The organism is Rhizobium sp. 32-5/1, from assembly GCF_029537235.1.
Classification (GTDB): domain Bacteria; phylum Pseudomonadota; class Alphaproteobacteria; order Rhizobiales; family Rhizobiaceae; genus Pararhizobium.
Window position 1 is genome coordinate 2,120,266 of the sequence record NZ_CP120638.1, and the last position, 57,671, is coordinate 2,177,936.

Here is a 57,671-nt window from a genome sequence, read left to right on the forward strand (position 1 = left end):
TCGGCGCCTTTGCGGCGCCCGGCGCCTATGTGCCGGGTATCGACGTGACGCTCTCCGTCGGCACTATCAGAGGCGTCGAGAGCCGCGGCATGATGTGCTCGGAAAAAGAACTGGACATGTCGGACAATCATGACGGCATTATCGATCTGCCCGACGACGCGCAGGTGGGCCAGAGCTTTGCCGCCTATGCCGGGCTGGACGACCCGATCATCGAGATCAACCTGACGCCGAACCGTCCGGACTGCACCTCGATCTACGGCATCGCCCGCGATCTGGCGGCCTCCGGCCTCGGCACGCTGAAGGCGCCGAAAGCACCGGCCTTCACGGTATCCGGTGAGACGCCCGTCAAGGTGAAGCTCGATCTCGGCGAAGACGCCCATCTCTGCCCCGGCTTTGCGCTTCGCCTCGTGCGCGGCGTGAACAATGGCCCGAGCCCGCGCTGGATGCAGCAGCGGCTGATCGCGATCGGCCTCAGGCCCATCAATGCGCTGGTCGATATCACCAATTACATGACCTTCGACCAGGGCCGGCCGCTGCACGTCTTCGATGCCGCCAAGGTCAAGGGCGATCTTGTGGTGCGCCGTGCCGTCGAAGGTGAGAAGGTGCTGGCGCTCGATACGCGCGAATACACGCTGTCACCGGCCAATGTCGTGATTTCCGATGACAACGGCATCGAATCGATCGGCGGCATCATGGGCGGCGAACATTCCGGCTGTGACGAGAACACCGTTGACGTGCTGATCGAATCGGCGCTCTGGGACCCAATGAACATCGCAAAATCCGGCCGGGCGCTCGGCATCATCACCGATGCCCGTTACCGCTTCGAGCGCGGCGTCGATCCGGAATACATGGTTCCCGGCCTCGAGCGCGCCACCGAACTGGTGCTGGATCTCTGCGGCGGCACGGCGGCAAAAGCCGATGTCACCGGTTATGCCGGCTATACGCCGAAGCAGGTCGAATTCCCGGTCTCCGAAGTCCAGCGCCTGACGGGCCTGACGGTCGGCGCTGAGGAAAGCATCGCCACCCTCAAGAACCTCGGCTTCGGCGTATCGGGATCGGGCGAAACGGTCAGCGTCTCCGTGCCGTCCTGGCGCCCGGATGTCGATGGCAAGGCCGATCTGGTCGAGGAAGTGCTGCGCATGCACGGCGTCGACAAGATCGCGCCGGCGCCGCTTGAAAGCCATGGTGCGGTCAGCGGCAAGATCCTGACGACGCTGCAGATCCGCACGCGCGTTGCCAAGCGGGCGCTCGCCTCGCGCGGCATGCTCGAGGCCGTCACCTGGTCGTTCATCTCCAAGGCGCAGGCCGAGCTTTTCGGCGGTGGCAAGCCTGCCCTTTCGCTGGCCAACCCGATCGCCGCCGACATGTCCGACATGCGGCCTTCGCTTCTGCCAGGCCTGCTCACGGCCGCCCAGCGCAATGCCGACAAGGGTTTTGGCGACGTGGCGATCTTCGAGGTCTCCGGCACCTATGAAAATGACACACCATCAGGCCAGCGCCGTGTCGCCGGCGGCATCCGCCGCGGCAATGCCTCGATGGCCGGTGCCGGCCGTTCCTGGTCGAATAGCCTCAAGGGCGGCGGCAAACCGGTTGATGTCTTCGACGCCAAGGCAGACGCCATTGCTGTGCTCGAAGCCTGCGGCGTGCCGATGGGCAATGTCCAGTTCGAGGCCGGCGGCCCGTCCTGGTATCATCCCGGCCGTTCCGGCACGATCAAGCTCGGCCCGAAGATCGTGCTTGGCCATTTCGGCGAATTCCATCCGAAGGTCTTGGAAGCGCTCGACGTCTCCGGTGCGCTCGCCGGCTTCGAAGTCTACCTCGACGCCATGCCCGAGCCGAAGAAGAAGGCCACCCGCACCAAGCCGGCGCTTGAACTCTCACCCTTCCAGGCCGTGAAGCGCGACTTCGCCTTCGTTGTCGACAAATCCGTCGAAGCCGGCGCGATCCTGAAAGCAGCCTCCACCGCCGACCGCAAGCTGGTCACCGGCGTCAACGTCTTCGACATCTTCGAAGGCGCATCGCTCGGCGAAGGCCGCAAATCGGTCGCGATCGAGGTCACGATCCAGCCCGTCGAGCGCACGCTGACCGACGAGGATTTCGAAGCTTTGACCGGCAAGATCATCGCCAATGTTGCGAAGACGACGGGCGGGGTTTTGCGGGGGTAAGTGGGGAATTTGGGGAGGGGCGATGTTTCGTCCCTCTCGATGTTCTGTTTGCTACTCACCGCCGTGTTATCGCGATGACAGCGGGGCACGCGTATGGCTGCACCAGAGCCGACATTGGCTTGGCTCAAGTGACTGAGCGATTTGGGGCCGTCTGCAGTCTGACTTTTCCCGAACGCAGGCGTACCGCCGCGCTTCGGCGAAGTCAGTCCCTAAGCGGACATCGTATGCAATACAAGTGGACGTTTGCCGCGAGATCCGTCAGCTATATTCGGCCCATAAGTTTTGCAACATCGCCTAGTGTCAGCGGACTGTCGGCTTTTGATTTACGAAAGTGGTTGCACAGAATTCCGTATCGGATACCGATCTCAGACACAATCTGATCTATGTCGGAGGCTTCTTCTTCTCTTTTCGCTCGACCAACAATAGTGGCTACCGCAGAACGATAATATTCTGCCAAGTTCAGGATGATTGACTCCAAGTAGGTGGGCATCCGACCTGCATGTACCAGTTGGTTCCTGGCGCGATACACCCGGTGAATTTGCCAACGAACACGGTCTGCGTGATCATCGATCGTGGCGTTCACAGCTTTGACGTTCTTGTAGTCACGTTGGAGTTTGAAAACCCTATGAAGGGCCAAAGGGTTCTCGGCGAGTAGCGTGCAAAGTTGCGCTTGATGTTGCTGGTTATCAGGGAGAAACACTAATTCCGCAAACGCCTCGTGGCCGTGGCTCTCGGTTTCCATCGACCGAGTCAACGTGTTTAATCGGCTACGATAACGTGGCAGCAGCTCATTGTAGACCGCAATAACTTGCCTTCTCGTGTGCCGCATTACGATGCAAGGCACTACTAATCTGGCATAATGCACAATACGCGCATCGTCCCGGGGCTCACTCAGCAACACCTCGATCGCCGACCAGAGGGAAATGAGCCGATTTTCTGGATTAAACGATGTGCGAGCAAGCGCCGCAGTCCGAATTGAACTGAGAAGTCTCTCAGTAGACGCTCCGTCGAAGTTTCGTGCAATGTCAGCTGCATAATTGCTGATCGTTCGGGCACGCGTGACCCGTTGAGGTCTCTTATTACCGGGTGACGTCGGCCGCTGCTTGTTCTCCAAGAAGTCCGCCTTCGTGATGGCACAACCGGATTTCGCGCGGTGAAGGGTGACATGCATCGTATCGCCCCACTCGCAGTGCATTCCGTATGGGTCGAGAAACGATATGGCCCTCTGAGCGCTTAGAAATTGATATGCAGAATTCATAGCACTGTGCGGGTCCAATGCTACCGCCGACCAACCAAACACTGTTGGCAACAATGCAGTGTTTGAGTTCTTCGTTAAAGACGCAGCGTAGGAATCAGCGTTGAGGCGCGTATGAACATCGAACTCAAGCCCACGAAGGTAATTCCCAAGGTCGCGTGTTACTCCCGCTTGCACGATGTATCGACGTTGCTTAGCTTCGAAGCAGTTCAAAAATTTCTCTAGTGTCTTTCTGCCCATGCGCACTACGGGGAAGAAAAAAACTATAATCTACCACTTCGCGGACATGATTCCGGTCATATCCCAAGTTGATCAGGTGACAACAATAAAACCCAACAAGCTTGCGGAAATCCATGCGCTTATCCGGCTTGTCGAACAATTCGAGCAGTAGGTGTTCGATCGTTTTCTTGTAATGTCCGCCTACCAGTTTTTGGATCAGCCGTAGGTGGGATGTGAAGTCTTCGAGAGAAAAGCTGGTCCCTAGCAGAGTAAGCAGGGACTCAATCTCGCCACCTGCGAGATTCCGGGCGGCGGGGTCTTTCTTTAATGACCACTTTAATTCCTCGACGATCGGCTCGAGTACCTGACGAGGTATGCGCTCCTGTCTAACGTCATGTAGCAATTCGAGAGCTTCGAATATTCGCGAATTCGTGTCGAGCGAATACACTCGGAAGCTCTCAAAAGTCGTAGGCGTTAACATTTCGCTCATCAGCTGAGCAAAAAGCAAAATCCCCCGGCTTCCGTCAGTATTCGGCCACTCATGCTTTGGTAGACGCACGACTTTCCCCTTCATTCAGTAATGCAAGCTATTCGTGCATGAGTGCGCCTTCAAGACCTTACGCATCGCCTCCCATCCATTCTCCAGAATTCATCGATTATTTTGCGGTTGATGTGCTTTTCCCGATCATTGGAGCGTCTGCAAGTGGCGCAAAGGGGCCACTGGGCTCTGCCTGGCATGTTTCCGCCACTGGCAGTGGTCGTCACGATGGCAACGGTAGGAATGAAGGCTCAAAGCAGCCGCAACATTCAACAGCGAACAAAAGTCTATTTGCAGAAGGCGGCATTGCGCCATTCACTCCCTCACCGCAAAAAATCATCCCCGTCCATCCCCGCCCCAAAACCCCGTCGCATAATGCTCCCTGTTTCCACCGCCGGAGTGTTTCGCGAGACGGTCGCGGGCAGGTGGGAGCCGGCGCCTCGTGCGCGGAGCCGTAACGTGCGGCTTGTGCCGGGGTGGTGTCTGCTGGGGGTGGGTTTCCTCCTCATATGTCTCCCCGGGCTTCCAAAAGCCCGGTTTGGGTCCGCCATGCAAGCAGGTTCTCCTGTGCAGCGAGGCAGCACAGGCATCTCAAGGGGCCGGAAGCCCTGAAAAACGCCGAAGGCCACGCAGATGCGGAGCCATATACTAAACCTTACCGAGGCCCCGCATCTGCGTGTGCTCTCCAACTGAAAGATTGAACCGTGCCGGCTTTCCGGTGCGGACGCTTCAGCGTGTTCTTTGAAAGAAAGCGAATGGGACGGGTGGGATTTTGTTTCACACGGCCCATCTCCATCCTCCGTCATGCCTGTCCTCGGGCTTGACCCGAGGGATGTCACAGGCATCCAGCCACCGCGCGTCGGCGCGGTGCGAGACAATTCAACACGCTGAAACGGGCCCTTGCGCCGCAGACGCGGCGCGCTGGATCCCGGAACATGTCAGGGATGACGGAGGAGGAGAGCCGCCAAAGGGCGGAGTGTGGTTTGCGACTACTTTACCGATTGGTCATGGCCTGCATCGCCTCGGTGTAGCGTGCTCCTGCCGCTGCTTCCGGGGTGATGATCGCACCGAGCGTCGCAAGCTCCTCCGGCGACAGGACGATGTCGGCAGCAGCCGCATTCTCCTCGATGTTGCGGATCTTGCGGGCGCCGGGGATCGGCACGATGAAATCGCCCTGGGCCAGCACCCAGGCCAGCGCCAGTTGCGCGGCCGTCACGCCTTTCTGGCTGGCGATCTCGCCGAGCTTGGCGACCAGTGCCGCATTGGCATCAAAATTCTCGCCCTGGAAGCGCGGCAGGCCGCGGCGCATGTCGTCGGCACCGAGATCATCCAGCGTGAGCTTGCCGGTCAGCATGCCGCGCCCGAGCGGGCTGAAGGGCACGAAGCCGATGCCGAGTTCACGGCAGGTGTCGAGCACGTTCTCCTCGGGCTCGCGTGTCCAGAGGGAATATTCGCTCTGGACGGCTGCGATCGGGTGCACCGCATGCGCCCTTCGGATCGTTGCAGCACTGGCTTCCGACAGACCGAGCGCGCGGACCTTGCCCTCCCGCACCAGATCGGCCATCGCGCCGACGGTCTCCTCGATCGGCACGTCGGGATCGACACGATGCTGGTAGTAGAGGTCGATGACGTCGATGCCGAGCCGTTTCAGCGACGCTTCGGCAACGGCCTTCACATTCTTCGGGCTGCTGTCGACACCGGTCAGTTGCTTGACAAGGCTGTCGGTGGTCGAGACGCGGAAGCCGAATTTGGTGGCGATCGTCACCTTGTCGCGATAGGGGCCAAGCGCCTTGCCGACGAGGATTTCGTTGGTGAAGGGACCATAGACCTCAGCGGTATCGAAAAAGCTGATGCCGATCTCGACGGCCCTGTGCAGCGCCTTGATCGAATCCGCTTCCTCCGCGCCGCCATAGGCGTGGCTCATGCCCATGCAGCCGAGGCCGATGGCGGATACGCTGAGCTCTGATCCGAGGTTTCGTTTTTTCATGGGTTAGTCCTTTCAGGAAATCGTGCAGGCCGGTAGTGCTTGCCTTTTCAGGCGCCGTGTCCGGCAGGTTGAAATCTAGCGCCCGCTTCATCGTTTGATAATGGATGCAAATCTCAACAGGTTGATCTATCATATAGAACAATGGACCGTTCTCATCTCGCCCAGCTTGCCGTCTTTTCCGCCGTTGCCGCCCATAGGAGTTTTCGTGGGGCGGCGAAGGAATTAGGCATCGCGCCGTCTGCGGTCAGCCACGCGGTCTCGCGGCTGGAGGAGCGCATCGGCGTGCGTCTGCTGTCACGCACGACCCGCAGCGTCGCGCCGACCGAAGAAGGCCGGTTGCTGCTCGAACGGCTGGGGCCGGCCCTGACGGAGATTGATGCGGCGCTGGAGGCCGTGACGGAAACCCGCAGCCGGCCAGCGGGGAATTTGCGCATAACGGCGCCGCGTTTCGTGACCGATATGCTGCTTGCGCCGCGCTTGGGCGAATTTCTGGGCCGCTATCCCGACATCACGCTGGAACTCTCGCACGAGGATGGTTTTACCGACATCGTTGCCGCCGGCTTCGACGCCGGCATAAGGCTTGAGGAAAGCCTGGAGGCGGACATGATCGCGGTGCGGATCGGACCGCTGCTGCGCGGCGCCGTCGTCGCGGCGCCCTCATATTTCGACGCAAGGGAAAAGCCGGCCCACCCGCGTGATCTCCTGCATCATCGCTGCATCCAGCGACGCTTTTCGAATGGCACCTTCTATGTCTGGGATTTTGAGAAAGCCGGTGAAAAAGTCTTCGTCCCGGTTCCCGGTCCGCTGATCCTCGATGCCGATCGCCCGACCATTGTAGCGGCCCTGGCGGGCGCCGGCATTGCCTATGTGTTCGAGATCAGGGTTGCGCAAGAGCTCGAAGACGGCCGCCTCGTGCGCGTTCTGGAGGACTGGTGCGAACCCTATCCCGGGCCATATCTCTATTACCCCAGCCGCCGCCAGATGCGCCCGGCGCTCAGGGCCTTCATCGATTTCTTCCGCCATTCGGATTGACTTCAGGCAGGGATCGGGTGGCGGGTCGCTCTTTCACCGCTACATTGTTTCTTTTCGGGGAGGGTTGCCGATGAGAAAGCCGCAGTCGATGCGCGGGCTGGAGGATCTGGGCCGGGTGCGGCTCTCGCAGAATTTCTTCCTGCGTGATTTCCTCCAATCGGAGATCGCCAGCATTCATGGCATGAGCAATGTGCCTGACGATCCGGCGCTTGCCATCGAAGCCGGAACGCGGCTGTGCGAAGAACTGCTCGAACCGCTGGAAGCGACCTTCGGGCGGCTGCACATCCGCTCCAGCTACCGGTCGCGGCAGGTGAATGCCTTCGGCAATATCAACAAGCTCAATTGCTCGACCAATGCAGCGAGCGCTGCCGATCATATCTGGGACATGCGCGATGCCGACGGCTGCATGGGTGCCACGGCCTCTATCGTCGTGCCCTGGGTCTGGGACCGGCGTCACACAGTCGGTGGCTGGCAGTCGCTCGCCTGGTGGATCCACGACCATCTGCCCTACGCGTCGCTGTGTTTCTTTCCCAAGCTCTTCGCCTTCAACATCCAGTGGCACGAACGGCCGAAGCGCGAGATCCGCAGCTATATCGAACCGAGGGGCCTGCTGACCAAGCCCGGCATGGCTAACCATGCCGGAAGCCATGCGGAATTCTATCCAGTTTATCCGGATCTGGCCGATTGTCAGAAACTCATCCGGTAGCGGACATGCCCATCGGGCTTGGTATAGTGATCGTAAAGCCGGCGCGCGGTGCTGTTGCCCTCGTCCGTATGCCAGTAGAGACGTGCCCAGCCTTTTGCCTTGGCCAGCGAAACCAGATCATCCAGGAGCGCTCGGCCGATGCCTTTCCCGCGGGCTGCCGCATCAAGGAACAGGTCTTCCAGATAGCAGACGGGATCCTTGACCCAGGTCGCATCATGGACGAGGCAATTGGCAAAACCGATGACGGTCTCACCCTCGGTTGCAACCCGCATGAACAGCGGCGCCGCAGGGTTCATCACCTTCGCCCAGGTCGCGGCCGTTACCTCCTCGCCGACATCGACTCCGTAGAATTCGACATAGGCGGCCCAAAGGCGGCGCCAATCGGCCTCATCGCTCGGCCGGGCATCGCGGATCTCAACAGTCATGCACAATCTCTCTATTTCAGGCAGGTAAAACATCTCGTGCCCTATTGCGCGAGACTTGGCAGCTATTCTAGTCACTGGCTTCATTGAGCAGGATCATCTGCTCGTCCGTAAGCGTCAGGTTCGCGGACTTCACCAGGCTCTGCAATTGGCCAAGGTTGGTTGCGCTGGCAATCGGCGCCGTCACCCCTTGCGGGCCATGACCCAGGCCAGTGCCACCTCTGCCGGCTTGGCCGTTAGATCGGCGGCAACGTCGTCAAGCGCACCGAGAATACGCATGCCGCGCCCATCCAGATATTTGCCGATATCCTCACCGCGCACCGACGCACCTAGATCCTTGTGCGAGCGATACTTGCCTGTCAGAAAGCCCGAAGCGAGGCTGTAATAGGTGATGACATCGATATCCTCGGCTATGCAGAGGTTGCGCAGGGGACCGTCGAAACCGCTGCGATCATAGAGATTGTATTCCGGCTGCAGCACATCGTAGCGCGGCAGGCCGGCAATGCGAGCAGCATCAAGTGCTGCCCGCAACTGGGCGGCATCAAGGTTGGAGCAGCCAATGGAGCGCACTTTCCCCTGGGAGCGCAGCCTGTCATAGGCGCCAAGCGTTTCCTCGTAAGGGGTCTCGGGATCGGGCCAATGGGAGAGATAGAGATCGATGGTGTCGATCTGCAGCCGGCGCAGCGAATCCTCGACGGCCTGCATGATCCATTTTTCCGACAGTCCCTTCTTGCCCGACCCCATGTCGGAACCGACCTTGGTGACGATCACGACATCGTCGCGGGACCGGCCGGAACGTTTGAGCCATTTTCCTACGATCGTTTCGGATTCACCGCCGCTGTTGCCGGGGGCCCAAGATGAATAAACGTCGGCCGTGTCGATCATGTTGAAGCCGGCATCGAAAAACGCGTCGAGCAGATCGAACGAGATTTTTTCATCGGCGGTCCAACCAAAGACGTTGCCGCCGAATACCAGCGGTGCGATCGAAAGGCCGGTGCGGCCCAGTTTGCGCTTTTCCATCGGATGTCTCTCCTTGATGAAAGATAGGAATGGCCCTGCTCGGACCCTGACATAAGCCAGCAGGACAGGCTTTCATACCGCTACAGCAATATTCTTTTCCGGCAAGCCCAGTTTCGGGTACGTACCTCGATTTTTCGGTTTTACCTTGCCTCTGTTGTAGGCGGTATCGTAAGGCTTTCAATCTGCTCAATAATTTTTAGTTCAAACCGATTCCGGTTTCGGGAATTATGCAGTAGGGTGCGCGCAGTTTCTGTGAGGAGAACAATCATGTTGCGTTTCGGTATTCTATCGACGGCCAAGATCGGCCGCGAACTCGTCGTGCCTGCAATCCAGGATGCGGAGAACTGCGTCGTTACGGCCATCGCCAGCCGTGACATTACAAAAGCCCGCGCCATGGCCGACCGTTTCTCAGTTCCGCACGCCTTCGGTTCCTATGAGGAAATGCTGGCCTCAGACCTGATCGACGCCGTCTACATCCCGCTGCCAACGTCCCAGCATGTGGAATGGACGATCAAGGCGGCGGATGCCGGCAAGCATGTGCTCTGCGAAAAGCCGATCGCACTTAAAGCGTCGGAAATCGACGCCTTGATCGAAGCCCGCGACCGCAACAAGGTGCTGGTCTCGGAAGCCTACATGGTCACCTACAGCCCCGTCTGGCGCAAGGTGCGGTCACTTCTGGCCGAAGGTGCGATCGGCCGGTTGCGGCATGTGCAGGGCGCCTTCACCTATTTCAACCGCGATCCCGCAAATATGCGCAATGTTCCGGAACTCGGCGGCGGCGGACTGCCGGATATCGGCGTCTACCCCACCATCTCGACGCGTTTCGTGACCGGCAAGGAACCTGTCCGCGTCCAGGCGAACACCGATCGCGATCCCGAATTCGGCACCGACATCTATTCGAGCGTGCGGGCGGATTTCGGCGATTTCGAACTTAGCTTCTATATCTCGACACAGCTTGCCGCCCGCCAGGTCATGGTGTTCCATGGCGACAAGGGCTTCATCGAGGTGAAGTCCCCCTTCAATGCCGATCGCTACGGCGCGGAAGAATTGGAACTAACCAACCAGAACCACGCACAATCGCAGATTTTCCGCTTTCAGGATTCCCGCCAGTACCGGCTCGAAGTCGAGGCTTTTTCTAAGGCAGCACTTGGCGAGGCGGAAGAAATCGTGGCGCTGGAGAGTTCCGCCGCAAACCAGAAACTCATCGACGCCATCTATCGCGCCAGCGAGAAGGACGGTTGGGAAGCGGTCTGACCGAACCTCGTCCTTCTTTGCCAAACTTGTGAGCGAAGACGATTTGAGAACGGGGCAGGCCGCGGAAGTCCTTCTTCCTCCCCTTCCTCCCCAGGATACGCCCGTGCGCGTACCTTGGGGATGAAGAAAGGCCTGTTGAGGGGCGGTGCCAGAGGCTTTCAATCGGCAGATGAAAGCGGCAAAGTGCGGATATGAGCTCCTTCTTCGAAACAGATTCGCCCAGCAATCTTACCGAATATTCGGTTTCCGAACTGTCCGGCTCAATCAAGCGGACAGTCGAGCAGGCCTTCGACCAGGTGCGCGTGCGCGGCGAAATCTCGGGTTATCGCGGTCCGCATTCCTCGGGTCATGCCTATTTTGCGCTGAAGGACGACAAGGCGCGCATCGACGCCGTGATCTGGAAAGGCACGATGGGGCGGCTGAAATTCCGGCCCGAAGAAGGCATGGAGGTGATCGCCACCGGCAAGGTCACCACCTTCCCCGGTTCCTCCAAATACCAGATGGTCATCGAAACACTGGAGCCCGCTGGTGCCGGCGCGCTGATGGCGCTGATCGAGGAGCGCAAGCGCAAGCTGGCGGCAGAGGGCCTGTTCGATGCTGCACGCAAGCAATTGCTGCCCTACATGCCGAAAGTCATCGGCGTCATCACCTCGCCCACCGGGGCCGTCATCCGCGATATCCTGCACCGGATCGCCGACCGCTTTCCCGTGCATGTCATCATCTGGCCGGTGCGCGTGCAGGGCGAAGGCTCGGGTGCCGAAGTGACGGCGGCCATTGAGGGTTTCAACGCGCTCGAGCCCGGTGGCCTGATCGCGCGGCCGGACGTCCTGATCGTAGCACGCGGCGGTGGCAGCCTCGAAGACCTCTGGAGTTTTAACGACGAGGCGGTTGTTCGCGCCGCAGCGGCGTCCGATATTCCGCTGATCTCCGCCGTCGGCCACGAGACCGACTGGACGCTGATCGACCATGCGAGCGACCAGCGGGCACCGACGCCGACCGGCGCCGCCGAGATGGCCGTGCCCGTGAAGGCCGATCTCCAAGCCTCCATCTCCGCGCTTGCGGCGCGGCTGAAAGCGGCGATGACCCGGCGAATGGACGGGCGGCGCCAGGACCTGCGGGCACTGGCGCGGGCGCTTCCTCGCTTGACCAGTTGCTCGCTCTGCCGCGCCGCCGCTTCGATGAGGCATCGATCGGCCTTGGGCGTGGCCTGACCATGAACACCGCCAACAAGCGCCGACAGTTCGAGCGCACGGCGCTCCATCTGCGGCCGGACATGCTGTCGAGCCGGTTGAACGACCGGCGGCAGCGATTGCAAGACCGGATGATCCGGGCGGAACGCATTATCGAGCGCCTGCTGCAGCGGAACAGGAGCCGCATCTCAACCGCGGATGCGTCGCTGCGCGCTTTGCCCGCGCGTCTTTCCGGTCAGATTCACCGCGCGCAGGATCGGCTCTCCGGTCTTGCCGCGCGCGCCGACAAAGCGATCATGTCCGATACCAGTCGCCGGCGCAGCGCCGTCATGGCGCACGACCGGATCCTCCAGTCGCTCTCCTACCGCAATGTCCTCAAACGCGGTTATGCACTGGTTCGCGATGACGCCGGCATGCCTGTGAGGGAAGCAGCCGCTCTGAGCCAGGGCATGGCGATCTCGCTCGAATTCTCCGATGGCTCCGTCAGCGCTGTAACCGGCGACAGCGGTTCCGCGCCACCGCAGACGGCACAGCTACGGAAGCGGGTGGAAAAACCGGCACCGGCCACGCCGCCGAAACAGGGCAGCCTGTTCTGATGCGTATTCTGTTGGTTCTTGCCCATCCGCTGTCCGACAGTTTCGCAGCCAGCGTCGCGCGCACCGCCAAGGAAACACTGGAAGAGAACGGCCACAGCGTCGATCTCCTCGACCTTTACCGGGAGAATTTCGATCCGCGTCTAACCGAAACAGAACGGCGCGGTTATTTCGACGTGCCCTACGATGTCTCAGGCGTTTCCGACATCGTCGCGCGTGTTCGTGCCGCCGACGGGCTGCTCCTCGTCTTTCCGCAATGGTGGTTCAATTTCCCCGCCATCCTGAAAGGCTTCTTCGATCGCATCCTCGCGCCCGGCGTCGCCTTCGACCATGACCGTGCCGGCGGCCGTATCATACCGAAGCTGACCAATATCAAGCTGTTCTGGGCGCTGACCACGACGGGGTCGCCCTGGTGGGTGGTTCATCTCTACATGGGCAATCCGGTCCGTCGCCTTCTGAAACGCGGAATTGCCGCCTTCTGCGCGAAAAACGTCGACTTTCGAATGTTGACGCTGCACGATATGGATCGCGTCAGTGATAAGCAACGCAGCGCACATCTGGAGCGAGTAAGGCAAGCGCTTCGGCGGATCTGAATTTTTAGAAAAATCGAAACGCTTACGTAACGATCGAAGGCTAGTCTTGTAGCATCACTGCGTCAGGAGTGCTCCGTGCCGGTCGAACTGTCTCCCTCCCAGGCCCTTGGCCTCTGGCATGCCGTATCGCTGGAACAGGTGCGGGTGGACAAGCGCGACCTGACGCTGCGGCAGATCTCGATCCTTTTGCAGATCTATCTCGTTCCGCCGCCACATACGGTGCGCGGACTGGCCGGCATCCTCGGCGTGACGAAACCTGTCATTACCCGCGCGCTCGATACGATGGGCGACCTGGGGCTGGTGACCAGGGTTCGCGATGAGCGTGACAAGCGCAATGTCATTATCCGGCGCACGGTCGATGGTGCGCTCTATCTTGAAAAACTTGGCGATCTGATCATTGATCAGGGACGCAAGCTGCCTATCTGAGGAAACATGTCTGACCTTCCCGACCGCCGGCTGAATGCCTATCGTTCCGACCTCGCCGAGGAACGCCTTCGCGGCGTGGTGGAGGCCACAAACTTCGTCACCGGCACCACGTCCGTCATCTGCGTTCCCGTGGTGCAGATGCGCGCCCGCCCGGAGCTCGAATGCGGCACGGATACCGAATTGCTGCTCGGCGAGACGGTGCGCGTGCTCGACACCGATGGTGGCTGGGCCTGGGTCAAGGCCGATTTTGACGGCTATGTCGGCTATGTGCCGGATTATGCTGTGACGCCGATTGTCCGCAGCCTCACCCATATCATCACCGCACCCCGCACCTTCGTCTATTCCGGACCAGACCTGCGCTTTCCGACAGTACAGGCGCTGTCCATGGGCAATCGCATCACCGTGGTGGACCAGCGCGATACGCGCGGCACACGCTATTTCCTGCTCGAAAGCGGCGAGGCGGTGATCGCCAATCATTGTGCCGAGGCTTCATGGCCGCTTGCCGCCGACTATGTGAGCATCGCTGCCCGTTTTCTCGAAACCCCCTATCTCTGGGGCGGCCGGTCCGGCTTCGGCATCGATTGCTCCGGCCTCGTGCAACTGTCGATGATGATGACCGGCAGGGCGGCACCGCGCGATACCGACATGCAGGCAAAGAGCCTCGGTACCGCCATCGGCCGGGACGAGCTGCGCCGCGGCGATCTCGTCTTCTGGAAAGGCCATGTGGCGATCATGGAAGATGAAAAGACCCTGCTGCATGCCAACGGCCATACGATGTCCGTCTCGCATGAGGGGCTGGACGAGGCCATCGATAGAATCGGCTGGCTCTACGACCAGCCGACCGGCTACCGCCGGCCTTGAACCGGATCAATCAATAGCCGGCTTTGCGATCGACAAGATGCTGTAGCGGCAAGCCGCTTTCGAACCGCTCTATCTGCTGCTCGACATGGGCAAACAGGGCCCTGACATCGGACGAGGCGGCGACATGCGGCGTGACATAGACGTTGTCCATGTTCCAGAACGGACTGTCGACCGGAAGCGGCTCTTCTTCAAAGACATCCAGCGAGGCGCCGCCGAGCGTTCCATCCTGGAGTGCTGTAAGAATATCTGCCCCGATCTGGCTGCCGCCGCGACCGCCATTGATGAAGACAGGCGCACCGAGCGGCCCCCTGCGGCTCAGCTTCGAAAACAGCGACGCGTTAAAGATGCCCCTGGTGTCGGCCGTTAGAGGCAGGAGACCAACGAGGAAGTCCGTCTTCGACAGGAAAACGTCCAGTTGCGGGCCGTCGAAGGTTTCAATCCCCTCAATGCTTTTCACAGAGCGCGACCAGCCGATGGTGCGGAAGCCTATTACCTGCAGCTTGCGGATGGCATCCTGCCCGAGCACGCCGAGCCCCATAACCCCGACCGTGACATCCGCTGCTTCCGGCTGGCTGAGATCTTCCCAGACATGCGCTCTCGCCTGCGCCTCGTAGGTCCTGTGCTGACGCAGATGCAAAAGGCATTGCAGGACGACCCATTCGCTCATCCGCGTCGTCAGGCTGCGATCGACGAAGCGGACCAGCGGCACGTCGGGAAGATGGGACAGGGTCAGCACATGATCGACACCGGCGCCGCCGGAAAAGACGACTTTCAGATCCGGCGCGCGGGTGAAGAGATCGGCTGCGGATTTCCACACGACAGCATAATCGATGCCCGAGAGATCGCGGCCTTTGTGGACCGGGTCTGCCAAATTGATGACCTCGCGACCGGGAAATGCGCCTTTCAGGCCATCCTCGACCTCGCGGGGAATGAATTTCAGGTCAATGATGACGGGGCTTTTTCAGGCATGGTCTTGGACTTTACTGGTTTACGGCGGGCACGTTGACGGCCTTCATGTCGAAGGCTGCGGCCATCAGGGCTTTTGTGTATTCTTCCTGGGGAGCCGTGAAGATGCGCTCCGACGGCCCCTGCTCCACCACTTTGCCCTGACGCATGACGATCATGTCATTGGCGAGCGCGCGCACGACCTTCAGGTCATGGCTGATGAAGAGGTAGGCAAGCGCATGTTTGGCCTGCAGGTCGCGAAGCAGATCGACCACCTGCGCCTGCACACTCATGTCGAGCGCCGAGGTCGGCTCGTCGAGCATGACGAATTGCGGTTTCAGCACCATGGCACGCGCGATCGCGATACGCTGACGCTGGCCACCGGAAAATTCATGCGGATAGCGCCAACGGGTCGCCGGGTCGAGACCGACTTCCTCGATTGCCGCGGCAACGCGGGCGTCGCGTTCCTTCTCCGACAGTGAAGGCTCGTGCACTTTCAGCCCTTCGGCAACGATATCAGCCACCACCATGCGCGGGCTGAGAGAACCATAGGGATCCTGGAACACGACCTGCATACGGCTGCGCAAGGGACGCATCTGCTTGAATGAATAGCTATCGATATCGCTACCGAGGAAGCTGATCTTGCCTTTGGAGGAAATCAGCCGGGTCAGCGCGAGGCCGAGCGTCGTCTTGCCCGAACCTGATTCACCGACCACGCCCAGCGTCTGGCCGGCGCGCAGCGTGAGGTCGATGCCATCCACCGCCTTGACGTGATCCACCACCTTGCGCAGGAAGCCGGCCTTGATCGGAAACCAGACTTTCATATCGCTGGCCTGCATGACCACCGGCTTCGACGTATCGGAGATTGGTGGCGACCCCTTCGGCTCGGAGGCCAGGAGATGGCGGGTATAGGCGTGCTGCGGATTGGCGAAGATGTCCGCCGTCGGCCCCGTCTCGACGATCTTGCCCTTGGTCATGACGCAGACGCGATCGGCGATCTTGCGCACGATGCCGAGATCATGGGTGATGAACAGCATGGACATGCCATGCTCATCCTTGAGCTTCTTCAGGAGTTCAAGGATCTGCGCCTGAACGGTGACATCAAGCGCCGTCGTCGGCTCGTCGGCGATCAGCAGTTCCGGCCGGTTGGCAAGCGCCATGGCAATCATCACGCGCTGCCTCTGGCCGCCGGACAGTTCGTGCGGATAGGCGGCAAGCCGCTTTTCCGGCTCGCGGATACCGACCTGGTGCAGCAGTTCGAGAACGCGGGGACGCGCTGCTTGCCCTTTGATGCCCTGGTGCAGCTCGACGATCTCGGCGATCTGTCGCTCGATCGAATGCAGCGGATTGAGCGAGGTCATCGGCTCCTGGAAGATCATCGTGATGTCGTTGCCGCGCACCTGGCGCAGTTCCGCATCCGATGCCGTCATCATATCCTTGCCATTGAACAGGATTTCCCCGCTCGGATGACTTGCCGCCGGATAGGGCAGAAGCTTCAGGATCGAATTGGCCGAAACCGATTTCCCCGATCCGGATTCGCCAACCAGCGCCACGACCTCGCCGCGCTTGATATCGAAGGAAATACGATCGACAGCCAGCGATGTATTGCCGCCCTGATGGAAGGCGACAGAGAGATCGCGGACGGAGAGAATGGGGTCTGTCATTGTCTGGATCACCGGAACGTCTTTCTCGGATCGAACGCATCGCGGGCGGCTTCGCCGACGAAGATCAGCAGCGACAGCATGACCGACATGACGACGAATGCTGTTAATCCAAGCCACGGCGCCTGCAGGTTCGACTTGCCCTGGCTGATCAGTTCGCCGAGCGAGGGCGAGCCAGGGGCATGCCGAAGCCGAGAAAGTCGAGCGAGGTCAGGGTGGTGATCGAGCCGGAGAGGATGAAGGGCAGGAAAGTCAGCGTCGCGACCATCGCGTTGGGCAGCAGATGCCGCCACATGATTGTTGCGTTTCCGACGCCAAGCGCGCGGGCGGCGCGGACATATTCGAAGTTTCTCGCCCGCAAAAACTCCGCCCGAACGATGCCGACGAAGCCCACCCAGGAGAACAGCAGCATGATGCCGAGCAGCACGAAGAAGCCGGGCGGCAGGATGGCAGCGATGATCAGCAGGATGTAGAGCACCGGCATCGACGACCAGATTTCGATGAAGCGCTGCAGCAGAAGGTCGGTCCAGCCGCCGAAATAGCCCTGCATAGCGCCGGCGGAGACGCCGACGACGGCGGACGCGATGGTGAGCGCCAACCCGAACAGGATCGAGATGCGGAAACCATAGATCATGCGCGCCATGACGTCGCGGGCCTGGTCGTCTGTACCGAGCCAGTTGAGATTGCCGAGCGTGCAGCCGGGATCGTCCTTTCCAAGCGGATAAGCCGAGCAACGCTGCGTCTCGTCCATCAGCCAGAAAGGCGCGGTTGGGGCGGAATGCGGAATGTTGGAATTGGCTGTCTGATAGGAATAGCGGATCGCCGGCCAGATCATCCAGCCATTGGCATGGATCTCGTCGCGGATGAAATCCGAACGATAATCCGTCTCTGCCAGAAATCCGCCGAACTTTTCCTCGGGATAATCGAACACCACCGGCACGAGGATTTCGCCCTTGTAGGAGGCGATAAGCGGCCGGTCATTGGCGATGAACTCGGCACAGAGGCTGAGCCCGAACAGAACCATGAAGATCCAGAACGACCAATAGCCGCGGCGGTTGGCCTTGAAATTCTGCCAGCGGCGCTTGTTGACCGGCGACAGCAGTCCTTTTTCGGCGCGGCGATCGGCGTGGTCGTAGCAAACTCAGCCATCAGACCTCCCTCCGCTCGAAATCGATGCGCGGGTCGACCCAGGTGTAGATCAGGTCCGACAGCAGGCCGACGAGCAGACCCATCAGCGAGAAGATGTAGAGTGTCGCAAAGACGATGGGGTAATCGCGCTTGACGACGGCATCATAACCAAGACGCCCGAGGCCATCGAGCGAGAAGATATATTCAATCAGCAGCGAACCGGTGAAGAAGGCCGAGATGAAGGCGCTCGGAAAGCTGGCGATGATGATGAGCATGGCATTGCGGAAGACATGGCCATAGAGCACCTGCCGCTCGTTCAGACCCTTGGCGCGCGCGGTCGTGACATATTGCTTCTTGATCTCGTCGATGAAGGAATTTTTCGTGAGCAGCGTCGTCGTGGCGAAAGCTGACAGCAGGAGCGTGAGCAGCGGCAGCGTCATGTGCCAGAAATAATCAAGAATCTTCTGCCACCAGCTAAGCTGGGCGAAATTGTCCGAGACGATTCCGCGCAGCGGGAACCAATCAAGGAACGATCCCCCGGCAAACAGGACGATCAAAAGAATACCGAACAGAAAGCCCGGCACTGCATAGCCGACGATGATGATGCCGGAGGTCCAGACGTCGAAACTCGACCCGTCCGAAATCGCCTTCTTGATGCCGAGCGGAATGGAGATCACGTAGGAGAACAGCAGGATCCAGAGGCCGAGCGAGATCGAAACCGGCATCTTGTCCAGGATCAGGTCGATGACCGAGGTGTTGCGGAAGAAGCTCTCGCCGAAATCGAAGCGGATGTAGTCCCACATCATCTGGCCAAAGCGCTCGAGCGGCGGTTTGTCGAAGCCAAACTGCTTCTCCAGTTTGGCGATGAAATCGGGATCAAGCCCTTGCGCACCACGATATTTCGAGGAGGTTTCGTCATTGAATGCGCCACCCGCCAGATCGCCACCACCGCCCGAAAGCCGGTCGCTGCCCTGGTTCTGGCCGGTCAGGTCGGCTATCACCTGCTCGACAGGGCCGCCCGGTGCGAATTGGATGACGGCAAATGAGATCGCCATGATGCCGACAATCGTCGGAATCATAAGCAGCAGTCGGCGAAGGATATAGGCACCCATTAGTGACTACCCGCCAAGATTTTCTGACGATCTCTCTGTAGCGGTGCCGGTGCCTTTGCAAAACCGCTCCGGCATTTTGCTGAAAACGCTTTCGTACGCCCCTTGGATTTCCAGTCGGTCAAGCCCAACCCTTTCCGTTTTGCCGCCGCGCCAACGTCTAGGACCGGCAGATCCCGTCGACACGCAGCGGGGTGATTCGTCACCGTCATATGGAGCCCAGGCCATCGCCGGGCGCAAGCCCCAGCTTATTTCGCTGCATTTTTCGACCACCAGACATCAGGAATCCCGTGCCGTAATAAGGTAATTCTGCGGGATGAGTCAGATGATCCCAATAGGCCACGCGCCGCGCCTTGGAATAGAACAGGGGCACGACATAGTGATGGGCCAACAGCACGCGGTCGAGCGCCCTTGTGGTCGCCACCAGTTCCTCCCGATCAGGCGCGAAGATGATCTTGCCGATGAGCTCGTCGATCGCCGGATCGGCAATGCCCGCATAGTTCTTCGAGCCCTGTTGATCGACCGAAACCGATCCCCAATAGTCCCTCTGCTCGTTGCCCGGCACCAGCGACTGCGCCCAGATGCCGTAGATCATGTCATAGTCGAAACTTCGAACGCGGTTGGTGTATTGCGAGGCATCCACGGTACGCATCCGAGCGTCAATGCCGATCTTCTTGACGCTATTGACGAAAGGAGCGACCGTTCGCTCGAAAGACGGGTTAGACAGGAGAATTTCGAACGTGAAAGGTTCGCCTGTCTTGGCGTTCACCAGCTTGTTGCCCTTGAGCTCATAGCCCGCCTCCTTGAAAAGCACGAGCGCCTTGCGCAGGTTTTCGCGCACCTTCTGTGGATCGCCATTGACAGGGTTCGTGTAGGGCGTGGTGAAGACGGCGGCGGGGATTTTATCTTTCAGCGCTTCCAGTATTTCTTTCTCGCGGCCTTCGGGCAGGCCGGAGGAGGCAAGCTCGGTGTTCCAGAAATAGCTGTCGACACGCTGGTAGGCGTTATAGGCAAGCGTTCGGTTCAGGTCCTCGAAATCGAAGGCGTAGTTCAGCGCCTCACGCACTTTCTGGTCCTTGAATTTTTCGCGCCGCATGTTCGGCACGAAGGCCTGCATGATGCCGGCGGCACGCAGAGGATTTTCGATTTCCGCGCGGATCACCCGGCCATCCTTGGCAGCAGGGAAGTCGTAGGCCGTTGCCCAATGACTGGCGCTATTGTCCTGATAAAAATCGACATCACCGCCGCGGACAGCCTCGAATTCCACGGTCTTGTCGGCGAAGAACGTGTAGGTAATCGCGCCGAAATTGTTCTGGCCGACATTCACGTTGATATCCTTGCCCCAATAGTCATCGCGCAATTCGAAGCGGATCGAACTGCCCGCCTGGAAGGAGGCGATTTTGTATGGCCCCGAGCCCATGACCGGTTCCAGCGTGGTACGACTGATATCGCGCGTCTTGCCCTCAGCATCCTGGCCTTCCCACCAGTGCTTCGGCACGATCGGAAACTGGCCGAGAATGCTCGGCAGTTCGCGATTATTCTTCTCGTCGAAGCGGAAGGTGACGTCGCGCTCGCCGGTCTTTTCCGCCGAGACCACATGGCGGTAATAGTTGGAGAGAAGGGGGTTATGTTCCTTCGACATGTCGAAGGAGAAGATGACATCTTCCGGGACAACCGGCTTTCCGTCTGCCCATTTCGCTTCAGCGCGGAGCCGGAACGTCGCGGAGGAAAAGTCGGCGGGATAGGAAACGCCTTCGGCGAGCAAACCGTAGGAGGCGGTGACCTCGTCTTCCGCGGATTTCAAGAGCGTATCGAAAACGAGCGTGGTAACGCCGGTCGCCGCCTCACCCTTGGAAAGGATTGGGTTGAACGTATCGTAGCTGCCGCTTTCCGAGAGCTTCAGTTCGCCGCCCTTGGGGGCATCCGGATTGACATAATCGAAGCGGGAAAAGCCATCCTTGTATTTTAGCTCGCCAATCGTGGAGATGCCGCTGTACCAGACCGGTTCCTCCTGCGCGGAGACATCTGAAAGAGAGACAGGGAAAAGGGTTAGCGCGATGAGGGCCGATCTCAAGCCAATCTGCAGCATGCAGCCAATCCCCTTTTTCCGTTCCAAGTCTTTGTTGCCCTTCAGAATAGGCAAAATCCGGGCAATTGACAGGACCTGCCTCAAATCAGGCCATATTTTTGCATCACATCCGGTTGAACCGCGCAAGGCTGACACAAAGGCGATATGGGACCGTGCTCGGCGCGGCACCGATTCGACATATTCCGGGACAGGCAGGACATGACATTGGAAAAGACTGGGGCGGAAAAGACTGGGGCAAAGGCAGGAACTCTCCGCAAGATCGGCTTGGCCGCTCTGGCTGCAGCCTTTTTCGGCGGGGCGCTTGCCGACGGCATCGCCCATGCCGCTGAAAGCACGCCCGCCAAACAACTGTTTGGCAAGGTGCGCCTGCCCAGCAATTCCGCGGCCGCGCCCATCGGCTTTTATGCCAAGGGCTGCATGGCCGGCGCGGTGGCGATCCCCACGGACGGCCCGACCTGGCAGGCCATGCGGCTATCGCGCAACCGGCGCTGGGGCAATCCGGCGATGATTTCGCTGCTCGAAAAGTTTTCCCGGGATGCCGTCAGCCTCGGCTGGGGATCAGGCATCCTGATCGGCGACATCTCGCAACCGCGCGGCGGGCCGATGCTGACCGGGCACGCATCGCACCAGATCGGGCTGGACGCGGATATCTGGTTCCAGGCAAAGCCGGCGCAGCCGCTGTCGGCTGAGGCGCGCGAGGACATGCCTTTCGTCTCCATGCTAGACAAGAGCAAATTCCTGACCGTCAACCCCAAGCGCTGGACCAAGACCCATGCGAACCTCGTGATGCAGGCGGCGAGCTATCCGCAGGTCGAACGCGTCTTCGTCAATCCGGCGATCAAGAAGAAGCTTTGCGAGACCTGGACGGGCGACCGCGGGCTGCTCGGCAAGGTGCGCCCCGTCTACGGCCATGACGAACATTTCCACATCCGCATGCACTGCCCGTCAGGGGCTGCAAACTGCAAGGCCCAGGCCGCCGTTACGCCCGGGGATGGCTGCGACAAGTCGCTGGCCTGGTGGTTTTCGAAGGAGCCCTGGGCAAAACCGACGGTCAAGCCGAATGCCAAGCCCGTCAAGCCACGCTTCACCATGCTTTCCGATCTGCCGAAGGCTTGTGCTGCGGTTCTGGCCGCGCCCGCCGCTTCGGAAACATCCGCGACCTTCGGCACCGCCTATGCCGCGCAACCCGCAAGCGATGCGGATGCAGCCATCCAGAACGTCATCAACACGACGGCCGGCGATCTGCCGGACAGTGACATTCCGATCCCGGAAGCGCGGCCGACGCTGCAGTAGCAACGAAGAAACAACCGTCCTGTGGGCGCTGTTCAACCCCGATGCCCTGCTGTACAGAATGATCAAATCGATTTAAATCACCGGTCGGCATCGGCCGGTCTTTGGCGCCGATTTCGAGGGGATGCGGTATGGACAGCCGAAAATGCGTTGCGCTGATTGCGCATGACCAGAAAAAGGACGATCTCGCCGCCTTCGCCAAAGCCAATGAAGCCGTGCTGGCGACATGGAAGATCGTTGCCACCGGAACGACCGGCGGCCGCGTACAGGATGCCTGTCCGAGCCTCGACATCACCCGGCTGAAAAGCGGCCCGCTGGGCGGCGACCAGCAGATCGGCGCGATGATCGCCACCGGCGATGTACACATGCTGATCTTTTTCACCGACCCTTTGACCGCCATGCCGCATGATGTCGACGTCAAGGCCCTCATGCGCCTTGCGACGGTCTACGACATCCCGATGGCACTCAACCGTGCCACCGCGGAACAGTTGATCGACTTCCAGCATCCCTGATACAGCTACCGAGCCGCGCGTCATACGACGACAAGAACGGAACGCATCATGCTCACCGACACAGACAGCCATCTCACCTTTCCCATCCTCATTGGCGATATAGGCGGCACCAACGCCCGCTTCGCGCTGCTCGTGGACGCCTTCGCCGAACCAAAACTGTTTCCGATCATTCCGACGACAGGCTATGCGAGCATAGAGGAGGCGCTGCAGACCAGCATCCTCGACAAGACTTCGATACAGCCACGTTCGGCAATCATCGCGGTTGCCGGGCCGGTCAAGGGCGATGAGATTCCTCTTACCAATGCCGGCTGGGTGATCAAGCCGCAGGACATGCTAAGCGCCCTTTCTCTGGAAGACGTTATCATCATCAATGATTTCGAAGCGCAGGCTCTTGCCGTCGCGTCGCTCGGCGACGAAGGACGCGAGCAGATTGGTCGGGGATCGATCCTCGAATCGGCGTCCTGCGCGGTGTTGGGTCCCGGCACCGGCCTCGGCGTCGCCGGCCTCCTGCATGCCCGCCACACCTGGTTTCCCGTTCCCGGCGAAGGCGGCCATGTCGATGTCGGTCCACGCAGCGAACGTGACTACCATATCTGGCCCTTTCTTGAGCCGATCGAGGGCCGTATCTCGGCCGAACAGCTTCTCTGCGGCCGCGGCATCATGAATATTTATCAGGCGGTCTGTGCAGCAGACGCCCGCGAAGCGCCGCTGGTTGATCCAGCGGCGGTGACAACCCATGCGCTGGCCGGCAGCGATCTTGCAGCCGTGGAAACCGTTTCGCTGTTTTCCACCTATCTCGGCCGGGTTGCCGGGGATATGGCGATGATCTTCATGGCCCGTGGCGGAGTGTTCCTTGCCGGCGGCATTTCGCAAAAGATTCTGCCGGCGCTGAAGAAACCGGAGTTCCGTAAGGCCTTCGAAGACAAGGCGCCGCATTCCGAGCTTCTGCGGACCATGCCGACATTCGTCGTAACGCATCCGACAGCAGCCCTTTCCGGCCTTGCCGCCTACGCACGAACGCCTGTGCGTTTTGGTGTGGCAACAGAGGGACGTCGCTGGAGAAGTTGAAGGACCTGCCGGCACGCGGACTCGCCAAACCCGAATCAAGGGACTATAGAGCGCGCTGGAACGGAGCGCCTTCCTCCATACGCTGCGGCTTAAGGAAATCAGGTTGAAGCAAACCAAGTCAAAGCTGCCGGCTGTCGATCGAGAGACGATCACCGGCGTTCTGAAGCGGGTAATAGCGGAAAACGGACGCACCCACATCAAGGGTTATGCCTTCGCAATCGCCTGCCTTATCGTCGTCGCAGCAACCACGGGCTTTACTGCCTGGATCATGGAAGCAGTGGTCAACGAGGCCTTTGCCAATAAGCGTGCCGATGTCGTCCTTTACATCTGCGGTGCGATCTTCGTTGCTTTCGTGCTGCGGGGTTTGCGACCTATGGCCAGGCGGTGGCGCTTGCCAAGATCGGCAACAATATCGTCGCCAGCTATCAGCGCCGGCTCTATTCGCACCTGATGGCGCTGAGTGTCGGCTATTTCTCCGATTCCCGGTCCGCCCGCATTTCCGCCCAGATCAGCCAGAATGTTTCCGGTATTCGCGATGTCCTCAACATGACCGTCACCTCGATCGCCCGCGATCTGCTGACACTCATTGCGCTGATTGGCGTAATGATCGGCAAGGACTGGCTGCTGACCGTCATCGTTTTTGTCATCGCGCCACCGCTTCTGATCGGCCTGCGCTACATTTCGCGCCGGTTGCGGCATGCGACCCGCGAATCCGTTGAGATCAACAGCCACGTTCTCGGCGCCATGCAGGAAACCATCCAGGGCATCACCATCGTCAAGGCCTTCACGATGGAAGACCAGCTGAAGACCAAGGTAGAGACGATCATCGACCGCGCCGAGAACCGGGCGAACCGCATCGCCCGGCTCAGCGAGCGCACCGCGCCGATGACCGAAACCTTCGCCGGCTTCGCAATCTCGAGCGTGCTCGCCTATGCCGCCTTTCGCTCGATCTACAATGACGTGCAGCCGGGTGCTTTCTTCGCTTTCGTCACTGCATTGCTGATGGCCTACGATCCGGCGCGACGCCTCGCCCGTTTGCAGGTTTCGCTGGAGCGCGCAGTCGTCAATGCGCGCATGATCTATGAGATCCTCGACACGGTTCCGCACCAGCGCGACAAGCCGGGCGCGCGGGAACTTGTTCTTGATGGCGCGCAGATCGAGTTTCACAACGTCCGCTTCGGCTACAGCCAGAGTGACGATATTCTCAAAGGCGTTAGCTTCATCGCCGAAGGTGGCAAGACGACAGCGCTGGTCGGCCCGTCCGGCGCCGGAAAATCGACCGTGATCAGCCTGATCCCGCGGTTTTACGATCCATCCCAGGGTGAGATCCGCATCGACGGTCAAGACATTGCCGGTGTTACCAAACAATCTCTTCGCAATGGTCTCGCTTATGTTTCGCAGCAGCCTTATCTTTTCGAAGGCTCGATCCGCGACAATATCCGCTATGGGCGGCCGGGCGCGACGGACGCCGAAGTCGAAGATGCGGCAAGGCTTGCCTTTGCCCATGATTTCATTCTTGCGCAACCACAGGGCTACGATACACCCGTTGGCGAAAACGGCATCACGCTGTCAGGCGGCCAGCGCCAGCGCCTGTCGATCGCCAGGGCACTCGTGCGCAAGGCGCCAATCTTGCTCCTCGATGAAGCCACCTCGGCACTCGACACCGAATCGGAAGCTGCCGTGCAGAAGGCATTGGATCATGCGATGGATGGGCGCACCGTGGTCGTCATCGCCCATCGCCTATCGACTGTGGTCAACGCCGACAAGATCATCGTCATGAAGGATGGTCTTGTTGTCGAGGAGGGAACCCACGAGTCGCTTGCGCAGCGCAGCGACGGTCTTTACGCTCGGCTCCACAATCTGCAGGGCAATGCCGCGCAGACCGTTGACGACGCCGTATTCGAATAGTTGCAGGACAGGCAGGGACGATGAGCAGTGAAGACATGAAACTCGTGGTGGTCGGCGCTGCCGGACGGATGGGCCAGACGCTGATCCGCACCATTCATGCCATGCCTGGCACGCGCGTCTTTGCCGCCGTCGAACGTCCCGGTTCACCCTTTGTCGGCCGTGACGCCGGGGAAATCGCAGGACTTGGCCCGATCGGCGTTCCGGTGACGGACAAGCCGCTCGAAGCCTTCGTCGATGCCGAGGGGTTCTGGACTTTACCTCGCCGGCGGCGAGCGTGGAGTTTTCCGTGCTGTCTGCGCAGGCCCGCATCGTCCATGTCATCGGCACGACCGGCTGCTCGGCAAGTGACGAGGAAAAATTCAAGGCGGCCGGGCGCCATGCGCGCATCGTCAAATCAGGCAATATGAGCCTCGGGGTCAATCTGCTCGGCGTTCTGACCGAGCAGGCGACGCGGGCGCTTGGTCCTGACAGCTGGGACATCGAAATCCTCGAAATGCACCACAAGCACAAGGTCGACGCGCCATCCGGCACGGCGCTGCTTCTTGGGCATGCAGCCGCCAAGGGCCGCGGCATCGATCTTGCCGAGCAGTCCGTGCGCGTTCGCGACGGCCATACTGGCGCGCGGCAGACCGGCACAATCGGCTTTGCGACATTGCGCGGCGGCTCCGTCATCGGCGAGCATTCCGTCATCCTTGCCGGCGAAGGCGAGCAGGTGACGCTGTCGCACAGCGCCACCGACCGCTCGATCTTCGCGCGCGGCGCGGTGACCGCCGCTCTCTGGGCGCGCGACCGCAAACCCGGCTTCTATTCCATGCTCGACGTGCTCGGGCTGTCCTGAACATCAATTCCCCGGAGGAAATCAACATGAGCGGAACCCTCGTCCTTGTGCGCCACGGCCAGAGCGACTGGAACCTGAAGAACCTGTTTACGGGCTGGAAGGATCCGGACCTCACCGCGCTCGGCATCGAGGAAGCCAATGCCGGCGGCAAGGCGCTTGCCGACTACGGCATCAAGTTCGACGTTGCCTACACGTCGGTGCTGACCCGCGCGCAGCACACGCTGAAGCTCATTCTTGACAATGTTGGACAGCAGGGCCTTGAAACCATCAAGGACCAGGCGCTGAATGAACGCGACTACGGCGATCTCTCCGGCCTCAACAAGGACGACGCCCGCGCCAAGTGGGGCGAGGAGCAGGTTCACATCTGGCGCCGCTCCTACGACGTACCGCCACCGGGCGGCGAAAGCCTGCGCGACACGGGCGCCCGCGTCTGGCCATACTACCTCACCGAAATCCTGCCGCGCGTGCTGCGGGGCGAAAAGGTGCTGGTGGCGGCCCATGGCAATTCGCTGCGCTCGCTGGTCATGGTGCTCGACCGCCTCACCAAGGAGCAGATTTTGGCGCTCAACCTCGCGACCGGTGTGCCAATGGTCTACAAGCTGAACGCAGACTCCACCGTCGCCTCCAAGGAAGTGCTGGGCGATATGTCGGCAGCGCATTGAGCTGACTACATTCCGACTACCAAAGGGCCGCTTCTGTGGCCCTTTTTTATACCTTGCCCGCTTCCCAGCCGAGCATGGCGCGCTTGCGGGTCAGGCCCCAGTGATAGCCGGTCAGGGCACCGCTCTTGCCGAGTGCCCGGTGGCAGGGCACGACGAAGGAAATCGGGTTGCGGCCGATGGCGGCGCCGACGGCGCGCGATGCGGTTGGCTGGCCGATATCGCTGGCGACTTGAGAATAGGTCACAGCCTTGCCCATCGGGATTTTCAGAAGTGCCTGCCAGACGCGGATCTGGAAATCAGACCCGATCAATACGACGCGCAACGGCTCATCCTGCTGCCACTGATCGGAATTGAAGATGCGCGCCGCATAGCCGGCAGTCGCCGCGCTGTCTTCCACATAATGTGCATTCGGCCAGCGACCCGACATATCCTCGAAACTTGCCTTTTCATTGCCCGCATCGTTGAAGGCAAGCCCCGCTAGGCCACGATCCGTGATCATGACGAGCGCCACGCCAAAGGGAGACGGATGAAAACCATAGCGGATTGTCAGGCCGGCGCCGCGCGCCTTCCACTCCCCGGCGACATCGCCTCATGCGTGACGAAAAGGTCATGCAGGCGGCCGGGGCCTGAGAGCCCCAGTTCGTAGCTGGTTTCAAGCAGCGGCAGCCCCTCGCGGCCCAGTAGGCGCTTCGCATGATCGAGCGTCACCGCCTGCAGGAAGGCTTTGGGCGACAGGCCCGCCCAACGCGTGAAGGTTTTCTGAAGCTGGGTCGGTGATTGGCCAAGCTGACGGGCGAGGACCTCCAGCGAAGGCTGGTCGCGATAATCCTCGGTCAGCAGTTCGACAACGCGGCTGACGGTTTCGTAATCGCTGCCCTGCGGCGTGATGTCGATCGGAAGGGATGTGGTGATGGTCATGCCTGTCTCCTTAGTAGGGAGAGATAATCATCCGAACCCCATTGGCACCACCCGATTCTTGATAGAAACCGGCTTATCGCCGCTTGACCGTCGCCAGCGCGCCTGAGAATGCGGTGGCAAAACTTTCGCGATCGTCGCGATTGAGAAAGGAACCGATGTCGGTCGCCTTTCGCCGGTCACTGAGCGACATCGAGACGATGCCGATTTCCTCGTGCCTGGCGATGTGGAAGTGTGCCCAGAAGGGATTGAAGCGATGTTCCGTCATCCGGCCAGCCGGTGTAAATTTTCGCACCGAAACATCCAGGCGCGAAACACTGACCACTTCGCGGGTACGGGCCGCGCGATAGTTAAGCCAGAAGGCGCCGAAAAGAAGCAGAAAGTCGAGCCCGAAGAAGAACACAACCGGCCAGGCGCCGATGATCCAGAACACCACGACGTGGACCAGGCTCATCAATCCGGCAATCATCATGAAAACCTTGAAGCCTTTCATTCCGAGCGACCGATATGGTGTCAGCTCGGCGCAAAAGACCGGCTGTTCATTGGGCGTTGTCTCGGCGTTGCCAGGGTTCATGGCAGCAGATTATAGATGCGGCATGAAAAACGTGAAGCCCAAATCCGCTACTCTGGTCGCCAAACCGAAAAACGCGACAGTCCGCCGCGCCGTCAAGCGCCCGAAGACCATCTATAGCAGCCAAGAAATCTCCGAAATCTTCCGCCGGCTCTCGATCCAGCGGCCGGAGCCGAAGGGCGAGCTGGAACACGTCAATCCTTTCACGCTGGTCGTCGCGGTGGCACTTTCCGCCCAGGCGACCGATGCCGGCGTCAACAAGGCGACGCGTGCGCTGTTTGCCATTGCAGACACGCCGGAAAAAATGCTGGAGCTGGGCGAGGAGAAAGTCCGCGACCACATCAAGACCATCGGGCTTTATCGCAACAAGGCGAAGAACGTGATTGCGCTTTGCGAGAAGCTGATTGCAGAGTTTGGCGGCGAGGTTCCGCGCACCCGCGAAGAGCTGATTACCCTGCCCGGCGTCGGCCGAAAGACCGCCAATGTCGTGCTTTCCATGGCCTTCGGGCACGCGACCATGGCCGTCGACACCCATGTCTTCCGCATCGCCAACCGGCTCTGTCTGGCGCCCGGCAAAACCCCTGATGAAGTCGAGGACCAGCTGATGCGGATCATCCCCGACGAGTATCTCTACCATGCGCATCACTGGCTGATCCTGCATGGACGCTATTGCTGCAAGGCGCGCAAGCCGGAATGCGACCGCTGCGTCATCGCCGACATCTGCAAGTCGGCAGAAAAGACCAACGAAATCCCCGCCCCCTTGGTCGAACTACCGGCGCAGATCATTTAACGGCAATGCCGTCGATCAGGGCCGCAATCGCTTTTTCGTAGTCTGCACGGACGCCGCCTGCCTCAATGGCAAGTGCGGCGCGGTCGAAGGCGGCAGAGACAAGCGTCGTGAATACCTCAAGGAGGTCGGCGTTTACTGCATTTTCGGCAAACACGGCCGCAAGACCCATTTTCAAACTCATCTCCGACCTCTCCCTGTCCACCTGCCCGGCCAACTCCGCGCCAAGCACGGCGGGTGCATTCAGCAGAAGAAGCCGGGTGCGACCGGGCACTGCCATGGCATCGAAATAGGCGCGCGTGCCATCGAGAAGAGCATCGCGCGCGTTTCCTGATTTTTCGCTGGCGGCCTCAATCTGAGCGGCCGTGCGCCTTGCTTCGTCAGCGACGACGGCAGCAAACAACGCCTTTTTGTCCTCGAAATGATGATAGAGCGCGCCGCGCGTAACACCGGCTGCCGCGACGATGTCAGGCGTTCCCGTCTCGGCATAGCCATTTTCCACGAACAACCGCCGACCGGCCTCGATCAAAGCTGCACGCATGTTTTCCGAACGTTCGCTGTTGCTCCGTCGCATTTTACGCCTTTACATACAATCTGTATGTATGTTAGTTAAAGATACATACAGATTGTATGTTAAATTTCCAACGGAGGAAAGCATGAAGATCACCAGTTACTATCCGGTCATCATGACCGATGACGTTGCGGGCACAGCAGCGTTCTACGTCCGCAATTTCGGTTTCGAACCCCTGTTTTCCGCCGATTGGTATGTCCATCTGCAATCGAAGGACCACGAACATGTCACCCTTGCCGTGCTGGATGGCCACCACGATACAGTACGGAAACAGGGCGTGGCCGTGCTTCCGGATTGTTCCTGAATTTCGAAGTCGAGGATCCGGATGCGCTCTACACTGAATTTATGGCCGCCGGTCTGCCGATCCTGAAACCGCTCTGCGACGAGGATTTCGGCCAGCGACACTTCATCACGGCCGATCCGAATGGCGTGTTGATCGACGTGATAAAGCCCATTCCGCCAAACGCCGCCTTTGCAGCCCTATACGAAACCGCCACTCTGCCTTCCTGAGAACAGAGGAATATTCGGGAATTGGAAGGCGCTTTCGCTTTTCCTTCCAAACTTCTGGAAATCCGCTATGACCGGAAACCGACTGAGGCAAATTCCGGGCGGTTCCTGATGACGACATTCGACGTTCTGACGATTGGCAATGCCATCGTGGATATTATCGCGCGTTGCGACGACGCTTTTCTCGTTCACAACGGCATCATCAAGAGCGCGATGAACCTCATTGACGCGGACCGCGCGGAGCTTCTCTATTCGCGCATGGGCCCGGCTCTCGAAGCCTCTGGCGGCAGTGCCGGCAATACGGCCGCCGGTATTGCCAGCCTTGGGGGCAAGGCCGCCTATTTCGGCAAGGTCGCCAATGACCAGTTAGGGAAATCTTCACGCACGACATCCGGGCGCAGGGCGTGCATTTCGCGACGCAGCCGCTCGACACGGCGCCGCCAACGGCCCGCTCGATGATATTCGTCACCGAAGACGGCGAGCGCTCGATGAACACTTATCTCGGCGCCTGTGTCGAACTTGGGCCTGACGATGTCGAGCCTGAGGTGGTCGCCGACGCCAAGGTTACCTATTTCGAGGGTTATCTCTGGGATCCGCCGCTTGCCAAGGATGCTATCCGCGAATGTGCGAAAATTGCCCATGCGAATGGCCGGGAAGTGGCGATGACCCTGTCCGACAGTTTCTGCGTCCACCGCTACCGCGCCGAATTTCTCGAACTGATGCGCTCCGGCACTGTCGATATCGTTTTCGCCAACCGCGCCGAAGCCTTGGCGCTCTACGAGACGGACGATTTCGAGCTTGCGCTGTCGATGATTGCCAAGGATTGCAAGCTGGCCGCCGTGACGATGAGCGAAGAAGGCTCGATTATTCTCAAGGGCGATGAGCGCGTGAAAGTCGAAGCGACCAAGGTCCATCGCGTCGTTGATACGACGGGTGCTGGCGATCTCTACGCAGCCGGTTTCCTGTTTGGCTATACGACAGACCGGTCGCTCTTGGATTGCGGCAAGCTCGGCAGCCTTGCAGCCGGTATCGTCATTGAGCAGGTCGGCCCGCGTCCGATGATTTCGCTTTCGGCAGCGGCTCGCGATGCCGGCTTGCTCTGAGCGTTAAAGTTATTTGAAGGCCTCGCCCGGATAGGCCCCCCAGATTTCGCCTTGCGAAATCCAGCCCTCGACGCCTTGTGCTTCGGCATGGCACCAATCGCCATTGCACTCGCCGACATGGACGACCACGCCAGGCTCCATGCGCGCAATGATGGCGGCACCGGACTGCGGCTCGCGGCGCATGTTGACAAAGATGCTTTCGCCCTTGCCGCGCATCCACGGCGCCGTCACGGCCGTGCGATCACCGGACAGGAGCGCTTGGTTGACCCAACCCTCCGTTCCATCCGCATCGCGGACCCGGCGCCAGTTGTCGTATTCCTGGATGATCTCGACGGGAATGCCCGACTTCAGGTATCGCCAGGCAACCGCATAATCGAGGCTCGGGCCGACGCGCAGGTTGACGCTCTTTGACTTGAGGCTGACGAACCGCGGCAGCGGCAGACCGCTCGCGCCCTTGGCCGCCTGCGCATGGGCGACGGCAGGCGCCAGAACGGAGAGGGCCGTGGCAGCGGCGAGGACAAACCTGAAAACAACGTTACGCATGGCGAATTCCGTTTTCCAAACCAAATCAGGAACTTGCAGCTTCACCCGCGACCAGCCCTGCCGGAATGCGGCAAATCCCATCAGAGACCTGCGAGTTTTGTTTGTCTTCCCCACCGGGTCTGGTAGAAAATGCACTGCAGGGATGACGATCCCCCATCTTGGTTAAAAACCCGTCAACAAGGCCAGACCAGCAGCGATGACAGCGAAGAAAAAGCCCAAGGTGTATATCACCCGCAAACTGCCCGACGTCGTGGAAACCCGTATGCGGGAACTGTTCGACGCGGACTTGAACATCGACGACACGCCGCGCAGCCAGCCCGAACTCGTTGCCGCCGTCAAACGCGCGGACGTGCTGGTTCCGACGGTGACCGATCGCATCGATGCTGCGTTGATCGAGCAGGCCGGGCCACAGCTGAAACTGATCGCCAGCTTTTCCAACGGCGTCGATAACATCGATATCGAGGCTGCGGCGCGCCACGGCATCACGGTCACCAATACGCCGAACGTGCTCACCGAAGACACCGCCGACATGACCATGGCGCTGATTCTTGCCGTGCCGCGGCGGCTGACCGAAGGCGCGCAGATCCTCACCGACCGCAAGGGCGAATGGGCCGGGTGGTCGCCGACCTGGATGCTGGGGCGGCGGATTTCCGGAAAGCGGATCGGCATTGTCGGCATGGGCCGTATCGGCACTGCGGTTGCCCGCCGCGCCAAGGCCTTCGGGCTCTCGATCCATTATCACAATCGCAAACGGGTGAGCGCCGAGACCGAGGAAAAACTGGAGGCGACCTATTGGGACAGCCTCGACCAGATGCTGGCGCGTGTCGATTTCGTCTCCGTCAACTGCCCGTCGACGCCGGCGACCTACCATCTCCTGTCGGCTCGGCGCCTGGCCCTGATGCAGCCGACGAGCTACATCGTCAACACCGCCCGCGGCGGTATCGTCGACGAGACGGCTTTGATCAAATATCTGCGCGAGGGCAAGATCGCCGGTGCGGGGCTCGACGTCTACGAGAACGAACCGGCCGTCAATCCGAAGCTGATAAAGCTGGCAAGCGAGGGCAAGGTCGTGCTTCTGCCGCATATGAGCTCGGCGACGCTCGAAGGCCGCATCGATATGGGCGAAAAGGTGGTGATCAATATCAGAACCTTCTTCGACGGCCACCGCCCGCCGGACCGGGTCCTGCCGAACCGATGATTGCGACCGTTACAGCCTCTTGCACATTTCGATGAAGGTCATCCGGTCATAGCCGGGATGGGAAGACTCGCCCGTCTTCACGAAACCCCAGGCAGCGAAGACCGCATGGTTTTCGGACAGCTCTATGCGCGTCTGGAGGCGAAGCCGAGGCAGGCCGAGTTCGCCGGCACAGGCCGTGGCGGCATTCAGCAGTCTCCGGCCGATGCCTCTTCCTTGCATCGATGACGCCACCGCCAGCTTGCCGATGTAGAGGCAATCCGGCTCCGGCTTGCAGAAGATGCAGCCGAGCAGCGTTTCTCCGTCGATCACGACATAGGCAATCTCGGAACGTGCCTTGTCTTTCAGGGAGGACGGCGTGAGGTGGAGCGCAGACGATGGCGGATCAATGCGGCCGTTCATGAAGGCGAAGGTATCGAGGATCAGGGACAGCAATCCCTGCCAGTTCGCAAAATCTTCATCGAGCCGAACGAGTCTCATATGCGTTCCGCACGACGATAGCGGATGGTCTCAAACCGGGCAGCAAGCGCATCATACATCATCAACCGACCGACCAGCGGTTCGCCGGCGCCGGTAATGAGCTTGATCACTTCCATCGCCTGCAATGTACCGATGACGCCCGTGAGGGCGCCGACGACGCCGACCTCCGCACAGGAGGGGACGACCCCGGCAGGCGGCGGCTCCGGGAAGAGATCGCGGTAACCCGGATTCTGCCGACCGTCGGATGCCTGCTTCCATGCCTGCAGCACAGTCAGCGAGCCATCGAAGCGCCCGACCGCCCCGGTCACCAACGTCACCTGCAGCCGCTCGGCCGTATCGGCCACCAAGTAGCGCGTCGCGAAATTGTCGGAACCGTCAACAACAATGTCGTAGGCCGCCAAAAGTGTTTCCGCATTGCCCGCATCCAGACGATGCCCGTGCGCGACCAGATGGACATGCGGATTGAGCCGGCCAATCGCATCCGCAGCACTTTCGACCTTGGACCTGCCGATATCCGGCGTGCCGTGGATCACCTGCCGCTGCAGGTTGGACAGGGAGACCGTATCGTCATCGACCATGCCCAATATCCCGACACCGGCAGCTGCCAGATATTGCAGCACCGGCGCGCCGAGGCCGCCGGCTCCGACCACAAGTACGCGGGCAGCCTTCAGCGCCTGCTGGCCGGCACCGCCGATTTCCGGCAGCACGATGTGGCGCGCATAGCGCTCGATTTCGGACGATGTCAGCGGTTCAGTGGTCATGGCTTTTCAACTCACCCTGAAACCGTGCCGTTGGCAACGGTTAGAAAACGGGCGCGGTCGCCCAGCGCCGAAAACATTGCCGCGTCCGTGCCTGTCATGAAGGCCTGACCGCCGAGATCATCGACGAGATCGAACAGCGCAGCGCGGCGGCCCTCATCAAGATGGGCGGCGATTTCATCGAGTAGCAGAATCGGCGCATGGCCGGTCATGTTGGCAACCAGCCGGGCGTGGGCGAGCGCGAGGCCGACCAACAGCGCCTTCTGCTCGCCGGTCGAGCAGCGCGCCGCTTCCATATCCTTGGCACGGTGACGGATCAGGAGATCGCTGCGATGGGGGCCATCGAGCGTACGGCCAGCACCGGCGTCGCGCCACCGACCATCCTTGAGCATCAGCAGATAGTCCTCCTCCAGATCGAAGGCGGGGCGATGCCATTGCCCATCGAGAAAGCCTGATAATGCGAGATGGGCGGCCGGAAAGACGCTACCCTCGTTGTTTTTCTCGACAAGTGCAGCGAGCAGCCCCAGCATTTCCTGACGGGCAAGAGCCATGGAAATGCCAAGTTCGGCCATCTGCCGCTCCAGGCCGGTCAGCCAGGAAGGATCCGGCCGCGGTTCCGACAGGAGCTTGTTGCGACTGCGCATGGCGCGCTCGTAATCCGTGGCGCGGCGGCCATGCTCCGGATCGAGCGACAGGACAAGACGATCGAGAAAACGGCGCCGGTCGCCCGCGGGACCGGTGAACAAGCCGTCCATCGCCGGCGTCAGCCAGAGGACGCGCAGATGATCCAGCAATTCGTCAACGGTTTTTGCCGGCGTGCCGTTCAGCCTTAGCCTGCGCGACTGGCTATCTTCTGCACCGGCCGTTCCCGTGCCGATCTCAACCGAACCTTCCATGCCCTCGAGCTCGGCAAAAACCGAGAAACCGCTTTCGGCGCCGACACGTGCGACATCGGCATGGGCCGCCCGCCGCAGGCCGCGACCGGGCGTCAGGAACGACACCGCCTCCATCAAATTGGTCTTGCCTGCGCCATTGTCGCCCGTGAGCACCACGTGGCGCTCGTCGAGATCAAGCGACAGTCCCGCATAATTACGGAAATCACCCAGCTTGAGACGCGAGAGAAAGACCTTGTGCTGCATTCGGTTTCCGGATTCGTTTGACGCCAGAGAGCTAAGCCGAACCGGATGGGATGGCAAGGCTGCAGACGCCGATCGCCTTGACGGAGGTTGGCTGGAGAAAGCATGACTGCCGGCATTGTCTACTCTTGCGAACAGAGCGCACAGCATGCTTTATCCTTGTGCCGACGGGGAAGCGGAGCGGCACTTTTGGGGGAATATGAAAACAAGTCGTCGAACAGTTGTTGGACTGGCGCTTGCCGCGGGGGCGGCAATGGTCGCGCCAAAAGCGTGGTCAGCGAGAGCAGGAGCCGTCGCACCAGAAGACATCATGCGGAACTGGTACAGGCTCGTCCTCGAACTTGTTCGCCATACGCCGACCTATTCGCCGCCGGTTGCGAGTCGCGCCTTTGCCTATCTCGGCGTGACCGCCTTTGAGGCGCTGGCGAGCGGTTCGGGTAATCTTCAGTCGCTGACGGGACAACTGAATGGCCTGACACCCTTGCCGCAACGCGAGGCCGGCAAGATCTATGACGATGCGAGCGTCGTCGATACCGCCATGGCCTTTGCCGCGAAAAGCTTCTTCAGCAATACCGGCCCGACCGGCCAGCGGGCACTCGGCGCCATGTCTGCCAGGATGCGCAAGACCGTCTCCAATGGCTTGTCCGCCGACATTCTGGCCCGTAGCGAAACCCATGGTCTGGCGATCGGTGAACATATCCTCGCCTGGTCGAAAGACGACGGTGGCGCCGTGGTCGAAAATATGGGGTTTCCACTCGAATATGCCCTGTCCGAGGGGCCGGGACATTGGGTTCCCACCAGCCTCGTGGCCCAGCAGCAACTGCCGCTGCTCCCCGCCTGGGGAAAGAACCGCACCTTCGCCACGCCAAACGGTGCCGCCTGCGGGCTGCCGAACCCGCCGGCCTATTCCGAGGACAAGGTTTCCGATTTCTATAAGGAAGCATTCGAGGTGTACAGCGCCGTCAAGGAAATCACGCCGGAGCAGCGGGCCATCGCCCGCTTCTGGTCCGACGACCCGATGTTGTCGCCGACACCGCCCGGTCACTGGATCTCGATCGCGCTGCAGGTGCTGGCGCGTGACAAGGTGGATGCGGAAAAGACGGCCGAATTGCTGGCGCGGCTCGGCATCACGCTTGCCGATGCCTTTATCGGCTGCTGGGACGCCAAATTCCAGTTCGACCTCGTGCGCCCGCTCACCTACATCCGCCGGGTCATCGATCCGAAATGGGAGGCACTTTGAATACGCCGCCCTTCCCGGAATATCCGAGCGGCCACAGCACGCAATCGGGTGCGGCAGCTGTCGTGCTTGCGCATATGTTCGGTGAAAACTTCGCCTTCGAGGACAAGACCCATGAGGCGGACGGATTGCCGCCGCGTAAATTCGAGAGCTTCTGGGATGCCGCCGAAGAGGCGGGCATCTCCCGGCTTTACGGCGGTATCCATTTCCGTGCGGCCATAGACCGCGGCCTTGAACAGGGCCGTTGCATCGGCGCCTATGCCAACGCCCTGAAAATGCGGAGATGAGCATGGGCACGAAGATTTCTCAATTGTCACTGCTGGCGATGATGCTTGCGGGTGCCGGGTCGGCACAGGCGACTGAAATTGCACCGGCGGTCCCCGTGTTTCACGAGGAAACCGCCACCGCAGGTATCGACAGCGTCTATGCCGGCGACTGGCAATACATGGTGGGCGGCGGTGTCGCCGCTTTTGATTGCAGCGAAGACGGCTATCCCGACCTTTTCTTTGCCGGCGGCGAAGCGCCAGCCAAATTCTATCGCAACACCGGCGAACGCGGCGGCGACCTGCAGTTCACGTCGGAGACCAGCGGGCTGGAACTCGACAAGGTGACGGGGGCCTATCCGCTGGATATCGACAGCGACGGCAAGCAGGATCTGGTGTTGCTGCGCATCGGCGAGAATGTCGTGATGCGGGGGCTGGGCGGCTGCCGGTTTGAACGCGCCAACGAGAACTGGGGTTTCTGGGGTGGCGATGGCTGGTCGACGGCACTGGCTGCCACCTTCGAGCGCGGCGCGGACTGGCCGACGATCGCCATCGGCAACTACGTCAACCGCTATGAGGAAATGTATCCCTGGGGCACCTGTACGGACAACCGCCTGCACCGGCCGGTCGGTACCGGCAAACCGGGATTTGCGGCACCCTTGGCGCTAAAACCGAGTTTCTGCCCGCTCTCCATGCTGTTTACCGACTGGAATCGCTCCGGCACTCCGAGCCTGCGGGTCTCCAATGATCGCGAATATTACAAGGGCGGCCAGGAGCAGCTCTGGCATGTCGAGCCCGGCAAGGAACCGCGGCTCTACACACCGGATGAAGGCTGGAAGAGCCTGCGCATCTGGGGTATGGGCATTGCCGGCTACGATCTCAACTTTGACGGCTATCCGGAATATTTCCTGACCAGCATGGCCGACAACAAGCTGCAGTCGCTGGCGGCCCTGCCGGCCGACGGCAAGCCCAAACCGGTCTATGCCGACATTGCCTTTGCCAGGGGCGTGACGGCACACCGGCCCTATACCGGCGGCGAAGTTCGCCCCAGCACGGCCTGGCACACGCAGTTCGAAGACGTCAACAATGACGGATTGGCCGATCTGTTCATTGCCAAGGGCAATGTTGCGAAAATGCCGGATTTTGCGCTGAGGGATCCCAACAATCTGCTGATTCAGGCCGACGACCGCAAGTTTACAGAAGTGGGCGACAAGGCCGGCATCGCCAGCTTCGATATCGCGCGCGGCGCGGCGCTGGCGGATTTCAATTTGGACGGGCTTGTCGATCTGGTCGTCGTCAACCGCTGGAAGACGGCGCAGATTTGGCGCAATGCCAGCGCGGATGCAGGACACTGGGTGCAATTCGAACTTCGGCAAGACAGCCCGAACCGCGACGCGATCGGCGCCTGGATCGAGGTCAAGCGTGGCGAAACGGTCATGCGCCGCGAGATCACCGTTGGCGGCGGCCATGCCAGCGGGCAGATGGGCTGGCACCATTTCGGCCTGGGCGATGCGCAGACGGCCGATATCAGGGTCATCTGGCCGGATGGAAGCGCAGGTGGTTGGGAGTCAATAAATGCGGACGCTTTTTATATCCTGAAGAAGGGACAGCCTGCGGAGATTTGGCTGGCGAAATAGTCCGCTGCGCTCCATCAAAACGAAAACGCCGGAGGCATTGCTGCCCCGGCGGGATGGATGGCTTGCCAGCCGGAAGACCGGTTATTCGATGTCGAAGAAATCCTTCATTCGGGCGAAAAAGCCCGCCGATTCCGGATTGTTGTCCTTCGATGACAATTCCTCGAATTCCTTCAGCAATTCTCGTTGGCGCTTGGTCAGCTTCTGCGGTGTCTCGATCTGCATCTGGATATAGAGATCGCCGACCTGGCTGGAGCGCAGCACCGGCATGCCCTTGCCCTTGAGGCGGAACTGTTTGCCGGCTTGCGTGCCTTCCGGCACCGTGACCCGCGACTTGGTGCCGTCGAGCGTCGCCACGTCGAACTTGCCCCCGAGCGCTGCCGTCGTAAAGGAAATCGGCACACTGCAGTAAAGATCTGCACCGTCACGCTGGTAGAACTCGTGCGGCTTGACCGAGAGGAAGATATAGAGGTCGCCGGATGGGCCGCCGCGCACGCCGGCCTCGCCTTCGTTGGACAGGCGGATGCGCGTGCCATCCTCGATGCCCGCCGGGATGTTGACCGAAAGCGAACGTTCCTCGGTGATCCGGCCATTGCCATGGCACTTGGTGCAGGGATCGGTGATCGTCTGCCCCCTGCCCTGGCAGGTTGGGCAGGTGCGCTCGATCGAGAAGAAACCCTGGGCGGCACGAACACGGCCGGAGCCCTGGCAGGTGGCGCAGGTCGTCGGCTTGGTGCCGGGCTTGGCGCCTGAACCGGTGCAGACGTCGCAGGTGATCGATGTGGGCACACGGATCTGCGCGGTCTTGCCGGCATAGGCCTCTTCGAGGCTGATTTCCATGTTGTAGCGCAGGTCGGCACCGCGCTCGCGGCCGCCGGCGGACCGGCGCTGGCGTCCGCCGCCCATCATCTCGCCGAAAATGTCCTCGAAGATGTCGGAGAAACCGCCGGCATTACCACCCATGCCGGCTCCACCGCCCATGCCGCCCTGCTCGAAAGCGGCGTGCCCGTAGCGATCATAGGCGGCGCGCTTCTGCGGATCCTTCAGGGTCTCGTAGGCCTGGTTGATTTCCTTGAACGTCTTTTCCGATTCCGCATCACCGGGATTCTTGTCCGGGTGATACTTCATCGCCAGTTTGCGGAAAGCGCTTTTCAGCTCTTTCTCGTCCGCTGTTTTCGCAACGCCGAGCGTCTCGTAAAGATCACGTTTCATTCTTGCAGATAGCCCTGTTGAATAGACGCGCCAAAACCGGCTGCCCGGCGGTCGCCTGATTTCCTTGCAACAGGATTTAGTGAACCTTCACGCGCGATACCATAGGCAATACACGATCCTGACTGTTTTTTATCAGAAAAGCGCCACTTCAGACGGCTACTTGGCCTGTCGTTGCCTTTGCAGGCTTCCGGCCCCAGCCGAACAGGCGATTCAGCGCATCGCTGACCGGTTTTTCGAAGAAGCGGTCGGAGGCCATTGCAACCAGCACGGTGACGATCATGGGAACGATCATGAACTGGTAGAAAGTCAGAACGCCCGTCGGCTCTATCAGGCGACGCCAGACGATGGCCAGGAGCACAGTTTCCACGATGGGATGCCAGAGATAGATACCGAAGGAGACCCGGCCCGCCGGTGACAGCACCACCAGGAACCGCGCGCCCTTGGAATTGTTCTTTTCCACAAGGGCGGCCAGGAACATAGCCAGTCCCAGAAGGGCAACGATGAGATAGGAAGGCCAGAGCATCAGCATGCCGCCGATGGCGAGCGCGAACGCCGCCCATGCCAGAGAATGCGAGCGCCATTTAAGGCTGCTGTCGCGCGCCAGCAGCATCACGACGCCGCCGATCGCGAAATCGGCAAAAGCGCGATAGGCACCCCAGGTATCGGTCGCGAGCCAGCTGTCGAACGGAATCAGGCCGGCACGCGTTGCCGCCTCCAGCAAAGCCACGCTGAGGACAGCGAGCAGGGCCAGCCCCTTCACACCACCGCGGCGGATGACAAACACATAGACCGGCAGCAGCAGGTAGCAGAACCACTCCGCTGAAAGCGACCAGGATACATAGTTGAAACTCAGCTCGGGCGTTGTTCCCCAGGCCTGCAGCAGCAGGATGTTCTGCGGCAGCAGCCAGAAATCATAGCGTTTCGGCACCGTGGAACTGACGACGCCCATATGCACGGCAATACCGACGGCGGCGAAGAAGACAAGTGTGACCAGATACAGCGGGTAAAACCGCGCCAGCCGCTTGACGAGAAAGACCCGGTAGCTCGCCCGATCCTTCAGTTTGTCGCCATAGCGAAGCAGGATGAGAAAACCGGAGATCATGAAAAACATGTCCATAAGCGGCAACAACCGCTCCAGGAAATGGCTGGCATTGTACTGAATGGCATCGCCCGGGCCGAACCGCAGGAAATGATAGCTCATCACCAGCAGGGCAGCGAAAAGACGCCAGGATTCGAAAATTCTGAAATACATGCCCCATCTCCGTCAGCGCGATAAAGCATGCGCCTGCAACCGGGGCTTGACCCAGTGCGCCCTCTTTAGCGGCAAATCATAACAACGGGTTGCAAATCATCCGTTAAGGTGAATGGACACGGTGAACGCGCGGCGGAGACCTGGCCGAAAGGGCGAACCCGGACGGCAAAAAGCCCGGAACCTATCGGCCCGGGCTTCTGCTATTCACATCGATCCGGAAGGGCGTTATGCCGACTTCTTGCGATCGTCCTCGTCGTTGACTTCCTCGTAGTCGGCATCGACAATATTGTCGCCGTCACGGGCTGCATCGGCTGCCGCATCGGCGTTGGCAGCTTCAGCCGACTGGGCTTCGTACATGGCCTGGCCAAGCTTCATCGACGCTTCGAGGAGTGCCTGGGTCTTGGCCTTGATGTCTTCGGCATCCGGTTCGGAGGCTTCGACAGCCGTCTTAAGCGAAGCGATCGCATCGGAGATCGCGGTGCGCTCGGCTTCCGTGACCTTGTCGCCGAATTCCTTCAGCGACTTTTCCGAGGAATGAATCAGGCTTTCGGCCTGGTTCTTGGCTTCGACGCCCTCGCGACGCTTCTTGTCGGTCTCGGCGTTAGCCTCGGCGTCCTTGACCATCTTCTCGATATCCGCGTCGGACAGACCGCCCGATGCCTGGATGCGGATCTGATGCTCCTTGCCGGTGCCCTTGTCCTTGGCGGAAACCTGCACGATGCCATTGGCGTCGATATCGAAGGTGACTTCGATCTGCGGAATGCCGCGCGGTGCAGGCGGAATGCCGACCAGGTCGAACTGGCCGAGCAGCTTGTTGTCCTGGGCCATTTCGCGCTCGCCCTGCGACACGCGGATGGTCACGGCATTCTGGCTGTCTTCGGCCGTCGAGAAGGTCTGGCTCTTCTTCGTCGGGATCGTCGTGTTGCGTTCGATCAGGCGCGTGAAGACGCCACCCAGCGTTTCGATGCCGAGCGACAGTGGCGTGACGTCGAGGAGCAGAACGTCCTTGACGTCGCCCTGCAGAACGCCGGCCTGGATGGCGGCGCCGAGAGCGACGACTTCATCCGGGTTGACGCCCTTGTGCGGCTCCTTGCCGAACAGCTGCTTGACGACTTCTTGCACCTTCGGCATGCGGCTCATGCCGCCAACCAGAACGACTTCGTCGATTTCGGCTGCGGTAACGCCGGCATCCTTGAGGGCTGCCTTGCACGGCGCGACGGTACGCTGGACCAGATCATCGACCAGGCTTTCGAACTTGGCGCGCGACAGCTTCATCGTCAGGTGCTTCGGACCGGAGGCATCGGCTGTGATGAACGGCAGGTTGATTTCGGTCTGCTGCGACGAAGACAGTTCGATCTTGGCCTTTTCGGCAGCTTCCTTCAGACGCTGCAAGGCAAGCTTGTCGTTCTTCAGATCGATGCCCTGATCCTTCTTGAACTCGCCTGCAAGGTATTCGACGAGACGCATGTCGAAGTCTTCACCGCCGAGGAAGGTGTCGCCGTTGGTCGACTTCACTTCGAAGACGCCGTCGCCGATTTCGAGAACCGAGATATCGAAAGTACCGCCGCCCAAGTCGTAAACGGCGATGGTCTTGCCGTCCTTCTTGTCGAGGCCGTAGGCGAGCGCTGCTGCCGTCGGCTCGTTGATGATGCGGAGCACTTCAAGGCCGGCAATCTTGCCGGCATCCTTGGTTGCCTGGCGCTGCGCGTCGTTGAAGTAAGCGGGAACGGTGATGACGGCCTGGGTGACCTTTTCGCCAAGATAAGATTCGGCCGTTTCCTTCATCTTCTGAAGGATCATCGCGGAGATCTGCGACGGGGAATATTTCTCATTGTGCGCTTCGACCCAGGCATCACCATTGTCAGCCTTGGTGATCTTGTAGGGCACCATGGCCTTGTCTTTTTGCGTCGTCGGATCCGCGAATGTGCGGCCGATCAAGCGCTTGATCGCAAACAGCGTATTTTCGGGATTGGTGACGGCCTGACGCTTGGCCGGCTGGCCGATCAGACGCTCGCCATCATCGTTGAAAGCAACGATCGAAGGGGTCGTGCGCGCACCTTCGGCATTTTCGATGACCTTCGCGTCCTTGCCGTCCATGACGGCGACGCAGGAGTTGGTCGTGCCCAAGTCGATACCAATTACTTTAGCCATGTCGTTCTCTCCTTGCAGCGGACTGTCAGAACCCGGTCAGGCATTCATTTGACAGCCCCTAACGGGATGGGTTTGCGGATGTTATCGCAGCGGTGACTGCGGTGATAGGGGCTATATAAGGACCAGCGTTTGCGACTGCAAGACATCGCAGAACTGCAAATCTCGCGAAATCGGCACGTCCGGGACGGAATTCATGCGCCACCGCCGTGTTTCGCCATCAAACGTCATCGCTCTCACATGTTTCATGATACCGAAAATGCGGGAGTCAGCGGTGCTTTCCTTGATCTGCGGCTAAGATGGGATTCACACCGGACAAATCCGCATCGAGAAGGGTGGAATGCCGCTCCCCAGCACGTGGATTGATTCCATCCCTTAGGTCCGGCACCAATTCTAGCATACCAGCGGTCATCTCCTCCATTCCGAGAGTGCCAAGGCCGCTATCGCCATCTCCAATCATGAACAGAGCCGGCACTCTGACCGTCTGGCCCACGCTCGTCTGCCACAGTTCCGAATTGCGATCGAGATTGCGATAGTAGTTCAAACCTCCAGTGAAGCCTGACGTCCCAAACGCGCTGCCCACTTGATTGATGGCTTATGGGGACGGCCAGTCGGGCAGCTTCTCCGGATCTGGCAGGCCTGTTGCGGCGGAACTCGACTTTGCCATCTTCCAAATCCGGGAGATAGAGGGCGGGAGCGCTATCGGGAACCGGATATCTATGTCGCTTCGGAAGCGCACTCGACACGGTCGTTGGAGCTCGGCTTCACTCCTGCTCCGCCATCCGATAGCCCACGCCCGGTTCCGTGCGCACGATCCGCGGTTGCGTCGGGTCGCGCTCAATTTTCTGGCGCAATTGACCGATGAAGACGCGGAGGTAATGCAGGTCGTCGCCGTGGGCGGGACCCCAGACCGAAGTTAGAAGCGTGCGGTGGGTGACGACGCGACCGGCGTGGCGGGCGAGCAAAAGAAGGAGGTCATATTCCTTGGGTGTCAGGTGTACAGTCTCACCATTGCGCGAGACGAGCCGCTTGATCGGGTCGATGGTCAGGCCGTCGATCTCCGTCACGGCCGGTATAGCATCGCGACGCCCGCGATGGCGCAGCGCCATGCGGATGCGGGCGGTGAGTTCTCCGATCCCGAAGGGTTTCTCGACATAGTCATCGGCGCCGAGGTCGAGCGCTGCGATCTTCTCACTTTCGCGGTCGCGGGCCGACAGGATGATGATTGGGATGTCCGACCATCCCCGCAGACTGGCAATCACCTCCTTGCCGTCCATATCCGGTAGGCCGAGATCGAGGATGACGAGATCTGGTGCCTGGGTGGCCACAGCCTTCAGTGCCTCCGCGCCCGTTCCGGCTTCGACCACCTCATAGCCTGCGGCCATGAGCGAGGTTTGAGGAAACGCTGGATCTGCGGTTCGTCGTCCACAACCAGAATGCGGGACTGATTCATCGGACTTCGCCCCTTGTTTCATTGCTGCCGGAAAACCGCATGACGATGCGTGTGCCGCGTTTCTTCAGAGCAGGGCTCTCCGCATGAATCTTGCCACCCATGGCCTCGACGAAGCCACGGGCAATGGAAAGGCCGAGCCCGGTTCCGGGTGCCCGTCCATCCGGCTTTCCCCTGCGATAGAATTTTCGAAGATGCGGTCCAGGTCTTCGGATGGAATACCCTTGCCATGATCGGTGACCGAGATCAGCACATCCTTGCCGTCACGACGGGCATAGACGTTGATCGGTTCGTCGCCGCCATACTTCACCGCATTGTCCAGAAGGTTAAACAGGACCTGGCCGATCAGGACGCTGTCACCCCGGATCAGCGGCAGGTCAGCTGCAATGCCGGTCTCCACGACCCGTCCCGGGGCATGTTTTCGGGTTCGCTCGACGGCGGACTGCACCACGTCGGCGACATCCACCCAATCCTGTTTCGGCTTCAACGTGCCGGCTTCAATCCGGGTCATGTCGAGCAGATTGGCGACGAAGCGGCTCATCCTGCCGCTTTCCTCCTCGATCGACTGAAGAAGATCGTCGCGGTTTTCCGCCGTCATGCGCTCGCCAAGCTGGCGAAGACCGGTGACGGCTCCGGTGATCGTCGCAAGCGGCGTGCGCAGATCATGCGAGATGGAGGACAACAGGGCCTCGCGGTAGCGTTCGCCCTCTAGCCTTGCGGCCTGCTCCACCGTTTCGTCGGCGAGCCGGGCACGATCGAGCGCGATCGCAGTCTGATCGAGGATCGCAGTGAGCGAGCGCTCGGCATTGAGATTGAGCCGCTCGCCGACATGTTCGATGCCGCAAACGCCGACGATGCCGTGCGGACCCAATAGCGGCCGGAACTCGAAACGGCTGTTCGGCAGTGTACCCGTTCCGTGGCCCGCCGGTTCCCGCTTGTCGTGGGTCCAGCGGGCGGCGGTCATGTCGGTCACATCGAGTTCCGTATCCGGCGGCCAGGCAGCGGCCACCCCGAGATCACCCTTGCGCGAGATGAGCAGCACGACGTTGCGCTTCAGGCTCGCCTGCAGTTGCGAGACGGCAAGCCAGATCGCGTCGTCGCCCTTGGCCGTACTCGCGAGCTTGCGGGAAAAATCATAGAGCGATTGCAGCGCGGTTGCCCTGACCCGCGCGATTTCCGCCTGCTCGCGGATTCGGGAGGCGAAGCCACCCGCGATCATCGCGACGACAAGGAAGATGAAAAGCGCGAAGACTTCGTGCGGGGCAGCGATCGTGAAGGTGTGGATGGGATCGATGAAAAAGAAATTGTAGGCCAGCGCAGACAGGGCCGCCGCGAGGAAGGCCGCGATGTAGCCCCCACCACCGAAGCGCCGAGAACGGCGAGCAGGAAGAGGAGCGAGATGTTCGGCAGATCGACGAAATAGTCGATGCCCATGCCGATCAGGGTGGTCAGGGTGACGAAGCCGAGCGCCGACAGCGCCGCCTGTCTGAATGCGGTCGCCTTCGGCCGGAACGGCGGCCGTCGGGGGCCACCACCGTGCCACCCTCCGGCGTGACGATATGCACGCCGAGGCCAGACGCCTGCCGCGCCAGCGCATCCGGCAGAGACCGTGTGACGAGCTTCTGCCAGCGGCTGCGCTTGCGCGTGCCGATGACGATCTGGGTCGCATGCTCGCGACGTGCGAGCTTCAGGATCTCCTCGACGAAATCGTTGCCGATGACCCGACGCGTCTCTGCGCCCAACTGTTCGGCAAGGCGAAACAGCGTCTCGATCCGTTGCAGCCGCTCCGGCGTCTCGACTTCCCGGTCCGCCCGTTCGACAGAGACGACCAGCCAGGGGGCGTTGAGACCCGAGGCGAGACGGCTCGCCACGCGCACGACCTTTTCCGACAGCGGATCGGAGCCGACGCAGACGATGAGGCGTTCGCCGGTGGCCCAGGGACCGTCTATGGCATTCTGCTTAAGATAATCGACCATTTGGTCGTCGACGCGGTCGGCGGTGCGGCGCAGCGCCAGTTCGCGAAGGGCCGTCAGGTTGCCGAGGCGAAAGAAGCGGTCAACGGCGCGATTGGCGCTTTCGGGAAGGTAGACCTTGCCGTCCTTCAGCCGCTCGATGAGTTCGGATGGGGCGAGGTCGACAAGCAGCACCTCATCGGCCCGCTTCAGCACCACATCCGGCACGCGCTCGCGCACGGTGACGCCAGTGATCTGCGCGACGAGATCGGCCAGGCTTTCGAGGTGCTGGATGTTGAGCGCCGTCCAGACGTCGATGCCGGCGGATATCAGTTCCTCGATATCCTGGTGCCGTTTCGGATGGCGGCTGTCGTCGGGGTTGGAATGGGCGAGTTCGTCGACGATGACGATGCGCGGGCGCCGTTCGAGCGCCGCATCGAGGTCGAATTCCTCCAGCATGCGGCCGCGATGGGCGACCCTGCGCCGGGGCAGGACTTCGAGGCCGTCGAGCAGGGCCGCCGTCTCGCTGCGGCCATGGGTCTCGACCAGCCCAACGACCAGATCCGCGCCGTCAGCCTTCAGGCGTTTGGCCCGCGACAGCATCGCATAGGTCTTTCCGACGCCGGGAGCGGCGCCCAGAAAAACGGTCAGCTTGCCCCGGCGGTCCTTATCCGCCAGGGCAAGCAATGCATCGGGATCGGGACGCCGGTCGTCCCTGCGGTCGTCATCCGCCATCAAGGTCTCACATCTTCAGGGCATCAAGCGCCAGGTTCAGCTCTAACACATTGACCCTTGCTTCGCCGATAACGCCGAAGTCGGGATTTTCGGTCTGCCGCGTGACGAGCGAGGTGACGGCCGACGGATCGAGCCCCCGCGCCCGCGCAACGCGCGCGACCTGTGCCGCAGCAGAGGCGGGCGAGATATCGGGATCAAGGCCCGAGCCGGAGGTCGTCACCGCATCGGCCGGGACCGGCTGTGCGATGCCGGTCACGGTCAGACGGGCAACATCAGCCACGACACGATCCTTCAGCTTGGCCGAGGTTGTGCCGAGGTTCGAGCCGGACGAGGCGGCCGCATTGTAAGGGTCCGGGCCGGTGGCCGAGGGGCGTGGCCAGAAGTAGCGGTCCGAGGTGAAGGCTTGGCCGATCAGGGCGGAGCCTACGACCGCTCCGTCCCGTTCGATGAGGCTGCCATTGGCCTTGTCAGGCAGGACGGCCTGGGCAATTCCATTGATCGCGAGCGGATAGGCGAGGCCGGTGAGCACGGTCATGGCGACGACGAGGGTGAGTGCGGGTCTGAGATGGTTGAACATGATTACACCAGGTGAAGAGCGCTGACGGCAAGGTCGATGACCTTGATGCAGGCAAAGGGAAGCACGAGGCCGCCGAGGCCGTAGACCAGAAGGTTGCGCCGAAGCAGCCCTGCGGCGCCCGACGGACGGTAAGCCACGCCTTTCAGGGCGAGCGGGATGAGCGCAACGATAATCAGCGCGTTGAAGATGACGGCCGACAGGATAGCCGACTGCGGTGAGGTCAGCCCCATGATGTTGAGGGCTTCGAGCGCCGGATAGGTGGCAACGAACAGCGCCGGGATAATGGCGAAGTATTTGGCCACATCATTGGCGATCGAGAAGGTCGTCAGCGACCCGCGCGTCATCAGGAGCTGCTTGCCGATTTCGACGATCTCGATGAGCTTGGTCGGGCTTGAGTCAAGGTCGACCATGTTGGCGGCCTCGCGGGCGGCCTGCGTGCCGGTCTGCATCGCAACGCCGACATCGGCCTGGGCGAGCGCCGGGGCGTCGTTGGTGCCGTCGCCGCACATGGCGATCAGGCGGCCACCCTGCTGTTCGCGGCGGATATAGGCGAGCTTGTCCTCGGGCGTTGCCTGGGCAAGGAAGTCGTCGACGCCGGCTTCCGAGGCAATCGCCGCAGCGGTCACGGGGTTGTCGCCGGTCACCATGACCGTGCGGATGCCCATGGCGCGCAGCGCCGCGAAGCGTTCCTTGATGCCGGGTTTGACCACGTCCTTGAGGTGGATGACACCGAGCAGACGGTCTCCATCGGCGACGCCGAGCGGTGTGCCGCCGGTGCGGGCGACCTGGTCAACGGCCCGGCGAAATTCGGCCGGCGCATCCTGCTCGGTGAGACCGGCGAATTTCAACACGGCATCGACGGCACCCTTGCGCAACCGGCGCTGACCGATGTCGACGCCCGAGAGGCGCGTTTCGGCGGTAAAGCCGATAACGGCATCAAACTCGGCCTTTGGCATTGGAATGCCGAATTCGCCTGTCGCCAGCGCCACGACAGAGCGACCCTCGGGCGTTTCGTCGGAAAGCGAGGCAATGAGCGCGGCTTCTGCGAGTTCGCTCGCCGTGACACCCGGAGCGGCGAGAAAGTCGCTGGCCATACGGTTGCCGAAAGTGATCGTGCCCGTCTTGTCGAGGAGCAGCGTATCGACGTCGCCGGCGGCTTCCACCGCGCGGCCAGAGGTGGCGATGACATTGAAGCGCACCAGGCGATCCATGCCGGCGATGCCGATGGCCGAGAGCAGCCCGCCGATCGTGGTCGGGATCAGCGTGACCAGCAGCGCTGCCAGCACCGTGACCGAGAGCACAGTGCCGGAATAGCCGGCAAGGCCCCAGATCGCGACACAGACAAGCAAGAAGATCAGCGTCAGGCCCGAAAGCAGGATCGACAGCGCGATCTCGTTCGGGGTCTTCTGGCGCTGGGCGCCTTCGATCAGCGCAATCATGCGGTCGACGAAGGAGGAGCCGGGCTGGACAGTGATCTTGATCTTGATCTCATCGGACAGCACCTGGGTGCCGCCCGTGACCGCCGAACGGTCGCCGCCGGATTCGCGGATGACGGCGGCGGATTCACCGGTAATCGCGCTTTCGTTGACCGAGGCGACACCTTCGATCACTTCGCCATCGCCGGGGACAAGCTCACCGGCCGCAACGAGTACGATATCGCCGACCTTGAGGCTGGAGGCCGGGATCGTTTCCGTCTTGCCGTTGCTGCCGATTCGGCGGGCAACGAGTTCGGACTTGGTCTTCTTCAGGCTGTCGGCCTGGGCGCGGCCACGGCCCTCGGCCACGGCTTCGGCGAAGGTGGCGAAGAGAACGGTGAACCAGAGCCAGGCGGCGATCTGGCCGGAAAAGCCCGCCTCGCCCGGATCGGCGGCGAGGTCGCGGATGAACAGGATCGTCACGACGACTGCGACGGCTTCGGTCACGAAGATGACCGGGTTGCGCAGGAGCTGGCGCGGATCGAGCTTGACGAATGCATCGCGCATCGCCGGGAACAGGATCGACGGGTCGAGAAGACCGGGAGCCTTGTGGTCTTTTGACATGATGGGTCCTTTAAAAGGTCTGGCCGGCGAGCATGGCGAAGTGTTCGACGATGGGGCCGAGCACCAGTGCGGGCAGGAATTGCAGGCCGCCGAGAATGAGGATGATGCCGATCAGCAGGCCGACAAAAAGCGGGCCATCGGTCGGGAAGGTGCCGGCGGAGGCAGGCGACTTGACCTTGGCTGCGAGCGATCCGGCGATCGCCATGACTGGCACGACATAGGCGAAGCGGCCAAGCAGCATCGCGATCCCAAGTGTGGTGTTGTACCACATGGTGTTGCCGCTGAGCCCGCCGAAGGCCGAGCCGTTGTTGCCGGCCGCCGAGGTATAGGCATAGAGGATTTCCGACAGACCGTGCGGGCCCGCCGTGCCGATGCTCGCAACAGCAAAGGGAAGCATGGCAGAGACCGCGGTGAAGCCGAGGATGACCAGCGGCAGGATGAGTACGGCGAGCATGGCGAACTTCATCTCGCGGCCCTCGATCTTCTTGCCGAGGAATTCCGGCGTGCGCCCGACCATGAGGCCGGCGACAAAGACGGAAAGAAGCGCAAAGACCAGCATGCCGTAGAGGCCCGAGCCGACGCCGCCGGGCAGCACTTCGCCAAGCTGAATGAGGAACATCGGGACGAGACCGCCGAGACCGGTGAACGAGCCGTGCATGCCGTTGACGCCGCCATCCGAAAGGCCAGTCGTTACCGCCGCATAGAGCGCGGTCATGGCTTGGCCGAAGCGGACTTCCTTGCCTTCCATGTTGCCGAGCGCTGGATCGACGCCGATCGCCGTCAGGATGGTGTTGCCCTGGGCTTCGGCCCAGTAGGTGACGGCGACGCCCGCTATGAGCAGGAACGCCATGGCCGAGATCAGCGCCCAGCCCTGCCTGCGGTTTCCGACCATCTGGCCGAAGGTGTAGACGAGCGATGCCGAGATCGACAGCATGGCGAAGATGTTGAGATAGTTCGACCAGGCGGTCGGATTTTCGAAGGGGTGTGCAGCATTGACGTTGAAGAAGCCGCCGCCATTGGTGCCGAGCTGCTTGATCGCTTCCTGGGACGCGACGGGGCCGAGCGAGATCACCTGGTTGGCGCCTTCCAGCGTCGTCGCCGTGACCGAGGCATGGAGCGTCTGGGGCAGGCCCATGGCAACGAAGACGAGCGCGACGACGATGGAGATGGGCAGCAACACGTAGAGCGTAGCTCTCGTCATGTCGACCCAGAAATTGCCGAGCGTCGCGACCTTGGAGCGGGCAAGCGCGCGGGTGACGGCAACGGCGAGCGCTATGCCTGTCGCGGCCGAGAGGAAGTTCTGCACGGTGAGCCCCGCCATCTGCGAGAAGTGGCTGAGCGTGGTTTCACCGCCGTAGTTCTGCCAGTTGGTATTGGTGATGAACGAGACCGCCGTGTTGAAGGCGAGGTCCGAGGGCATGCCGGGGAACCCTTGAGGGTTCAGTGGCAGATAGGCTTGAAGGCGCAGCATCGCATAGAGCGCGAGGAAGCCGACGAGCGAAAAGGCAAGCATGGCGAGCGTGTAGCCGAGCCAGCTCTGTTCCTTCTCGGGGTTGATGCCGCTCACCCGGTAGAGATCGCGCTCCACGCGGCCGAGCACGGGGGACAAAAATGTCCGCTCGCCGGAAAACACCCGCGCCATGTAGAGGCCGAGTGGTTTGATGACGAGGAGGACGGCGAGGAAGAGGAGGCTGATCTGAAGCCATCCGATAAAGGTCATGGGTCTGCTCCCGATCAGAAGCGTTCGGGACGCAGGAGCGTCACGACGAGATAGATGCCAAGGGCAAAGGCGACAGCGAGGCCGAAAAGGGGTTCAAGCATTTGCGTTTCCCTTACAGCCGGTCGAGTGCGCGGGCATAAAGTGCGAGCACGAAAAGCGTGCCAGAGCCGAGCGTGATAAAGATGAGGTCGGACATATCCGGGTCTCCTGTTGATACAGAAGATGATTTACGCCCGGGCGGATCAGGCTTCGATTGGGAAGCGGCGTGGCGGGCGTAAAGAAAAGATAAGGAGCGCTGGGGCGACCGGCTCTTAGCGTATCGCCAAGAGCGAAGCTCCGTGGCGGGCGATGTTCCCCTACGAACAGGTTTTGATCAACCGGTTTTGTGGACCCTAGCCTTGCGTCTCCAACGAGGGCATTTTCGAGAATGATGAGTTTTCGCATACTGACGGTGATGTCGAGATTTGCAGTTGCGATGCAAATCACCTTCATGCCGGCTTGCAAACCGCAAGTTCATCGAATGCAAATATTGGGCAAGCCAGCCGAAGTTCGGAAGCCTTCAGCCTGCCTCACTTCTACAAGTACTGACAGGCCGGCTGCGTGATTGGCAACTATGCGTAGCGTGCTGCGTACCAGGACTTAAACAGCGCGTATTGATTTTCAAGATGTCGCTGTTGCGAGGCCGAAAGTCTGTCCGTTTCGTTGAAGTGGAGGGTATATTCCGCATCACCATTGAGAACCATCAAATATTTATAGTGCAGGACAAGATCCGGTCCCTCGTCATACGTCGACAGAACAGTCAGCGCTTCTTCAAGTTCCAGTGCCTCGCGACGTGCGGCTGCATCACCTGTGGCTGCCTTAATGCAGAGCGATACGAGATGAAGGACCTCTTTTGGCAACGCATTTCCGATGCCCGTAATCGCGCCGCCCGCGCCACAATTGACAAAACCGTGAAATACACCAGTGTCGACGCCAATCATCAGGGTGAGGCTATCGTCGCCTGAGGTGATATTCTCTGCCGCATAGCTCATGTCCTTCTTGCCGCCAAATTCCTTGAAACCGACAAGATTGGAAAAGCGCGCGCGCAGATCGAAGAAAAGCTCTGCACGGGTGGCAAAGCCATAATAAGGACTGTTGTAGATTACCGCTGGCAGGTCTTTCGCTGCCGAGAGGATCGCTGAAAAATGTTCCCGCTGAGCGGACACGGACGAGCCGCGCGACAGCACTCGCGGAATGACCATGAGACCTTTTGCACCGACCTTGGCGGCATGCGCGGCATGGGAGACCGCAGATGCGGTATTGATGGCTCCCGTCCCAACAATGACAGGCACGCCTGCTTCCGCGAGTCTGCGTACACCTTCCTGCCTCTGTTCATCCGTGAGCAAGGGCCAGTCGCCCATGGATCCGCAATAGACAACGGCGGACATGCCCGCCGCAATCAGTTCCTTGCCCTTGCGGACCAAGAGCTCGAAATTCGGCGTCCGGTCAGTATTGCATGGCGTCATGAGTGCAGGAATGCAGCCACTGAATATGTTCTGTGTCATGGAATTCTCCCAAAAGTGAAAAAGACAATCAGTTCGCCTGATATATCAGACGAGGTTGTCTTGTGTCTATCCCCCCAATATCCGGCAGTGGATCTTAATCAAGCTGTTAGTAAGCATCTCAGTAGCCAAAAGAGCAGCGTTGATATTTCATGGGATGAGAAAGTTATCGCCGTAGACAAGCCGAAATTTTTCCCACCACACCTTCCAACTCTCTCCGGAAGCCAAGCCTACGCTTAGGCCCTATTGATCAAGCCTCCGCATAAGGTGTGATAATCCCCCGCATATTAACGGGGCTTCAAAAGTAGAATTTTCTCGGCAATATGATCGAGGAGAATTCGATGAAGATGAGCAGATTTAGCGAACCACAAATCCTTGGAATCCTTCGCCAAGCAGAAGGTGGGGTCCCTGTGCCCGAGTCATGCCGGGAACACGGGATGAGGACAGCCTCCTTTTACAAATGGCGATCCAAATACGGCGGCATGAATGCCTCGATAATCAGCCAGATGAAGGCTCCGGAGGATGGGAACCGTCGGCGGAAGAAGATGTATGCCGAAATGAGCATGCAGGCCGAGCTTCCGAAGGAGGCTCTTGGAAAAAAATGACGCGGCCCTCTCAATGCCGGGAGCCTTACGGCAAATGCAAGCATTTGCCCGTCGGCCAAAAGGGATAGCTGGGAAAGCAGTGGCGCTACATGGGGTCAGCATTGCGTTGGCCTGCGTACCTTCGATGTCAGCGAGACATGTTATCGTTACCGCGCCAAGCTGAACGAGGAGAACGAGCAGATCGCCGATCTCCTGATCGGGCTGACGAGGGCGAGGAAGACCTAGGGCTTCGGCCTGTGTTTTCTGTACCTGCGCAATGTCCGGGGACATCGCTGGAACCACAAGCGCGTGTATCGCATCTACCGCGGGCTCGAATTGAACTTCAGGCTCAAGCCACGCAAGCGTTTGTGGCGGGTCAAGCCCGATGCGGAGACCGTGCCGGAAGCTCCGAACCTGGTTTGGTCCATGGATTTCATGGCGGATCGTTTGGAAGAAGGTAGGCAATTCCGGCTGCTGAATGTCTTGGACGGCTTCAACCGCGAGGGTTGGGCATCGAGGTGGATTTTTCGCTGCCTGCCGAACGCGTCATCTGCAGTCTGAACCAGATCATTGAATGGCGCGGCAAACCGTTCGCCATTCGTGTGGATAATGGACCTGAATATGTCAGTGGTAATTTGATGGGATGGGTCGAAACGCAAGGAATTGCCTTGAGCCACATTCAGCCCGGAAAGCCGCAACAGAATGCCTGTGTCGAGCGCTACAACCGCACCGTCCGACATGAATGGCTCGACCAATACATCATTGAAAGCATCGAGGAGGCACAGGAATTCGCCACGCAGTGTAAGCATTCGCCGAAGGCCGCAGTTTCAGGCCTTCTTTCGCGTTCGGCGTTTCCATTTCGCAGCCAGAGCTTCGACGTTTTTGCCGAGACTTCTGGAATCGACCTCTCCGGGGTCGTAGTCTGAGCTTCCCCACCATTCGAGCAGTTCTTGATGTCGCTCATGGTTGACGTCGGCAAGAGCCTCGCGGAACTCTTCATAGCCCCAAGGGCCGCCAACATCCTCCGGAGGACACCGTCCGACAACCTCGAGAAGGAATGGATCGTCAAAGCCGGCCGTCGCTGGAAAGATCTTTTCGATTTTCACGGTGTGCGTCCAGCCGTCGCCGAAGTCATAGAGGTACTTGAATGATTTCGCGCCGATATCTTCGATGGCAGCAAGAAGCGTTTCCTTGCGTGCATCGATGGGACCATCAAAGTCACCATCAGGCACGCCAAACCCGATGTCACGGATCCTGAACTCATACAGATGACTGTTGGTCCAACCGAAAGCCTCCTGAAGAACTTCATGAAGCCGGTCAAGCCGAATGCGGAATGGGACGACAACGCGCCGCATCACCAAGGGATCAACGTCATCGAGCGTGATCTTCAAGCGAACGAGAGGACCTGCCATCAGGCTGCCTGCCTCAGTGGCGAGGTCTTGGTTTTCCGCCAATTCCAGGGGAGAAGCTCATCAAGGCGGCTGGCTGGATGATCGGCGATGCGGGCGAGAACATCGGCAAGCCAAGCCTGTGGGTCAATGCGGTTCATTTTCGCGGTGACGATCAGGCTGTACATGGCCGCTGCCCTTTGTCCTCCGCGATCGGAACCGGCAAATAGCCAGGCTTTTCGTCCGAGCGCCACACCGCGCAGAGAGCGCTCCGCGCAATTGTTCGACAGGCAGATACGCCCGTCGTCGAGGAAGCGGGTGAAGGATTCCCAACGGTTCAGCATGTAGTCAAACGCCTTTGCCAAGTCATTGTCGCGCGGCAACCGGGCGCGGTGTTCGCGTATCCATATCTCCATGTCGCCGATCAGCGGTTTTGACAACTGCTGGCGGATTGCCTTTCGTTCATCTGCAGTGCGGCCATTGATATGGCGTTCGATTTCGAACAATGCGTCGATCCGCTGCACCATGTTCAAGGCGACCGGCGAGATGACGGCGGCACCTTTACCCTGCGCTTTTCGGCGCGCGTTGGCCTCCAGATCGGCTTGCGCAAAGAATGGTCGTCTGGCATGCGCCCAACACGCCGCCTCATGAATCGGGCCCGGACTTCGATCAGGAAGATAAAGCTGGCCATAGCCCGTATAGGCATCCGCCTGAAGGATACCGCTATAGTTGGCCAGATGCGCCTGTGGATGTTCGCCGGCCCGGTCCCGGGAATAATAGAACATCGCCGACGGAGGCGCCGTACCGCCAAACGGAGCATCGTCCTTGACATAGCTCCATATCCGACCGGTGACGGTCTTGCCGAGAGCGAGAACCGGCACGGTCGTGTCATCACCGTGGATCCGTTCAGACGCGAACGTATGGCTTTCAATCCGCCGCACCAGCGGGTCAAGGACCTGGCAGCACGCGCCAATCGCGTCTGCTGCAGTCGACAGACTGATCGGCACACCTTCCAGGGCAAAACGTTCGACCTGGCGATTGAGGGGAATGTGCTGGCCGAACTTGTCGCAGAGCATCATCGCCAAAAAGCTCGGACCAGCCCACCCTCTCGGTATGACATGGAAGGGTGCAGGTGCCTGGCTGATCTTCTCGCAGTCACGGCAGGTGAACTTTTCCCGCACCGTCTGAATGACCTTCCAGCTCCGCGGTACGCTCTCCATCGTTTCGGTGATGTCTTCGCCGAGCTTGCGAAGCCGTTCACCGCCACAGCAACTGCAGGTAACCGGGCCTGGCACCACGGCACGCTCACGCGGCAGATGTTCCGGAAATGGCTTCTTGACCGGCCGCTTGCGCGTAAAGCCGGTGACCGCAACCGCTGCAGCAACGGCCATTTCGGCGGCAAGCTCATCTTCGGTCGCCGTCGCTTCGGCGTCCTCAAGCATCAGCTCCATCTGCGCAATCAGCCGTGCCGTACGTTCCGACTTCTGACCGCGCAGTTCCCGTTGCAGCTTTTCGATATAGACTTTCTGGCGAAGAATGATGGCCTGATCGTCGGCCTCCTTGGCCTTGGCAACAGCCAATTCGGCCAAGGCTGTAGCCCGTTCCGCCCGCGCTGTCGCCAGCTCTGCCTCCAGGGCAGCGGCATGATCACGGTGATTTTCCGAGCCGGTTTCCATGCTCGAACTCAATCACAAAACCACTGATTTGCATAGGTTTTCTTGATGCCAATGGCGGCAAATCCCGCCCAAAAAACACTATCCAGCGCTCGTCGGGCGCCATGTCTGCTGCGGGTTTCGCCAGTCAATTCCCTCAAGCAAATAGGACATCTGGCCAGCCGTCAGCGCAATCGCTCCACCCTCCGTCGTCGGCCAAATGAAACGGCCGCGCTCGAGCCGCTTTGCG

The 57,671-nt window shown here is 60.5% G+C and carries 40 protein-coding genes and 12 pseudogenes (2 of these 52 only partly in view); 22 read left to right on the plus strand and 30 right to left on the minus strand.

What is annotated here, in order from left to right; genetic code table 11:
* Positions 1-2,165 carry the 3' portion of a phenylalanine--tRNA ligase subunit beta gene (gene pheT, locus P6U16_RS10965; protein ID WP_277703750.1) on the plus strand. It extends 262 nt beyond the left edge of the window, so 2,165 of the gene's 2,427 nt are visible here — the last part of the coding sequence; the start codon falls outside the window, past its left edge; its stop codon occupies positions 2,163-2,165.
* A gap of 262 nt (positions 2,166-2,427) precedes the next feature.
* On the opposite strand, the gene P6U16_RS10970 is transcribed toward pheT, so the two are convergent.
* The 3 genes from P6U16_RS10970 to P6U16_RS10980 form a co-directional block, all read right to left on the minus strand.
* A complete protein-coding gene (locus tag P6U16_RS10970) occupies positions 2,428-3,633 on the minus strand; it encodes a hypothetical protein (protein ID WP_277703751.1) in 1,206 nt (401 codons plus the stop codon).
* The gene (locus P6U16_RS10975) at positions 3,614-4,213 is read right to left on the minus strand and encodes a hypothetical protein (RefSeq protein WP_277703752.1); all 600 of its coding nucleotides are present in this window, start codon (positions 4,211-4,213) and stop codon (positions 3,614-3,616) included. The genes P6U16_RS10970 and P6U16_RS10975 overlap by 20 nt, the downstream gene beginning before the upstream one ends.
* Before the next feature lie 958 nt (positions 4,214-5,171).
* A complete protein-coding gene (locus P6U16_RS10980; protein WP_277703753.1) occupies positions 5,172-6,164 on the minus strand; it encodes an aldo/keto reductase in 993 nt (330 codons plus the stop codon).
* Positions 6,165-6,305: 141 nt separating this feature from the next.
* Between P6U16_RS10980 and P6U16_RS10985 the strand changes: the two genes are divergently transcribed.
* Positions 6,306-7,196, plus strand: coding sequence for a LysR family transcriptional regulator (locus P6U16_RS10985; RefSeq protein ID WP_277703754.1), 891 nt, complete (start codon positions 6,306-6,308; stop codon positions 7,194-7,196).
* A 70-nt stretch (positions 7,197-7,266) separates the two neighbouring features.
* Positions 7,267-7,902 carry a hypothetical protein gene (locus tag P6U16_RS10990; RefSeq protein ID WP_277703755.1) on the plus strand — a complete coding sequence of 212 codons (636 nt, stop codon included), beginning with the start codon at positions 7,267-7,269 and terminating at the stop codon, positions 7,900-7,902.
* Here P6U16_RS10990 and P6U16_RS10995 read toward each other — a convergent pair.
* Positions 7,884-8,327, minus strand: a complete 444-nt coding sequence (locus tag P6U16_RS10995; protein ID WP_277703756.1) for a GNAT family N-acetyltransferase — start codon at positions 8,325-8,327, stop codon at positions 7,884-7,886. The two genes, P6U16_RS10990 and P6U16_RS10995, sit on opposite strands and share 19 nt — an antisense overlap.
* 67 nt (positions 8,328-8,394) lie before the next feature.
* A pseudogene (locus P6U16_RS11000) lies at positions 8,395-9,344 on the minus strand (aldo/keto reductase).
* A 267-nt stretch (positions 9,345-9,611) separates the two neighbouring features.
* Here P6U16_RS11000 and P6U16_RS11005 point away from each other — a divergent pair.
* The 5 genes and pseudogenes from P6U16_RS11005 to P6U16_RS11025 all read left to right on the plus strand — a co-directional run bounded on the left by P6U16_RS11005 (position 9,612) and on the right by P6U16_RS11025 (position 14,261).
* Positions 9,612-10,598, plus strand: a complete 987-nt coding sequence (locus P6U16_RS11005) for a Gfo/Idh/MocA family oxidoreductase (protein WP_277703757.1) — start codon at positions 9,612-9,614, stop codon at positions 10,596-10,598.
* Between the two features lie 191 nt (positions 10,599-10,789).
* Positions 10,790-12,384, plus strand: a pseudogene (xseA, locus tag P6U16_RS11010) (exodeoxyribonuclease VII large subunit).
* Positions 12,384-12,974 carry an NAD(P)H-dependent oxidoreductase gene (locus tag P6U16_RS11015; protein WP_277703758.1) on the plus strand — a complete coding sequence of 197 codons (591 nt, stop codon included), beginning with the start codon at positions 12,384-12,386 and terminating at the stop codon, positions 12,972-12,974. Before xseA ends, P6U16_RS11015 begins: the two are co-directional and overlap by 1 nt.
* Before the next feature lie 75 nt (positions 12,975-13,049).
* Positions 13,050-13,400 carry a MarR family transcriptional regulator gene (locus tag P6U16_RS11020; RefSeq protein WP_277703759.1) on the plus strand — a complete coding sequence of 117 codons (351 nt, stop codon included), beginning with the start codon at positions 13,050-13,052 and terminating at the stop codon, positions 13,398-13,400.
* Between the two features lie 6 nt (positions 13,401-13,406).
* The gene (locus P6U16_RS11025; RefSeq protein ID WP_277703760.1) at positions 13,407-14,261 is read left to right on the plus strand and encodes an NlpC/P60 family protein; all 855 of its coding nucleotides are present in this window, start codon (positions 13,407-13,409) and stop codon (positions 14,259-14,261) included.
* A 10-nt stretch (positions 14,262-14,271) separates the two neighbouring features.
* Here the strand turns inward: P6U16_RS11025 and P6U16_RS11030 are convergent, their stop codons facing one another.
* The 5 genes and pseudogenes from P6U16_RS11030 to P6U16_RS11050 all read right to left on the minus strand — a co-directional run bounded on the left by P6U16_RS11030 (position 14,272) and on the right by P6U16_RS11050 (position 21,193).
* The gene (locus P6U16_RS11030) at positions 14,272-15,210 is read right to left on the minus strand and encodes a glyoxylate/hydroxypyruvate reductase A (protein ID WP_277703820.1); all 939 of its coding nucleotides are present in this window, start codon (positions 15,208-15,210) and stop codon (positions 14,272-14,274) included.
* Between the two features lie 31 nt (positions 15,211-15,241).
* Entirely contained in the window at positions 15,242-16,870 is a 1,629-nt protein-coding gene (locus tag P6U16_RS11035; protein WP_277700650.1) for an ABC transporter ATP-binding protein, read from the minus strand.
* A gap of 8 nt (positions 16,871-16,878) precedes the next feature.
* Positions 16,879-17,969 (minus strand): annotated as a pseudogene (locus P6U16_RS11040) (ABC transporter permease).
* 46 nt (positions 17,970-18,015) lie between these two features.
* Positions 18,016-19,107 carry a microcin C ABC transporter permease YejB gene (locus tag P6U16_RS11045; RefSeq protein WP_277700651.1) on the minus strand — a complete coding sequence of 364 codons (1,092 nt, stop codon included), beginning with the start codon at positions 19,105-19,107 and terminating at the stop codon, positions 18,016-18,018.
* A gap of 245 nt (positions 19,108-19,352) precedes the next feature.
* Positions 19,353-21,193, minus strand: a pseudogene (locus P6U16_RS11050) (extracellular solute-binding protein).
* A 198-nt stretch (positions 21,194-21,391) separates the two neighbouring features.
* On the opposite strand from P6U16_RS11050, the gene mepA reads away from it, so the two are divergent.
* The 6 genes and pseudogenes from mepA to P6U16_RS11080 all read left to right on the plus strand — a co-directional run bounded on the left by mepA (position 21,392) and on the right by P6U16_RS11080 (position 27,471).
* Positions 21,392-22,486, plus strand: a complete 1,095-nt coding sequence (mepA, locus tag P6U16_RS11055; RefSeq protein ID WP_277700652.1) for a penicillin-insensitive murein endopeptidase — start codon at positions 21,392-21,394, stop codon at positions 22,484-22,486.
* 128 nt (positions 22,487-22,614) lie between these two features.
* Positions 22,615-22,995 (plus strand): methylglyoxal synthase, encoded by a 381-nt coding sequence (locus P6U16_RS11060; RefSeq protein ID WP_277700653.1) that lies wholly within the window; start codon positions 22,615-22,617, stop codon positions 22,993-22,995.
* Positions 22,996-23,043: 48 nt separating this feature from the next.
* Entirely contained in the window at positions 23,044-24,063 is a 1,020-nt protein-coding gene (locus tag P6U16_RS11065) for a glucokinase (RefSeq protein WP_277700654.1), read from the plus strand.
* Positions 24,064-24,166: 103 nt separating this feature from the next.
* A pseudogene (locus P6U16_RS11070) lies at positions 24,167-25,971 on the plus strand (ABC transporter ATP-binding protein).
* 20 nt (positions 25,972-25,991) lie between these two features.
* Positions 25,992-26,809 (plus strand): annotated as a pseudogene (gene dapB, locus P6U16_RS11075) (4-hydroxy-tetrahydrodipicolinate reductase).
* A 26-nt stretch (positions 26,810-26,835) separates the two neighbouring features.
* Positions 26,836-27,471: a 2,3-bisphosphoglycerate-dependent phosphoglycerate mutase gene (locus tag P6U16_RS11080; protein ID WP_277700655.1), complete on the plus strand. Its 636-nt coding sequence runs from the start codon at positions 26,836-26,838 to the stop codon at positions 27,469-27,471.
* A gap of 46 nt (positions 27,472-27,517) precedes the next feature.
* On the opposite strand, the pseudogene P6U16_RS11085 reads toward P6U16_RS11080, so the two are convergent.
* Together P6U16_RS11085 and P6U16_RS11090 are read right to left on the minus strand one after the other, a co-directional pair.
* Positions 27,518-28,389 (minus strand): annotated as a pseudogene (locus tag P6U16_RS11085) (bifunctional helix-turn-helix domain-containing protein/methylated-DNA--[protein]-cysteine S-methyltransferase).
* A gap of 73 nt (positions 28,390-28,462) precedes the next feature.
* Entirely contained in the window at positions 28,463-28,960 is a 498-nt protein-coding gene (locus P6U16_RS11090) for a DUF2244 domain-containing protein (protein WP_277700656.1), read from the minus strand.
* A gap of 22 nt (positions 28,961-28,982) precedes the next feature.
* On the opposite strand from P6U16_RS11090, the gene nth reads away from it, so the two are divergent.
* Complete coding sequence (gene nth, locus P6U16_RS11095) at positions 28,983-29,747, plus strand: endonuclease III (RefSeq protein WP_277700657.1); 765 nt, start codon at positions 28,983-28,985, stop codon at positions 29,745-29,747.
* Here the strand turns inward: nth and P6U16_RS11100 are convergent.
* Positions 29,740-30,318, minus strand: coding sequence for a TetR/AcrR family transcriptional regulator (locus tag P6U16_RS11100; RefSeq protein ID WP_277700658.1), 579 nt, complete (start codon positions 30,316-30,318; stop codon positions 29,740-29,742). The genes nth and P6U16_RS11100 overlap by 8 nt on opposite strands.
* Before the next feature lie 82 nt (positions 30,319-30,400).
* On the opposite strand from P6U16_RS11100, the pseudogene P6U16_RS11105 reads away from it, so the two are divergent.
* Together P6U16_RS11105 and P6U16_RS11110 are read left to right on the plus strand one after the other, a co-directional pair.
* Positions 30,401-30,825, plus strand: a pseudogene (locus tag P6U16_RS11105) (VOC family protein).
* A gap of 108 nt (positions 30,826-30,933) precedes the next feature.
* Positions 30,934-31,925 (plus strand): annotated as a pseudogene (locus P6U16_RS11110) (adenosine kinase).
* Between the two features lie 9 nt (positions 31,926-31,934).
* On the opposite strand, the gene P6U16_RS11115 reads toward P6U16_RS11110, so the two are convergent.
* Positions 31,935-32,468, minus strand: coding sequence for an SH3 domain-containing protein (locus tag P6U16_RS11115; RefSeq protein ID WP_277700659.1), 534 nt, complete (start codon positions 32,466-32,468; stop codon positions 31,935-31,937).
* A gap of 196 nt (positions 32,469-32,664) precedes the next feature.
* Here P6U16_RS11115 and P6U16_RS11120 point away from each other — a divergent pair, with 196 nt between their 5' ends.
* Positions 32,665-33,666, plus strand: coding sequence for a D-glycerate dehydrogenase (locus P6U16_RS11120; protein WP_277700660.1), 1,002 nt, complete (start codon positions 32,665-32,667; stop codon positions 33,664-33,666).
* Between the two features lie 9 nt (positions 33,667-33,675).
* Here P6U16_RS11120 and P6U16_RS11125 read toward each other — a convergent pair whose 3' ends face one another.
* The 3 genes from P6U16_RS11125 to recF are packed head-to-tail and all read right to left on the minus strand — an operon-like array spanning position 33,676 to position 36,040.
* On the minus strand, positions 33,676-34,143 hold the full coding sequence (locus P6U16_RS11125; RefSeq protein ID WP_277700661.1) for a GNAT family N-acetyltransferase: 468 nt from the start codon (positions 34,141-34,143) through the stop codon (positions 33,676-33,678).
* Positions 34,140-34,904: a molybdopterin-synthase adenylyltransferase MoeB gene (locus P6U16_RS11130; RefSeq protein ID WP_277700662.1), complete on the minus strand. Its 765-nt coding sequence runs from the start codon at positions 34,902-34,904 to the stop codon at positions 34,140-34,142. The genes P6U16_RS11125 and P6U16_RS11130 overlap by 4 nt, the downstream gene beginning before the upstream one ends.
* A gap of 11 nt (positions 34,905-34,915) precedes the next feature.
* Positions 34,916-36,040, minus strand: a complete 1,125-nt coding sequence (gene recF, locus P6U16_RS11135) for a DNA replication/repair protein RecF (RefSeq protein WP_277700663.1) — start codon at positions 36,038-36,040, stop codon at positions 34,916-34,918.
* A gap of 307 nt (positions 36,041-36,347) precedes the next feature.
* On the opposite strand from recF, the gene P6U16_RS11140 reads away from it, so the two are divergent.
* From P6U16_RS11140 to P6U16_RS11150, 3 genes are read left to right on the plus strand one after another with little or no spacing between them, the layout of a single operon-like run.
* On the plus strand, positions 36,348-37,277 hold the full coding sequence (locus tag P6U16_RS11140; protein ID WP_277700664.1) for a phosphoesterase PA-phosphatase: 930 nt from the start codon (positions 36,348-36,350) through the stop codon (positions 37,275-37,277).
* The gene (locus P6U16_RS11145) at positions 37,274-37,561 is read left to right on the plus strand and encodes a phosphatase PAP2 family protein (protein WP_277700665.1); all 288 of its coding nucleotides are present in this window, start codon (positions 37,274-37,276) and stop codon (positions 37,559-37,561) included. The genes P6U16_RS11140 and P6U16_RS11145 overlap by 4 nt, the downstream gene beginning before the upstream one ends.
* 2 nt (positions 37,562-37,563) lie before the next feature.
* On the plus strand, positions 37,564-39,174 hold the full coding sequence (locus P6U16_RS11150) for a CRTAC1 family protein (RefSeq protein WP_277700666.1): 1,611 nt from the start codon (positions 37,564-37,566) through the stop codon (positions 39,172-39,174).
* 81 nt (positions 39,175-39,255) lie between these two features.
* Here P6U16_RS11150 and dnaJ read toward each other — a convergent pair whose 3' ends face one another.
* The 10 genes and pseudogenes from dnaJ to P6U16_RS11200 all read right to left on the minus strand — a co-directional run bounded on the left by dnaJ (position 39,256) and on the right by P6U16_RS11200 (position 53,800).
* Complete coding sequence (gene dnaJ / locus P6U16_RS11155; RefSeq protein ID WP_277700667.1) at positions 39,256-40,383, minus strand: molecular chaperone DnaJ; 1,128 nt, start codon at positions 40,381-40,383, stop codon at positions 39,256-39,258.
* A gap of 148 nt (positions 40,384-40,531) precedes the next feature.
* Positions 40,532-41,635: an acyltransferase gene (locus tag P6U16_RS11160; protein ID WP_277700668.1), complete on the minus strand. Its 1,104-nt coding sequence runs from the start codon at positions 41,633-41,635 to the stop codon at positions 40,532-40,534.
* Between the two features lie 225 nt (positions 41,636-41,860).
* On the minus strand, positions 41,861-43,786 hold the full coding sequence (gene dnaK, locus P6U16_RS11165) for a molecular chaperone DnaK (RefSeq protein ID WP_277700669.1): 1,926 nt from the start codon (positions 43,784-43,786) through the stop codon (positions 41,861-41,863).
* 265 nt (positions 43,787-44,051) lie between these two features.
* Positions 44,052-44,327, minus strand: coding sequence for a hypothetical protein (locus tag P6U16_RS11170; RefSeq protein WP_277700670.1), 276 nt, complete (start codon positions 44,325-44,327; stop codon positions 44,052-44,054).
* Positions 44,328-44,547: 220 nt separating this feature from the next.
* Positions 44,548-45,236: pseudogene (locus P6U16_RS11175) on the minus strand (response regulator).
* Positions 45,233-47,890: pseudogene (locus P6U16_RS11180) on the minus strand (DUF4118 domain-containing protein); the annotation flags it as partial. The pseudogenes P6U16_RS11175 and P6U16_RS11180, both read right to left, overlap by 4 nt.
* A gap of 37 nt (positions 47,891-47,927) precedes the next feature.
* Positions 47,928-48,497, minus strand: a complete 570-nt coding sequence (kdpC, locus tag P6U16_RS11185; protein ID WP_277700671.1) for a potassium-transporting ATPase subunit KdpC — start codon at positions 48,495-48,497, stop codon at positions 47,928-47,930.
* 2 nt (positions 48,498-48,499) lie between these two features.
* Positions 48,500-50,536 (minus strand): potassium-transporting ATPase subunit KdpB, encoded by a 2,037-nt coding sequence (gene kdpB, locus P6U16_RS11190; protein WP_277700672.1) that lies wholly within the window; start codon positions 50,534-50,536, stop codon positions 48,500-48,502.
* A 10-nt stretch (positions 50,537-50,546) separates the two neighbouring features.
* On the minus strand, positions 50,547-52,256 hold the full coding sequence (gene kdpA / locus P6U16_RS11195; RefSeq protein WP_277700673.1) for a potassium-transporting ATPase subunit KdpA: 1,710 nt from the start codon (positions 52,254-52,256) through the stop codon (positions 50,547-50,549).
* Between the two features lie 611 nt (positions 52,257-52,867).
* On the minus strand, positions 52,868-53,800 hold the full coding sequence (locus tag P6U16_RS11200) for a dihydrodipicolinate synthase family protein (RefSeq protein WP_277700674.1): 933 nt from the start codon (positions 53,798-53,800) through the stop codon (positions 52,868-52,870).
* Between the two features lie 338 nt (positions 53,801-54,138).
* Between P6U16_RS11200 and P6U16_RS11205 the strand changes: the two are divergent.
* Positions 54,139-55,181: pseudogene (locus P6U16_RS11205) on the plus strand (IS3 family transposase); the annotation flags it as partial.
* A 27-nt stretch (positions 55,182-55,208) separates the two neighbouring features.
* Here the strand turns inward: P6U16_RS11205 and P6U16_RS11210 are convergent.
* The 3 genes from P6U16_RS11210 to tnpB all read right to left on the minus strand — a co-directional run.
* Complete coding sequence (locus P6U16_RS11210; RefSeq protein WP_277700675.1) at positions 55,209-55,793, minus strand: plasmid pRiA4b ORF-3 family protein; 585 nt, start codon at positions 55,791-55,793, stop codon at positions 55,209-55,211.
* Positions 55,793-57,445 (minus strand): IS66 family transposase, encoded by a 1,653-nt coding sequence (locus P6U16_RS11215; protein ID WP_277700676.1) that lies wholly within the window; start codon positions 57,443-57,445, stop codon positions 55,793-55,795. Before P6U16_RS11215 ends, P6U16_RS11210 begins: the two co-directional genes overlap by 1 nt.
* A gap of 78 nt (positions 57,446-57,523) precedes the next feature.
* Positions 57,524-57,671, minus strand: partial view of an IS66 family insertion sequence element accessory protein TnpB gene (gene tnpB, locus P6U16_RS11220; RefSeq protein ID WP_277700677.1) — the 3' portion only. 200 nt of this gene lie beyond the right edge of the window; the window shows 148 of its 348 coding nt (coding positions 201-348); its start codon lies off the right edge, out of view — the gene reads right to left on this strand; it ends in the stop codon at positions 57,524-57,526.

Coding starts and splice junctions, on each gene's coding strand:
- P6U16_RS10975 (WP_277703752.1), bottom strand. CDS start 4,213: ATGAAGGGGAAAGTCGTGCGTCTACCAAAGCATGAGTGGCCGAATACT.
- P6U16_RS10980 (WP_277703753.1), bottom strand. CDS start 6,164: ATGAAAAAACGAAACCTCGGATCAGAGCTCAGCGTATCCGCCATCGGC.
- P6U16_RS10985 (WP_277703754.1), top strand. CDS start 6,306: ATGGACCGTTCTCATCTCGCCCAGCTTGCCGTCTTTTCCGCCGTTGCC.
- P6U16_RS10990 (WP_277703755.1), top strand. CDS start 7,267: ATGAGAAAGCCGCAGTCGATGCGCGGGCTGGAGGATCTGGGCCGGGTG.
- P6U16_RS10995 (WP_277703756.1), bottom strand. CDS start 8,327: ATGACTGTTGAGATCCGCGATGCCCGGCCGAGCGATGAGGCCGATTGG.
- P6U16_RS11005 (WP_277703757.1), top strand. CDS start 9,612: ATGTTGCGTTTCGGTATTCTATCGACGGCCAAGATCGGCCGCGAACTC.
- P6U16_RS11015 (WP_277703758.1), top strand. CDS start 12,384: ATGCGTATTCTGTTGGTTCTTGCCCATCCGCTGTCCGACAGTTTCGCA.
- P6U16_RS11025 (WP_277703760.1), top strand. CDS start 13,407: ATGTCTGACCTTCCCGACCGCCGGCTGAATGCCTATCGTTCCGACCTC.
- P6U16_RS11035 (WP_277700650.1), bottom strand. CDS start 16,870: ATGACAGACCCCATTCTCTCCGTCCGCGATCTCTCTGTCGCCTTCCAT.
- P6U16_RS11045 (WP_277700651.1), bottom strand. CDS start 19,107: ATGGGTGCCTATATCCTTCGCCGACTGCTGCTTATGATTCCGACGATT.
- mepA (WP_277700652.1), top strand. CDS start 21,392: ATGACATTGGAAAAGACTGGGGCGGAAAAGACTGGGGCAAAGGCAGGA.
- P6U16_RS11060 (WP_277700653.1), top strand. CDS start 22,615: ATGGACAGCCGAAAATGCGTTGCGCTGATTGCGCATGACCAGAAAAAG.
- P6U16_RS11065 (WP_277700654.1), top strand. CDS start 23,044: ATGCTCACCGACACAGACAGCCATCTCACCTTTCCCATCCTCATTGGC.
- P6U16_RS11080 (WP_277700655.1), top strand. CDS start 26,836: ATGAGCGGAACCCTCGTCCTTGTGCGCCACGGCCAGAGCGACTGGAAC.
- P6U16_RS11090 (WP_277700656.1), bottom strand. CDS start 28,960: ATGAACCCTGGCAACGCCGAGACAACGCCCAATGAACAGCCGGTCTTT.
- nth (WP_277700657.1), top strand. CDS start 28,983: ATGAAAAACGTGAAGCCCAAATCCGCTACTCTGGTCGCCAAACCGAAA.
- P6U16_RS11100 (WP_277700658.1), bottom strand. CDS start 30,318: ATGCGACGGAGCAACAGCGAACGTTCGGAAAACATGCGTGCAGCTTTG.
- P6U16_RS11115 (WP_277700659.1), bottom strand. CDS start 32,468: ATGCGTAACGTTGTTTTCAGGTTTGTCCTCGCCGCTGCCACGGCCCTC.
- P6U16_RS11120 (WP_277700660.1), top strand. CDS start 32,665: ATGACAGCGAAGAAAAAGCCCAAGGTGTATATCACCCGCAAACTGCCC.
- P6U16_RS11125 (WP_277700661.1), bottom strand. CDS start 34,143: ATGAGACTCGTTCGGCTCGATGAAGATTTTGCGAACTGGCAGGGATTG.
- P6U16_RS11130 (WP_277700662.1), bottom strand. CDS start 34,904: ATGACCACTGAACCGCTGACATCGTCCGAAATCGAGCGCTATGCGCGC.
- recF (WP_277700663.1), bottom strand. CDS start 36,040: ATGCAGCACAAGGTCTTTCTCTCGCGTCTCAAGCTGGGTGATTTCCGT.
- P6U16_RS11140 (WP_277700664.1), top strand. CDS start 36,348: ATGCGGAACTGGTACAGGCTCGTCCTCGAACTTGTTCGCCATACGCCG.
- P6U16_RS11150 (WP_277700666.1), top strand. CDS start 37,564: ATGGGCACGAAGATTTCTCAATTGTCACTGCTGGCGATGATGCTTGCG.
- dnaJ (WP_277700667.1), bottom strand. CDS start 40,383: ATGAAACGTGATCTTTACGAGACGCTCGGCGTTGCGAAAACAGCGGAC.
- P6U16_RS11160 (WP_277700668.1), bottom strand. CDS start 41,635: ATGTATTTCAGAATTTTCGAATCCTGGCGTCTTTTCGCTGCCCTGCTG.
- dnaK (WP_277700669.1), bottom strand. CDS start 43,786: ATGGCTAAAGTAATTGGTATCGACTTGGGCACGACCAACTCCTGCGTC.
- kdpC (WP_277700671.1), bottom strand. CDS start 48,497: ATGTTCAACCATCTCAGACCCGCACTCACCCTCGTCGTCGCCATGACC.
- kdpB (WP_277700672.1), bottom strand. CDS start 50,536: ATGTCAAAAGACCACAAGGCTCCCGGTCTTCTCGACCCGTCGATCCTG.
- kdpA (WP_277700673.1), bottom strand. CDS start 52,256: ATGACCTTTATCGGATGGCTTCAGATCAGCCTCCTCTTCCTCGCCGTC.
- P6U16_RS11200 (WP_277700674.1), bottom strand. CDS start 53,800: ATGACACAGAACATATTCAGTGGCTGCATTCCTGCACTCATGACGCCA.
- P6U16_RS11210 (WP_277700675.1), bottom strand. CDS start 55,793: ATGGCAGGTCCTCTCGTTCGCTTGAAGATCACGCTCGATGACGTTGAT.
- P6U16_RS11215 (WP_277700676.1), bottom strand. CDS start 57,445: ATGGAAACCGGCTCGGAAAATCACCGTGATCATGCCGCTGCCCTGGAG.